Raw genomic sequence first — 57671 nt, 5'->3', positions numbered from 1 at the left:
CAGCTTCCGCATGAAACACTTTTATCGGCAGATAAGCGGGCTTCGTAAAATAATTTCTTACCCAGCGCAAAACCTGCATTGCTTAATTTATTGTCTTCGAAATTGTATACCGGAGCAGGGAAGTTGACGGGAACCGAAAAGGTAATTTTCTTTTCCTCTGGTGTTACTTCATCTTCGTTCTTACTGCAGGCATACATCAACGCAATGCTTAAAAAAAGCATTGCGAAGACAGTTATTTTCCTTAACATTTAGTTGTGAATATGATCTAAACGAAATAAGCCATTTGCATAGTTGTTGGCTACAATTACAGAATTTGCCCCACCCATGGTCATATTCAAAGCAGCGAAACTCACATCGGTTTTACCTGTAAATAATGCAGCTGCATTTACCTTAAAGTGCATATTCGGTTTACCATCTGTTCTCACGCGAAGCGGGTTTGCCGCATTAATCTCCGTAGTAAAAGTTCTAATGGTATTGTTTGGATCAATAACGCCACCAATGTGGAAGGTAATTGTATTTCCAGTTGCTGTTGATTGTGGTGAAGTTCCCTCTAGTTTAACGAATATGTAACCACTGTTCCAGGTCCAGAACATGCCGTTGATCGGATCTAGGGCACCAGTTTGTGCTCCAGCAAAATTACGGGCATAATCTACACCAATGGTGTATTCTATTTTGGTATAATCGCCTGTTGGTACATCTTTTAGCGTAATATTTGTCGATTCTGTCTTCGATGCATCAATTAAGAAATAACTTTCCGGAAGGAGATAAGTGGTGCCGTCGGCTTTGCTTAATTTAATATTGCTAACATAGTATTTAAATACATTGATCTTAAAATCTTCGCCTTTGGCATTTTTGTAAGTTGTAGTGTTTAAAACCAAAGGACTTCCGTTTACCTGATTTTCGAATTCAATAGAGAAAGTAGATCTGGTATCTGCGGCAACTTCATCGGTGTTTTTTTTGCAAGAAGATAATAATATAATAGGGCATAACAATGCCAAAAAGTATTGTGATAATTTCATTTTAAGAAAATTGGATAAGTAAAAAGTATTTAAAGAAATTTTAATACGGCCGTCATGCTGAATTTATTTCAGCATCTTATTGACAATAATAGACCTGATCCCGATTATCGGAACAAGATGACGATCGCAAAATAAAAAGATTTACTTAAACCGTTTTCGGTGGATGAAAAATGGAAATGGAAAGATCTTTAACCGGTTTTTCGATATAAAGATTTTCGGAAGTGATGATGAAATAAGGAAGATGGTGGTTTAATGCGATAGTCTGAAATCTTGGTTCAGCCTCTGCAACCCTTTTCAGGTTTTCCTGAGCCTGTTTGTTTTTACCCTCAAGCTCTTTTAGTTTTTTAGCTAGGAAACATTGTCCATCACAGTGTAATTCTGGATGTTCTTTATTGATACAAAATACACTTGTAATGTATTCTTTGTTCATTTTATAACCAGAATAGATTACCAATTGCATGGCGCCGTTAGAAACGGTACACGTAATGATCAGATATATTAAGATTTTTTTGAACATGGTATTGCGCTGCAAAAGTATTAAAGAAATTGGTTGCAGCAAAAAAAATAAAAAAGACATAAAAGCCTTACCTCAGAAGGCAGGTTTAAACTTTGTATAGTTTGAAATTTCTAGAAATTTCAAACTCATCAATTTTACTTTGTTCTAAATTGTCTTTTAAAATTATCTCAATCATAAGCCTATCCTTTACTATTTGTAAATTATGCAACCTATTCGTATTGATGGATTTTGTATCTAATATTTTATTGTCGCTATGTAATCATAAGGGTACAGAAAATTTCTTCTTCTTCTGCAGCTAAATCCTCTAATTTCACCTATGTTTTTAGTTAATCAGATTTTTATTTATCTTGCATTACACAAAAAAATGAAACCTATGAAATTAATTAAAACTATCGCGGTGATGATGGTACTATCATCATGTGCCAAAAAAGAAGTGCCAGATGTGCCGAAAACATTTAGCGATCCTAAGTGGACGAGGATTGAGATTGCAAACGGGAGAGAAGCCCATGCTGTTTACGGTAATATTGACGATACTTTAATGGTATCTACACTTACCGAAATTTATCAAACTATTGATCAAGGCAAAACCTGGCGTAAAGTAAAAGTAAATAATCAGCCTATTTATGGTTTTTTGTCGGTTAAGGATACCATTTTCGCTTTGCAAGCAAACAGCCTTAAAGATAAAGACAATCAGAAACTGGCGACTTTTAGTCAGTACTTTAGTTTAGACAAGGGATTTACATGGGATCGTTGCACTAAATATGATATCTCAGAAGAACGATCTCAAGAATATACGGCCGTAACTGTAAGTAATCAGGTTAAAATAAAAATTAAAGAGAATTTAGAGCCAATTAACGGCAACCCTGATCATAACTATATTCTGAAAAGTGATGTTAATATTTTAAAAAATGGATTTTCAGAAATATTGCAGCTTCCATTTGATAACCAGCTTACCAATTTACATGTAGATAAATTAGGAAGACTTTATGTTTCTGCAACCAGGGTTGTTCACGATAAAAAAACGGGAAAAGCTTTATATGCTGAAAAAACTGAACCTGCTATCATTTATATTTCCAAGAGAAATATTAAGGAGTTAATTCATTAAAATTAAAGATTATGCAACCATTACGCTGAATTTACTTCAGCATCTTTCTGATATTGTCAACTGAATAAAATTCAGCATAACGACTCTAAATAAAAAAAACACAGATGAAAAATCATTCATCTGTGTTAATCTTTTTTATTGCAAAAAGGATAAACTACGCTTGCAAATCAGCCATCACGGCTTTGATTTTATCACCAAGTTGTGCGTTAACCTTGTCAAAATCATTTCTATCTGCTAAAGGTGCATTTACGCTGCAATAGAATTTAATTTTCGGTTCTGTTCCACTCGGGCGAGCTGAAACAATACTTCCATCTTCGGTAATAAACTGTAAAACATCTGAAGTAGGATAATCCAGCTTAGTTACTTTTCCTGTTGCCAAATCAGTTTCCTGACTTAATTCGTAATCTTTCAGTACTGAAACTTTCGAACCGCCCAATGTTGCAGGAGGGTTTTCCCTAAATTTAACCATCATGGCTTTAATTTCTTCAGCACCTGATTTGCCTTTTTTGGTTAGCGAAACCAGATCTTCTTTGTAAAGACCATATTCAACATACATATCTAATAATGCATTGTATAAACTTGCACCCTTATCTTTATAATAAGCAGTCATTTCAGAGATAAAAGCCGCAGAAACCACAGCATCTTTATCACGTACTAAATCGCCGATTAAGTAGCCGTAACTTTCTTCACCACCACCGATAAAGTATTTTTTACCTTCTAGTTCCGTCATTAACTGACCGATATATTTAAACCCAGTTAAGGTATTGTAGTAGGTTACATTTTTCTTTTTGGCAATTTCTTCGATCAGGTTAGAGGTTACAATGGTTTTCACAATGAACTGATTGCCATCTAATTTGCCGCTGTCTTGCCAAGCTGATAACAGGTAATTGATTAATAAACTGCCCGTTTGGTTACCATTAAGCAATACCCATTCGCCATCGTTGTCTTTTACCGCAATACCCACACGGTCCGCATCAGGATCTGTAGCCAAAACTAAATCAGCATCAATTTCCTTTGCTTTGTTCATTGCTAAAGTCAATGCGTCTTTTTCTTCTGGGTTAGGATATACTACTGTTGGGAAATTTCCATCTGGTGTGCTTTGTTCTTCAACCAGGGTTACATTTGTAAAACCAAATTGTGCTAAGGCTTTAGGTACTAAAGTAATTCCAGTTCCATGGATAGGAGAATATACAATTTTTAAATCGTGCTGTCTTTTTATCGCTTCTGGTGAGATTGAAAGTGCAGTAATGCCGTCTAAATAAAGTTTATCTACATCTTCACCGATCAATTCGATATTCGCATCAACACGGTCAAATTTCACCTCATCAATACTTTTGATCTTATTTACTTCATCGATCACCAATTTATCATCAGGAGAAGTAAATTGACCACCATCTGCACCATAGGCCTTATAACCGTTATATTCTTTAGGATTATGCGAGGCCGTTAGCATTACACCGCTTTTGCAACCAAAATGGCGCACAGCGAAAGAAAGTTCTGGAGTTGGTCTTAATGCAGAGAAGAAATAAACATAGATACCGTTTGCAGAGAAAACATCTGCTGTAATTTTAGCGAAATAATCAGAGTTATTGCGACTGTCGTGGGCAATGGCAACCTTGATTTTTTCGTGAGGGTACTTGTTGTTTAAATAATTGGCCAATCCTTGTGTAGCCGTTCCAATAGTGTATTTGTTGATCCGGTTAGAACCCGCACCCATAATGCCACGTAGGCCACCAGTTCCAAATTCTAAACTTCTATAAAATGCATCTGTTAATTCGGTAGTTGCATCTTTATCCACAAGGGCCTGAATTTCTGCCTTGGTATTTTCATCGTAATTTCCACTTAACCACTGATTAATTGTGGCTTGTGTTGATTGGTCAATTGCCTGCATTGAGCTGTTTTTTAAATTTAATATCTGGTGTTGAACAAATTTTATTGAATGATGTTTGGTTGAAACGCATTTATTTCAGTACATCCAAATTTTATTTTGTTGAGGGTGTTGCTTTTAAGCTGCTTTTGTTTAATTTCACGCCCCGATACAATAATAAAGAAAATTACATATTCTAGTATTTAAAATTGAAACCATCATAATTTTCTATAGCCAAAAGTAAATAAATAAATTATGATAGCTTCATTACCGTTAAAAACAATAAGCATTAAATGAAAATATTAAAATTTGGGGGTACTTCCGTAGGTAGTCCTGAGCGCATGACGAAGTTGTTGGATATCGTTAATCCAAATGAAGAGCAGATTGTAGTATTATCAGCCGTGTCTGGTACTACAAATAGTTTAGTAGAAATTGCAAATTATTTTTTAGCTGGAGATAAGAAGAAGGGAAGCGAGTGCGTGGAAAATCTATACCAGAAATATAAAGCTTTTGTTGTTGAATTGTTGCCTGCTGACGAGTTTCAAGAACAGGGAAATGAAGTGATCGATTATCACTTTGGTTTCTTAGCTGGCTTAGCGAACGATATTTTTACTCCAATTGAAGAGAAGGTAGTGTTGGCTCAAGGAGAATTGTTATCTACAACTTTATACCATATTTATTTAAAATCTATCGGCGTACCCTCGGTATTATTGCCAGCTTTAGATTTCATGAAAACGGATGAAGATAATGAGCCTGATATTCCTTTTACAACGAAACATTTAATGCCTCTTTTGGAGCAGCATAAAGATAATAAACTGTTCATTACACAAGGATACATCTGCCGCAACAGTTTTGGCGAGGTAGATAATCTACGTCGAGGTGGTAGTGATTATACTGCATCATTATTAGGTGCAGCAATTATGGCGGAAGAAGTTCAAATCTGGACGGATATTGACGGGATGCACAACAACGATCCACGTATTGTTAAAGGCACTAAACCAATTGCACAATTATCTTTTGATGAAGCAGCTGAGTTGGCTTATTTTGGTGCAAAGATTTTGCATCCTCAATCGGTCTTCCCAGCACAGAAATATAAGATTCCGGTTCGTTTGTTAAACACGATGGAACCTTCAGCTGCAGGTACTTTGATTACCCATGATAGCGAAAAAGGAAAAATTAAATCAATAGCAGCGAAAGATGGCATCACGGCAATCCGTATCCAATCGAGCCGTATGTTGTTGGCTTATGGTTTCTTACGCAGGGTTTTTGAAGTTTTTGAACGGTATAAAACACCTATCGATATGATTACTACTTCTGAGGTTGCCGTATCGTTAACTATAGATGAAACAGCTCATTTGCCGCAGATTATCGAAGAGTTGGAAAGTTTCGGAACAGTAGAAGTAGATACCGACCACAGCATTGTATGTGTAGTGGGCGATTTCGGTTCGGAGAAGCATGGTTTCGCCAGCAGGGTTTTAGAAGGTTTAAAACACATTCCGATCCGTATGATTTCTTACGGTGGAAGCAACTACAACGTTTCGCTTTTAATATTAAGTGAGTATAAAACCGAAGCTTTAAGAAGCCTGCACAATAGATTATTCGAATAAGAGGAAAAAAGCGCCGATTATTACCAGTAATCCGATAAGAAAGTGAAAAGCCAGAAAGCTTGCCGGTAGCAAACCGTTTTTATGCTTTTTGTAAGAGTTATACAATCCTGCAGAAAGAATAAGAATAATAAATATGGCAGCTGCTATCTTCATTTTTTGATAAATAAGAGGAACAGTACAATGAAGAGTAACACGATAAAAAACCGGACTTTTCCATTATATTGTTTCTGGGTAATTCTTCCATGCTTTAAATCCAGGTAGTTACCCAAATAAATTAGCCCAAAGAATAAAATTAAAATTATAATAAGGAATTTGAACATGTTCACCGATAAAGATATATCAAAGTTTAACAATATAGAAACGCCTTTTTACTACTATGATACCGATCTGTTACAAAAAACCTTGCGTACCTGCGCAGATGCAGCGGCTCCGTATCAATTTCACATTCACTATGCACTAAAGGCAAATTTTAATTCTGTGCTGTTAAACCAGATTAAAGAAATTGGTTTCGGTGCAGATTGCGTGAGTGCAGGAGAGGTGAGAAGAGCAGTTGAAGTAGGTTTCGACAATAAAAAAATCGTTTTTGCCGGAGTAGGTAAATCTGATAAAGAAATTAATGAGGCCCTTGATCTTGATATTTTCTGTTTTAACGTAGAATCTATCCAGGAATTAGAGGTACTAAATGAACTTGCCGGTAAAAAAGGTAAAACAGCTCAGGTGGCTATCCGCATCAATCCTAATGTGGATGCACATACACACCATAACATTACCACTGGTTTAGACGAAAATAAGTTTGGTATCAATTCATGGGATTTACCAGAATGTGCCGAAACTTTAAAAGCTTCGCCAAACCTTAAATTTATTGGCATCCACTTTCATATCGGTTCTCAGATTACCAATCTTGATGTATATAAAAACCTATGCGTTCGTGTAAACGAATTTGCCGCCTGGTTTGAAGATAAAGGTTTTAACTTAAAAGTATTAAATGTTGGTGGTGGCTTAGGTATCGATTATTACAATCCTGATCACCAGATTCCTGACTTTGGATCTTATTTTAAGATTTTTAATGAATTTTTGACTGTTAAACCTGGTCAGGAAGTACATTTTGAATTGGGTAGGGCATTGGTTGGTCAATCGGCTTCATTGATTACCCGTGTACTTTATATTAAAAACGGAAAGAAGAAAAATTTCGTGGTTTTAGATGCCGGTATGACTGAATTGATGCGCCCAGCCTTATATCAAGCCTATCACAAAATCGAAAATCTTAGCCAGTCTGGAGTAACGGGGTCGAAGTCCGAAGTCGTTAAATATGATATCGTAGGGCCAATCTGTGAAAGTACCGATTGCTTTGGTAAAGAAGTAGAGCAACCTGAATCGTTCAGAGGTGATGTTTTTGCTATCCGTAGTGCTGGTGCCTATGGAGAGGTGATGGCTTCGAAGTATAATTTAAGGGATGCAATAAGATCAGTTTATAGTTACGAGATATAAATTGTCACATTGAGCCTGTCGAAATGCTTCAAAGTTCTTCGGCAGGCTCAGAATGACAAATCAATTATTTCTTCTTAGACGCTACAAATACAATTACACCAGCTATCAGAATAATACCACCTGCATAAGGAGGCCAATTGACAGATTTTTCTTTATCGGCAGATATTTGAATGGGACCTGCATCAACAATTTTTTCTCTTTTAGTGTAAGAGAAGCCAGTCCAGATGAGCATAGCGATGCCCACAACAATTAATATAACTCCTAATGTTCTGTTCATAATATTTTATTTATATCAGAACAGCATCAGGTTGATTATGTTTTATTGAAATGAATAACCGAGACTTATCTTTTGTGCATAATTAACATTGTCAGCCATTTCATAAGAAAGAGAAAATCGCTTGATGTATAAGAAATAGTTAAAAATCCAACTGAATGAATTTTTCCGGTTAATTTCATCGTAAGCTTTTACGCCAGATCTGAAACTATTTGCAAAATTAGGTGTACCGCCAAGAAAAAATCTAAATGCATGCCTTATATCGTGGTCATTTCTAGCTCTCCAGATTACCTCGGTAGATAATCCTGTTGTCCAAAGTACCTTTCTATTTGTTACTGCCACATAATCTGGAATGGGATTGCTATATACCTCTTGTCTAAATTTGGTGTAAGCTCCACCTTCGAAGCTAAGCGCATTTTCAAAGTTAATGTACCTGAAATCTGTATTTCCGTTAGCTGAGGTGTTGTGTAGGCCAGCAGAAAATCTTAACCCAACGCCACTGATCGATTTTTTAAAGGATGGGAGATAATTCTTTAAATTTTCTACATCGTTGTCGTTTTCTCCGCCTGATGCTTTTCCAGCATAAGCGAAAACACCATAAGAAATGTTTGATTTTTTGAAAGTATGCGACTGGCTTATATTTGCCATTCCCAATCCAAAATCCGTACCAGCGCTTGGTGAAGTAGAACCAGCATAACTTGCTGATACATTTGTTAACGTTTTAACACTGTCTGCACCCATTGCTTTTGGCATATAGCCCATGTTGTTCCCTAAGATAGCTGGAGTAAGCAAAGATGTGCAAGAAGTAAATGTGATAAGAAAAAGTAAAGAAGAAAGAGCGATAATTTGATTTTTCATTTTTAGTTTTTTGTTTATTCGTCAAAGAAATCTACTAAACCTCCCAAGAAATATTCCTGGATCCCATCTGTAAAATCTTTATAATCTTCATCAGGGATATTGGTTTGTTTAAATTCTAGTGAAGTTCCTTTTTTATCTTCGTGAAGTTTTATGGTTACAATAGAAGGTTCGTTTTCTTCTCCAAAGTACCATTGTTGAACAATCTGTTTACCGTAAACAAACTCAATATTTTTGCCTGTAATATCTCCATCCCAGAAAGAAAATTCAGTTTCTGGCAATTCTTCAAACTCTACTTCAGCACCAGTCCATAGTTTTATGCTGGTTTCTTTGGTAAGGGCTAAATAAACTTCTTCTGGTGGGGCAGGTATGTAGGTGTATTTTTTAAAATCTTTCATTTTCTTCTATATCTATTGTTTCTAGCTTATCAGGTATAGCTTCTTCTATCTTGAGGTTGTTAATCCTGAAGTTCTCATTTATGTCTTTAATCACAGCCATTCTCCATGTAGACGCTGGATATGTGAATACAAAGGTACTTTTTACGCGACTAGATTTAATGAAATAAGCTACCCAAATGCCAGAAATAATTATTTTTCTGATTAATACAGTAACATCCGAATTGGTAAAGAGTTGGTTGCCTATGTGATTACCCATCGAAAAGAGAAATATAATATCTAAAATCGCGATTGTAATACTGGCAATTTTAAAGCCGATGTAATACCTTGGAAATTCTTTGCGACGCTCAAAAAATAAAAATATAATCAGTATGCTAAATATAATGAGCGCCATGTTTGCTGCTGTTTCAATAAGTAAACAAAGCTGGTACACAAATGTAGTAAAGCGATCATAACGCTCAAGATTATCCCATAGGCTTTGACTAAAAGTATCCATTTTAATCATAGTATATAACGAGAAAAATGGTATGCCTACAATCCCGATACCTGCCAAAATAAGCCAGCCGTGAATTTTCGGGGCTTCTTTTATTTCTTCAAGCTCAAATGGTTTTTTACGGGTATAAAGAAATAAGCATACTGCCACCATAATGATGGAAACGAATACGCATAAAGTTACCATCCAGTAATTCAGGTCCGATTCATCTCCGGTTTCATTTCCGCCACTCCAAAATAAACTGTAACTCAGTTTATCCATGATGTTGCTTCTATCTTTAATATATTGTTTAATTTCGGTAGCCGATATTTCGTCTTTTAAATTCTGGTAACTGTAATTGATGGTTAAAGTGTCTGCTTCAGTATTTACCGAGTAATTAAATTTGTAACCTGGTCTTTCAACATTAAATGTTTTGTCTTTAACGTCCCAGTTCTCGGAGAATGCAATTTTTAATTTTTGGTTGATTTTACAAGGGTAAATCAATTCCATAGGCACATTACGCCACTGTTTTAGCTTGCGTAAGTCGTTACTGATCAGGTCTCCATAAAAATAAATATCAAATCTGTTGGGAATAGAATCGTCTTTTACCCAAATGTTCTCAATTTCATAATTTTCGGTTAAATAAATAATATTATTAACCTCATCATCCTTTACGGTGAGGTTTTTCGCTGTTTTTACCCCTGGATATAATTTGGCATAGTAATTTAAATAATCCTTTTCCAGTTTGTCTGTTCCATCACTGCTTAAATCTGCCCTGATTTGATCGGCACAATTGTAGGTATAAATTGTTTTGATCTCTAAGGTTGCTTTTTTGCCCTGGCTGGTATCCGGTAGATTGATGAGTGATGTGGCATCAATTTTGCCTTTAGGATTGCTTTTAACCCATTCTAGTTTATCGTTGCCAGGTTTTAAAACCAAAACATTGGCCGAGTAAGGGAAATAGTTTTCGGTTATAGGGCCACGCTGATCAGACATGGTAGCATCAATCCAGATTTTTTTATGGTTAAACTCTGCTAATACCACAACATGGTCAAAAGCGCCAGTTGAGGGCAGTCTATCAATCGTTTTATCACGCAGGTAGGTGTTTATCAAAACTGGATATGCAGGTATACCCATATTTTTTAGCAGATAAACCAGTAAAAGCGATTTATCTTTACAATCGCCATAACGTTGTCTCAAAACCTTTTCGGGCGAGTTTGGCCGGTGAGAATATTGACCCATTTCTATCCCCATATACCTGATCTGGTCTTGAACAAACCGAGTAACCAGTTGTAAATATTGTTCAGGATCGTTTTTGGCTTTAGCTTTTAACTCTTTAATCTTGGCATTTAGTATAGCAGAATTTTTCAGGTCGTAAGTGTTTAAACGAATAGACCAGTCTACTATATCCTTCCAGCTGCTGTATTCGCTAATTTGAACCCGTCCGTAGGGGTTGTACCATTCTGGTTCATAATCATAACCCGTAAAAGTTTTTGAAACCTGACTTTGCCACTGGTATACTTTTAAATCTCCTGTTTCGAGCGTTTTTAAAGGGGGTACGAAGTTAAAGTTTTTTAGATAGAGATTACGTTTCTTATTAAAAAGTACGCTTACGTAAACATTGGAAATCTGACTTCCGCCCTCAAAATAAATCAGGTTGCTATAACGCGAATCAAAAACCGGGTTTTTCCCTTTTATTGTATAAGAAAATTCAATCCTGTCTCCTTTGCGGACATCATCTAAAATCAGGAATGCATTAAACGTGCCGCTATAAATGAATTTACTAAGTTCTTTCTCATTTTGTATAATTTTGAAATTACCCGCATTTAGCTTATCAATAGGTTTATTGTCTCTCCAAATGGTAATTTTATGAAAAAGAAGCTTTTGATAGGATGGATCGTAGGTAACAGAAATTTCAGAGCCATTTTGTACACCTGTATCTGAAATAATCTCACGGATATCATGCTCGTATTCTTCGGATGTTTCTATATTGGTTTGTTGCTCATAAAGAAATAAATACCAACCATCCTGAACATCTCTTGCTGCCGGGCGTTTATCTACAGTTTTTACTTTTTGTAGCCACCGTGGTTCAGTTTTGGAAATGAAAAAATTATTTTTTTGGGCAAAAGATATATTGATCCAAAAAGCTAAAACAAGTAGAATAAGTTTTTTGAGAGCGGTTTTATTTAGCATATTATTTTATTTAAATGCGTTTAATCCGGTTACATCCATCCCGGTGATCAGTAAATGTATATCGTGTGTACCCTCGTAGGTTACTACCGATTCTAAGTTCATCATGTGGCGCATAATCGAGTATTCACCTGTAATTCCCATTCCGCCAAGCATTTGGCGGGCATTACGGGCTATGTCCAGTGCAATTTCTACACTGTTCCTTTTGGCCATCGATATTTGTTCTGCAGAAGCCCGGTTTTCACTTTTTAATACGCCCAAACGCCAAACCAACAGCTGCCCTTTGGTAATTTCGGTCACCATTTCGGCAAGTTTCTTTTGCTGTAACTGGAAACCACCAATGGGTTTTCCAAACTGTACACGCTCTTTTGAGTAACGCAAAGCAGTATCATAACAGTCCATTGCTGCACCCAAAGCGCCCCAGGCAATGCCATAACGTGCTTGGTTTAAACAGCCCAATGGACCTTTTAATCCGCTGATTTCGGGAAAAATATTCTCTTTTGGCACTTTTACATTGTCAAAAACAAGTTCGCCTGTAGCTGAAGCACGTAAACTCCATTTATTATGTGTTTCTGGAGTCGAAAATCCTTCCATTCCGCGTTCCACAACTAATCCTCTTATTTTTCCAGATTCGTCTTTTGCCCAAACCACTGCAATATCTGCAAAAGGAGCATTACTGATCCACATTTTGGCACCGTTTAAAATGTAGTGGCTCCCTGCGTCTTTGATATTGGTTACCATTCCGCCCGGATTAGAGCCGTGATCAGGTTCTGTTAATCCAAAACAGCCCATCATTTCGCCACTCGCCAGTTTTGGTAGGTATTTTTTACGTTGTTCTTCAGTGCCATAAGCATAAATAGGATACATCACCAACGAACCCTGCACAGAGGCTGTAGAACGGATACCAGAATCACCGCGTTCAATTTCCTGCATCAAAATTCCATAAGCGGTATAATCTAAACCTGCACCACCATATTCAACCGGGATAGTTGGCCCGAAAGCACCAATATCAGCCAAACCTTTAATTAGGTGTTTTGGGAATTCTGCTTTTTGCGCATAATCTTCAATAATCGGACTTACTTCTTTTTTTACCCAATCTCTGGCCGTTGCACGAATTAATTTATGCTCATCGGTTAACAATTCGTCCAATAAATAATAGTCTGGTGCCTCGTAAAGGTCCTTTTTTGCTGATTTGCTCATGTAATTTCGTGTTATCTGGTTAAGAAATCGCGTTCATTTCAAAGGTAACAATTTACGGCAATGGGCATTATATTCATGAATAAAAATTTAATTTTGCAGCTTACAGAACATACATGAGTCATTTCAAACAAACCGTAGCCTTAAAAGATGTTAAATGCTTTGCCCTTCATGGTTATTACCCAGAAGAGCAACTTATTGGAAATCATTTTGTTGTAGATCTAGTAACAGAATTTACGCCGCAGGGTTTTGATGATGAACTGGCACAGACGGTTAATTATGAGGACCTGAATCACATCATCATGGAAGAAATGAAACATACACAAAAGCTTTTAGAAACGGTTTTGAAGAATATCATTTCGAAAGTTGTCGAATTGTATCCTTTTGTTGAAATGGTTAACGTGAGTATGAAAAAACTAAATCCACCTATGCCCGGTCAAATTGGGCATTCTTTTGTTAAATTATCTTATACATCAGCAAAATAAAATGAATTTTACGAAGATCAATCCCGAAATTTTAGCAGAAATTAAGGCCGCAATAGGAGCAGATAAAATTTTTACTGATGTAGAAAGTTTAGATAATTACAGTCACGATGAAACGGAAGACTTGCGCTATCAGCCCGAAATTGTGGTGAAACCAACTTCTCCAGAAGAAATCTCCGCTTTACTTAAAATCTGTAACGCTCATCATGTTCCGGTAACGCCACGTGGTGGTGGTACGGGTTTAAGCGGTGCCGCCCTGCCGATTTATGGCGGTGTTTCTTTATCAATGGAAAAGTTTAAAGCTATCTTAGATATTGATACTGAAAACCTACAAGCAACTGTTGAGCCCGGGGTAATTACCGAAGAATTCATCAATGCGGTGGCCGAAAAAGGACTTCTTTACCCAGTTGATCCAAGTAGTAAAGGATCTTGTTTTATTGGTGGCAATGTAGCCCATGGTTCTGGTGGGCCAAGAGTAGTGAAGTATGGAACGATACGTGAATACATTCTCAATCTCGAAGTGGTTTTGCCTAACGGCGATATCATTTGGACAGGTGCAAATACCTTGAAATATGCGTCAGGTTATAATTTAACCCAGCTGATGATAGGTTCGGAAGGTACCTTGGCCGTGGTAACCAAAATCGTTACTAAATTATTACCTAAACCTAGTCAATCGGTTTTAATGATGGGCTCTTTTAGCACGAATGAAGATGCATGCGCAGCGGTTTCTGCAATTTTTAGGGCAGGGGTAACACCATCGGCTTTAGAGTTTATGGAGCGAAAAGGGGTGGAATGGGTAATTAAATTTGATGATATTAAGTTCGATTTAAAAGATGATGTTGCTGCGTTATTGATGATTGAGTTTGATGGAGATGATTTGGATGATATTTTTAAAAACTGTGAGAAAACCAATGTTGTTTTAGAAGCGCATCACTGCACGGAAGTTTTGTTTGCAGATACTGCTTCTCAAAAAGAAGAACTGTGGCGGATGAGAAGAACGATGGCCGAATCAGTAAAATCCAATTCCGTATACAAAGAAGAAGATACCGTTGTTCCGCGTGCGGCATTACCTAAATTAATCAATGGTATCAAAGAAATTGGTGCAAAATACGGCTTCGAAAGTGTTTGTTATGGTCACGCCGGTGATGGAAATCTGCACGTAAACATCATTAAAGCTGGAATGAGCGATGAAGACTGGAAAAACAAACTCAAATTTGGTATTGCCGAAATATTCGAATTAACAACCGCTTTAGGTGGCACATTATCTGGTGAACATGGAATTGGTTTGGTGCAAAAAGAGTTTATGCCGATCAAGTATTCTGAAATTCATCTTAATTTAATGCGGGGTATTAAAAAAGTTTTCGATCCGAAAGGAATATTAAATCCTGGCAAAATTATGCCTGATTAATTTTACTCGTCACCCTGAACTTGTTTCAGGGTCTTAATGGTAACAAGTATATAGATGCTGAAACAAGTTCAGCGTGACGACTATTTTATTGTTCTAACTGTTCAAAACCCAGCATTTTTTGCTTTTCCTCTTCTGGGATAGCAGTTGGTCTGCTTGTGGCGTAATCAACCGCAATGCAAACCGTTTTTCCTTTACTGCAGATGATCTCTTCTGTTCCTTTTATCTTAACGATCTGGTATTCCAGATCGAAACTTGTAGTGCCAATCCTCGATGTCTTTACATGAATAGCAATTTTATCGTTCATTACAATTGGCAAAATGTAATCCAGTTCAGCATGGGCAATTACGATTCCGGTTTTCTTCCAATCCCATTTTATAATTTCTTCCCAATACTTTGTTCTGGCAATTTCTAAATAGGTAAAGTAAATGGAATTGTTTACATGACCCATCATATCGAAATCAATAAAGCGCAAATGGATATTGGTTTTGTAGTTGAATTTGTCTGAAAAACCCTTTATTTCTGCCAATTTGTCTTTTGATTTGAATTTTTTTTGCCAAAATGTCTTGAATATCATAAATTTTTGCTTTGGTATGTAAGTTGAATATGGTGTATTATCAATTTAAAAATTAAAAAAATAAAGAATAAGCGATATGACACTAGTAAATTTTAACAACAGAACCCGTAACACAGCTCCTTACTTTAACAATGTTTTTGATTCATTGTTTAGTGATGCAGTAACTAAAAACAAAATGGTTGATAAATCACCAAATGTGAATATTTACGAAAATGAAACTGCGTACGTAATTGAGTTGGCTGCTCCAGGTTTAAAGAAAGAAGATTTTCAGATCAATTTAAAAAAAGATACCCTTTCTGTTTGGGCAGAAGTTAAAAAAGACGAAACCCAGGTAGCTAAAGATTTTACACGTAAAGAATTTGATTATAGCTCATTTGCTAGATCATTTAATTTACCTGATAGTGCCGATGGTGATAATATTACTGCTGAATACAAAGACGGTATTTTATCGATCAATATTAGTAAAAAAGACGATGCTAAATTACAACATAAAGAAATTGTAGTATCGTAATAAAGATATTCTCGAGAGAGGATTTTTCATAATAGTTTGGTTTTTTTCAAAGGTTATGAATCTTGCATCAGCTGAGTTTGAGGTAAGTGTGATTGATACTGATGCAGGTTTCATAATAGTTTAAGTTTAGGTTTTATAAGGTTAATGCTGGATGGCATTAACCTTATTTTTTTAGAGAGGTCGTCATTTCGACCGTAGTGTTCCAAAGGAACTCCTTTGGAGGAGAAATCTGTCTGGTTGAATAAAGGTATTAGATTTCTCCATTCCACTACGCTTCAGTCGAAATGACGCTGCCTTAAGGCCTTGCCGCCACATAGGTATTTAGATTGATTTTAAGTTACATTCTTAAAATCACCTTAATTCCATTTTTCGTACTTTTGCGGCATGGAGAGAGAAATTCTGGATACAAAGCGTAAAGCACTTAAAATAAACCTTGACCCGAGAATTTACGGCACTTTCGCCGAGATAGGAGCAGGACAGGAAGTTTCGAGAAACTTTTTTAATGCTGGCGCAGCATCTGGAACAGTTGCCAAAACGATGTCGGCTTACGACATGACTTTTAGCGACGCTATTTATGGCGCAGAAACCAATGGTCGTTATGTAAGTCAGAATCGCCTCTTGCAGATGCTCGATCACGAATTCGGTTTACTTAATGAGCGTTTATCTGGCGAAAAATACGAAAGCCGCACGTTTTTCGCCTTCGCTGATACCGTTACTACCTTGAATTATAAACGTACCAACGAGCCTCATGGCTGGGTTGGTATTCGTTTCCAGAGCGAGCCAGGTGGTTTACCAAACGAAATATTTTTCCACGTACGTTTGCTCGATACAGATGTAAACATGCAACAGCGTGTTTTAGGGATAATTGGTGTTAACCTACTTTATGCAGCATTTTACCATTATCAGGATCCAAAATTGATGGTAGAATCTTTAGCTGATAACTTAACTATCGGATCTGTAGAAATCGACTTGATTTCGGTAAAAGGGCCGGCTTTTCCAGGTGTAGATAATATCCTGCTTAATCTGTATATGATTATGAAGGATTTCTCGGCAGCAGCAATTTTCGATGCAGATGCACATCCCCGTCAGGCCAAAGATCTTTTATACAAAAAGGATATCATGATTTTAAGGACAAAATATGGTCAGAAATCATTGCCTAACTTTAACCTTTTTAATAAAGCTACCGATCAGTTTAAACGTACAAACAAGGTAGAGGAAGGGAACCTAGCGGTAATGATAGAGGTTTTGTTAACCAACGTTTTAACGGATGGACAAGAAACTCCTGATGATATCGACCTGGAAACAGTGGCTAAAAGAGCACAGGAAATGTGCGATACGGGTAACATCGTAATCGTATCTAACTTTACCCGCCACAACCGTCTGGCGAAATATTTGGCAAGGTGCAAACCTAAAAGTGTTGGCTTGGCAACAAACATCAACAACTTAAAATTTGTATTCAATTCTAAAAATTTTACCGGAGAAAATTATTCAGGTCAGTTATTAAGCTATGTGAACGATATGTTTAACACCAATGTGCGGTTATTTGCTTATCCTTTCCTAGACAAAAAGACCAATCAGGTAATTACCACGGAAAATATGCCAGTTACGCCAGAGGCAAAACCTTTATTCGATTTTCTTTTGATAAATGGGTATATTACTGATATTAAGGATTATAGTGAGGATGAGGTGAAGACGGTTTAGAGGTGATACTTTCTTTAGTATCGTCATGCTGATCCGATAGCTATCGGATTTATTTTACAAGTAAATATAGTGTTTTCAATTGCCTTGTAGCTACTACGTGGTCAGCATCTTCCTGGCCATTAAAGCCCCTGAAATGAATTCAAGGTAACGAACGAATTTTGATAGTCCTCGTTTGTAACTAGAACTAAGGAGAACCACATTTGTAATGTGGGGTACATCAATCAAAATCCTACTAGCTCAACGATGATAAAATCGTCATTCTCTAGCATCCTCGTTACAAACGAGGACGATAGCAGGGTAACGACCGACCCCAATTATTTTATCAACTTTTCAATTACCTGTTTATAGCTATCGCTTACAGGTAACTCCTCATCGGCTATAAATAAAGCGTTTTTTTTAATGGATGTTATTTTGTTGATATTTACGATAAATGATTTGTGGATCCTCTCGAAATAAGCGGGCAGTTGTTCTTCTATACTTTTCATACTCATACGCACCACTGCAGCTTTTGGACTTGTTGAAGTATGGATCTGGATATAATCTTTGAGTCCTTCCACGTAAGTAATCTCATTATAATTGATCTTCATCAAGCTGTAGCCCACATTTACAAACATATAGCCCTGTTTGGGTAGGTTGTTATGTTCTGCTGACTGTTTGAGTTCGTAAAGATCTTTGGCTTTATTACATGCTTTCATAAAACGGTCGAGCGATACCGGTTTCATTAAATAATCTACCACATCGAGTGCGAAACCGTCTAAAGCATATTGTTTATATGCAGTTACAATAATTACCATTGGCTTTTTAACCAAACTCTGGATAAATTGTAAACCTGTAATACCAGGCATCTGGATATCGATAAAAATGAGGTCTATCGATTGTTCCTGCATAGTTTTATTGGCAGCAAAAGCATCATCGCAACTGGCCACCAGTTCCAAAAATGGAATACGGCTGATGTTATCAGCCAGTAATTGCAGGGCTAAGGGCTCATCATCAATGGCTAAACATTTTATCATGCTGTTAATTTTAAAGTCAGGTAAACATTAAACCAGCCATCTTTTTTCTCAATTTCCAGTTGATGATTTTTACCGTATAGTAGGTTTAAGCGTCTGCTTACGTTCGAAAGACCAATGCCAGAGGCGGCATCTTTTATCTCATTCTCATCTTCGTTAAATTTATTTCGAACAGTAAACGTCAAAAGTTCGTCTTCTGTTTTTAAATCAACAAAAATCTGTGGTTTTTCAATCATTCCAACCCCATGTTTAAAGGCATTTTCGATAAATGGGATCAGTAACATGGGTTCTATTTCATCAAACTCACTTTCAATGTTAATGTTTGTTTCTATAACTACTTTTTTGCCGAATCGCTGTTTTTGCAGATCGATATAAGCCTGCAGGTATTCGGTTTCAGTTTTAATGGAGACCTTTTCTTCGTCGGTTTCATATAGCATATATTGCATCAAACCGGATAATTTCATTACTGTTGGCTCCAATTCATTACTTTTTAGTCTTACCAGTGCCACAATGTTGTTTAAAACATTAAAAATGAAGTGCGGACTGATCTGCGACCGTAAAAACGAAAGCTCGGTTTTCATGTTCTCCTGCTCGCGCTGCAGAGATCTTTTTTCTTCACTGATCCGGTCTGAGATCATGGTAAAGGCGGTACTGGCGGCAATGGTTAATAAAAAAGTTGGTGTGTTAAACCAAAGCGTTCTGCCGAGGTTGAAATCAAAATTGGTTAGTAAAATTCTGAATAATATGGAGTGAATGGTAATCGCTAAAAGTAAACACCCGATAAATGATAAGCCGTACCACAAATATCTCTTTTTATAGAAAAATGATGGAATTAAAACTTTATTGTTTAAATAAAATATAGCAATCCAATAAAAGTAACTGATAAAATTTAAGCGCAGGAACTGGGTTTCGTCGTAACTGCTTATTGGGTGAGGAGGACGGCTTCGGTTAACATTAATAATATATGGCAAAGTGATCAAAACCACCCATACCAGAATGTGCAGGGTAATTTTTGTCCACTTTTTGGAGAAATTAATCGTCATTATTTTTTCTTTGGCGCTTTGCATCGCTAAGTTATTACTTATTATGTTTTTTAATGTGTTTCGTCACGCTGAATTTATTTCAAGGTAAATGCGAAGTGTTTTAAGATTCCCGCCTGCACAGGGATGACGATACTTTTGTTTGGATACTTATTGCTACTCGTATCTTAATGCATCGATCGGATCTAAATTTGATGCTTTCTTTGCAGGGTAATACCCGAAGAAAACACCTGTAATGGCACATACAACAAAGGAAATAATAATTGAAGATTCAGCAATTAAAATTGGCCAGTTTAAGAAATAGGAGATGAGGTACGCTGAACTTACACCCAAAACTACTCCGATAATTCCGCCAGTAATGCTGATTAAAATGGCCTCTATTAAAAATTGCATCAAAACATCTTGTCCGCGGGCACCGATTGACATACGCAGACCGATTTCGCGGGTACGCTCGGTAACCGAAACATACATAATATTCATAATCCCAATACCACCAATAAACAGTGAAATACCTGCAATAGCGGTTAAAAGAACTGTTAACATGCTACTGGTAGAACTGATGGTGCTGATTAATTCGGCCTGTGTACGTACCTGGAAATCGTCTGTTTCTGCTGCAGTTAACCTGTGGCTTTCTCTTATAGCTTCTGATATTTCGGCTGTGGCAGCGGCGCTCGACGCTTCAGTTGTTGCAGAAGCATAAATACTCTGTAGATAATTGGTTGCGGTAATTCTTTTTTGTACAGTAGTATAAGGAGCGAGGATAATGTCGTCCTGATCCTGTCCGAAATTACTTTGTCCTTTAGGCACTAAAACACCGATTACCTGGAAAGGAATATTTTTAAAACGTATAATCTGACCGATTGGATTACTTCCGTCAGGAAATAGATTATCGATAACCGTTTTACCTAAAAGACAAACTTTAGCAAAGCTTTTTACATCATTTTCAGAGAAAAGAATACCATCCTGAAGTTTTAATTGGCGGATGTTCAAATAATCTGGACTCACCCCCGTAATGGTGGTTGGCCAGTTATAACCACCTTTAATGGCCTGTCCGTTAGTGGAAACCACAGGCGATAAACCGTTTATGTTTTTAGATTGCAGCTTTTTAATGGCGGTAATATCTTCTAGTTTTAAGGTCTGAATGCTGCTTCCCTGCAAACGCACACCACCAGGTTCATTGCTTTGGGGCATAATGGTAATCATGTTAGAACCCATTCCTGATAATGAAGACCTGATGCTTTGTTTTGAACCTTCGCCAATGGCCATCATGGCAATTACCGCTGCCACCCCGATAATGATACCGAGCATGGTTAAAAAAGCACGTAGCTTATTTCTTTTTAATGCCCTAAAGGCAATCTTTAATAAATTTATAATGCTCATGATCTTCTCAAATTAGTAATCATCAGATTCCGGTAAATTGGCAAGTGCCTCTTTGGCCGAACGTTGATTTTGGTTAATGCTGTCCTTTTGAATTTTTCCATCCCTAAGCATAATGGTTCTGGTACTAAAAGCAGCAATATCAGGCTCATGTGTTACAAAAACGATGGTTTTTCCTTCTGCATTCAGTTCCTGCATCAAAGCCATAATCTCATAAGAGGTACGGGTATCCAGGTTTCCTGTAGCCTCATCGGCCAAAATCATCACAGGGTGATTAACCAACGCCCTTGCAATGGCCACACGCTGCTGCTGGCCACCAGAAAGCTGACTAGGGGTATGATCAAAACGCTCGGCAAGTTTTACCGATTCGAGCGATTTTATGGCCCTTTCTTTGCGTTCTTCAGCCGTGATGGTTTTATTGTAAAATAAGGGCAGTTCTACATTTTCCAGCGCTGATGTTCTGGGCAACAGGTTATAAGCCTGAAAAACAAAGCCGATCTTGGTATTCCGCAAACCTGCCAGTTCATCGCGATTTAAACCTTTAACATCTACACCATCAAGCAGGTAACTGCCTTCTGTAGGTTTATCTAAACAGCCCAATATATTTAAAAGCGTAGTTTTGCCCGAGCCACTACTACCCATAATGGTTATAAACTCACCAGCTTTGATATCGAAAGTGATGCCTTTCAAAGCCCTAACGGTCTGATCGCCCATTACAAACTCACGTTTTAAATCGTGTATATCTAATATCTTCTGTTCCATTATCTTCTTCTGTTACCGCCTGGGCGTTTTGGCATAAAAGGACTAGATTGGCCTTGTGCTACCGCTTGACTTTTACCCATGCTCCGTGAACCTGTAATGACAACGTCTGCTGCCGCTAACCCTGATAAAACTTCAACATGAGTATTGTCGTTTATACCGGTTTTAATCTTTTTTTGTACCAGTTCTTTTGCATTTTTTTGCACCCAAACATATGCTTCATCTGCTCCGGTTGGTTTCCTGTCTGGATTAACCCAAGTCATTTGATATTTACCGGCCAAAGTTGAATCTGGAGCAAATTTTATAGCTTTTGTAGGGATAAGCAGAGCATTGTTAACTTCTTTGGTGAAGATGGTGATATTTGCTGTCATGCCTGGTTTTAACTTATTCGCATCATTTGAAGTATTAATGATGGTTTTATAGGTAACCACATTTGAAGAAATGGATGGACTTAACCTGATTTCTTGTATGGTACCTTTAAAAGTATCGTTTAAAAAGGCGTCAACGGTAAATGTCGCCCTTTCGCCTTTTGAGATATCGCCTACATCTGCCTCATCTACAGAGGCTTCTACCTGCATTTTCGTAAGGTCTTTTGCAATACTGAAGATGGTTGGTGTACTAAAGCTAGCCGCCACAGTTGTTCCTTCACTTACACTTCTGGAGAGTACCGTTCCGTCAATTGGAGAATAAATACTGGCCAGTGATAGGTTCTTTTGAGCAGAAGCAAGCTGAGCCTTAATGCTGTTAACTGATGCTTTTGAAGCATTATAAGTATACAACGCATTGTCGTAATCTGCTTTACTTACCGCGCCAACTTTATACAGATTACTTTGACGGCTAAAGTTACCCTGTTGGTAAACCAATGCACTCTGAGCACTGACTAAATTGGCCTGATATTGATTTACAGTGGCCTCAAATAAAGTTTTATCAAGTTCAGCCAATAGCTGTCCTTTTTTAACCTTTGAGTTAAAATCTGCGTATAGTGTTTTGATGGTTCCTGATACCTGAGTACCTACAGCCACTGTATCAACCGGTTGCACCTTTCCCGTGGCCGTAACATTTTCGGAGATATAACCCATTTTAGGTTTTTCGGTTTCGAGAACAACCACCTGTTCTTTTTTGCGCAAAGCGAAGTACCAAACCGCGAATAATGCAACTGCGATACCGATGATAATAAATATTGTTTTCTTTTTCATGATTCAAATATTAAGTAGACTAGGCCGTAGCCATCATCATGTATTTTAGTTAGTAATAGGAACTCCTGTGTAAAAATTATAGATCTTGGTATAAAGGCTTGCTGTATATTTAGCCTGAACAAAGGCCTGTAAAGCCTGCACATATAAATTTTTCTGTTGCAGGTTTTCTACAATATTGTTGGTGCCCTCTTTTAAGGCTGCATTCGAAATGCGTAAAGCCTCGCTAGTATAGTTAAACTGCTCTTGTGCTGCAGCATACTGGCTGTTTGCGTTCTGTACATTAATGTAAGCACGTTCTACATTTTGAGTTAATGTTGTTTTGGCATCTAAAAGTGATAAGCGGGCCTGCTCAATACCAATATTAGCCTTGGCAACATTTGTTTTGGTTACTTTTCTATCAAAAATCGGAATTGAAAGAGTTAAACCTAAGTTTTGGTAAAAACTATTATTAAGCTGATAGCCGTAGCCGCCGATATTATTATTGTTATAACCTGTATTTAGCGATCCACCTAAACTCAGCGTTGGGCGTAAGGTAGATTTTGCTTTGGCCAGTTCGGTGGTTTGAAGCTGTATATTTAATTCTCCGCTTTTAATTTCGGGACGGGTACGCAATGCTTGATCTTGTGCCGAAGCTAAATTATCCAATGCCGGGGCTACTGCAACCGTATCTGTTGTACTTACTTCAAAAGGAGTAGCTGTAGGCAATTGTAACAGTTGCTTTAAGGTTAAAATATTTTGCTGTAAAGTATTTTGTGCAGTAATCAGAGTATATTTATCATTGGCGTAAGTAGCCTGTAATTGCAACAAATCTTTTTTGGCAATGGTTCCAAACTTATATTGTTGTTCTGATTGTTTAACCTGAGCCTCGCTGGTGGTCAACAGATCTTTTAAATAGGTGATGTTTTCTCTGGCCAATAAAATATTCAGATAAGCCTGGGTGATGGACATGGTAATATCGTTTTTGGCTGCTTCTACCGATAGATTTGCGGTCTGTAAGCTGAGTTCTTTAGCCTTAATGTCATTTTTTAAATAACTTCCATTGTACAGCGTCATATCTGAACTTAAGCCAAAACCACTGCTATTCTGTAAACCCGATTTATAATTGGTAATGGCCTGGGAAACATTTCCGGATAAATCTGGGAGTACCGCTGCTTTTGAAGCGATTAAATTTTGCTCTGCCGTTTGAGAACTCAGCTTTAAGGTATTGATGCTAATGTTTTTTTCTTTGGCATACTCGATAGCAGTTTTTAGATCCCAAACTTGTGGAATATCCTGAGCTTTGATTGCATAAGGCGCTACAAGCAAAATGAGTACGACAATGTATTTGATGTATTTGCACATGGCGAATAAATTTTGTGTCTATAGAACTATTGAACACAAAAATATATCCGGTTAAGGCCACGTTTTAACAATTGAGACCAAAGGGGGAAATGCTGAGACTAAAGCTCAAAACTTTGAGATCACTCAAAATTTATGTTTTAATATAAAGTTTAGTCTGTCTGTTTTTTGGACCACTTTAGGCGCCTAAGATTTTATAAGGTTTCAGATCTGGTCGTCACCCTGAATTTATTTCAGGGTATTAATGTCGAGAAAGATGCTGACCACGAAGTAGCTATTAGACCTTTAAAACAATAAAAAAGCTAATAACATGAATTCAACATGATGATCTCTCGACTCAGATATTAAATAGTTCTCAGTATCGAGCCGGTTTCGTTTACAATTAAGATATGGTTTACACCACATTTTAAAGCAAAATTATTTCGTTGGTGCCCCACGGGGAAATCGAAAGCTACAGGGTAATTGTATTCCTTTACTTTTTCCAAAACAATATCATAAATAGTTTTGCCAAATTCTTCGCCAACATCATCAGGTTTAACTTTAAAGCCACCAACAATTAATCCCTTAAGGTTTTTAAGTTTGCCGCTGCGTTTTAGGTTCCACAACATTCTATCAATACGATAAAGGTATTCGCCAGTATCTTCAATAAAAAGGATTTTACCTTTTGTATCTAAATCAGAATCGCTACCTGCCAAAGTTTCGATAATACTCAGGTTTCCGCCCACTAAAATGCCATCAACTTTTCCTTGTTTGTTATTAATGTTGATAGGGGCAGTATAACCCATTAGCTCACCAATTAAAGCGTTTTTAATAGATAAAATCGTTTCAATCTGTATGGGCTCGGCTTTACTCCAGTCATCAGGAAAACTATTGCACATTTTGGAGTGGATAGAGGCAATGCCATAATTTTTGACCAAATGGCAATGCAAAACGGTAATATCACTAAAGCCAATAATCCATTTTGGATTTCTTTTGAACAAAGAGAAATCGAGTTTATCGATTATCCGTACAAAACCATAACCACCACGCGCGCACATAATCGCTTTAATTGCCGGATCATCGAGCATTTGCTGAAAATCAGCTAGTCTTTCCTCATCTGTTCCGCCGTAGGTAAAATCGCGTTTGCCAATAGTATTGCCAACTTTTATGGTAAATCCCCAGCTTTGCATCTGTAAAACGGAAGGCTGGATTTGTTCTTGTGTAATATATCCCGCAGGGCTCGTAATCCCGATGGTATCACCAGGTTTTAAATAAGGAGGGATCTTAAATGATGAGCTTTCGTTTTCAACGGTATTGGCGAGTGTTTTAAAAGCAGGAAGTACAGTTGCAGTCGCAATAAAAGAAGAAAGGAAATGTTTTCTGTTCATCTAAAATATGGATGTGATGTTGATTGGGCTAATATAGGATTTAAAATATTCGCATAAAAGAAAAGGGATTTATATCCATAAATCCCTTTTTTAAACCAAACAAATTAATCTGTAAAAGATTAGTATAATGTGAATTATATAAATAACCCAGAATGAAATAAAAAGTTTTGAGATTTTTTAAAAAAAAATAAATCATATCATATTCGACTACGAATTAATTTTTTAAATAACCGCATCTGCTAAATAGCCCTGATGGAAACGGAAATACTTTTTGGCTTCGTTATATTGTATTAATGGATGCTTTCCAAAAAGATTAGCGTGCACAGCAGGAGCAGCCCTGTACGATGAGCCCTGGAACTGCGCTTTTAAATAATTTAAAAGGTAGGATATTTGATCAAGAACCTTCGGTGCTCAGGATGACAGCATCTACGTAAAAAGGTAAAGGCTATCCATCGCGGATAGCCTTTGCTAACAACAAAACAAATATAAGATAACCAAATCTTGCCTGATTGAGCAGAATCAGGGTAAAGTGCTATGAGATACACTTTGCGGCCTAGTAATGGATTCGAACCATTGTAGAGAGTTTATGAAACTCCAACCTTCCAATCGGTCAACTGGCCCTGTTTTTATAATTGCTTTAATGCCAAATAATCTCTTAGTTCTAAAATCTGTTCTTTATTTAAGCTATCTTCATCCTTTACAAGTGCCGGCTCATCTGTTGCAGTTTGTAACGGATAAATGAGTTTCGGATATTCATCTATAGCTGGGTATTGAAAATAAATCGACATGATTTTAGCGTTTTAATTGTTCAACATATTTTTTGTTAATGATTAATGTTGAGCAAATATAGAAATAAGTATATAATATCTATGGATTTAGTAGTTTTTATTTTAGAGAATATTACAACTGTTTCATTTTCAGTAAAATAATTTTTAGAAGAGCCGCTGTTTTATTGGAGATACTGCCATAAATTAAATAAAATGAATAGAAACAGACCCGATTTTCTTCAGCTAATAGTGGGTAATAGAACTAGAGTAGGCATGAACTTGCAACATTCATTTCCAAGCCATTAAATTCAATTTCAGAAAAGCTAATTATTTTAAGGATATTTGCAGTTCAAACATTAAAATAGTAATTGTGTCTTTAGATAAATTAAAACTTAGCAAACCACTTGTAGCGGCCATGACTGATGCAGGATTTTTAACTCCAAAAGAAATCCAATCCAGAACAATGTCGCGCATTTTAGGTGGACAAGATGTTATAGCGGTGGGACCGGAGGGTTCGGGAAAAACAACAACTTATGTTTTAGCTACTTTAATGAAGTTGAAGTACGCCTTTGAGGAAGCACCAAGGGCTTTAATTTTAGTGCCTGATGCAGAACATGTTGACCATGTTCTGGAACAATTTAAATTATTGAACCGCAACAATACCTTCAGGATTTTGGGAATTGATAGCCGTGGTGCTGTTGATACACAGATGAATGAAATAACTGATGGTTGCGATATTATTGTTGCTGTACCCGATCGGGCTCGTGCTTTATATTTAAAACTAGCACTAAATACTAATAAAATACAGTTGTTTATTGTAGATAATGCAGAGCTTATTGTTAAAAAAGGCCTGCAGTTACCCGTTGTAGAATTGGCCAACAGTGCTTATAAATCTCAACATGTGGTGTTTACCGAAGTAATTCATGAGAAATTAAATCTGATGATTTCTCCTTTCATGAAAGATTCTACCACAACCATCGAGGTAGATGAAATAGGCGAAAAGCAGGCAGAAGTTTATCAGCAGATGCTTTATCAGGTGCCTAATTTCAGAACAAAGCTTAACCTGTTAACCTTATTATTAAACGATACCGAGGTTTTTGATAAAGTTGTGGTTTTTGTAAATACACGTTTAACCGCACAAACAGTTTATAAAAACTTTAATCAGCATAAAGAAGGCGAGATCAGTATCTATCGCTCGCTGTTTTTTGATGATAAAGGTTATGACGATATTGAGGACTTTAAAGATAACCCAGGTGCAAGAGTTTTAATTGTTGCCAATGAGAATTTAGAAGAACTGGATATTCAGGGAATTCCTTTTATCCTTCACTTAGAATTACCTGAGCAGAAAGAAACGTTAATCCAGCGCATTGTTAAACATGGCGATGAAGATGTGGTGGCGATCACTTTTTCTACCGACATCGAATTGATTGAGGTGAAAAAAATTGAACAGGCAATTGGCCAGAAATTAGAGGTAATGGAGTTGCCTGAAGATTTGAAAGTTGTTGATGCAGCTGCTAAACCAAAGAAAAAGAAAAACGCTGAAGAAGATGAGGATGCTGACCGTGGTGCAGCTTTTCACGAAAAGAAAGCCAGTAACTTAAAAAATTACAATTATAGCGCAGGCACTAAAGCCAAAATGACTTATAAGAATAAGAAAGGATTATCTTAATAAACATATGGTATGCCTTTTATATCAGATCTGCCAATAAAAGCCGTATAGGTGTAACTTAAAAGAAAATGTGCATTCTTCAACCTGAGATTTATTTTCAGGTTGCACATACAAGTTACATCAGTCTGTAATCTGGAAATAGATCTGTGCGTCCCATATTTCCGTGGCAAAACAAATCCGATTTAAAACAACTTCAACTGCTCGTTCTTTGGTGGCTTTTCTTTCCCAAAAACTGTTCTGCCGCCATATTTCCAGCTTTCGGCACGTTCTTTTTGAATTACCTTTTCAAAATCCATATTAGGAACAAAATCTTTTTCCGCATTTCGCGCAATTTGATGCAATGATTTGATGGCTTGCTGTTTATCTGTGTTTCCAATCTTCGCTTTTTCAATTGCTTTTTGCAAAACGCTTATGGTCTCATCATAAACATTTACCGGAACAGGGAAGGGATGTCCGTCTTTGCCGCCATGTGCAAAAGAATAACGGGCAGGATCGCTAAATCGCGAAGGTGTACCATAAATCACCTCACTCACTAATGCCATCGATTGTAAGGTTCTTGGCCCCATGCCTTCGAGTAATAATAATTCCTCAAAATCTCTCGGCTGCTTTTCCTGTGCAAGCCATAAAATACTTCCTAAACGTTTTAAATCTACATCTTTCGATTTTACCTCATGATGATCGGGCAATACCAGTTTTTGTATTTCATTAAGCATTCTCACTGGCGATTCAGCTGTAATGCTCATCATGCTCTGCCTCGTTTTATCAGCATCATTAGCCGTTAGATTTAAGATTTTCCCTTGATTAATGCCACAGATACCCGTATGCGGTTCTTCGACAAAAGATTTTAGGTTTTCAGAATGCCAATGGTATCTTCTTGCTGTCGAGCTACTATCGCTCATGCCTTGTTGCACCACTGCCCAATCGCCTTCGCTGCTTAAAATAAAACTATGAAGATACAATTGAAAACCGTCTTGAATGGCTGTATTGTCTACTTTTGCACTGAGTTTACTGGCCCGAACCAACGCTGTCCCATTTAACCCCGTTTTGTCGGCAATTTTTAAAAGTTCATTTGGCGTTTCTCTGCTATGTTTTCCTTTGCCTCCGCAAATGTAAATTCCCAACTCTTTCGATAACGGATTAATCGATTTCTTCAAAGCGCCCATTACCGATGTCGTAATTCCAGACGAATGCCAGTCCATACCCATTACAGCACCTAAACTCTGAAACCAAAAAGGATTGCTTAAACGGCGTATTACTTCTGCTTTACCATATTCTAATAATATCGCTTCCGTTATAGCCAGGCCAAGTGTTGCCATACGCTGCGCCAGCCATGGTGGTACATGGCCATAATGTAGGGGTAAATCTGTGCTTCCTGATCTTTTCAATACTAACAAATTTAGTAAAATATTATTTAAAGTAAAGGCTTTATTTTATTGGCGATAGAAAGGGACTGACTTTAATAAAAGCGATTAACCGATGTAAGCTAAACTTGATTGGAGTGAGCATGTCGATTTTTCATCGGCGTAAAACGGAAAGCAAGGCCGAACCTAACCTAATAATTACCACTATTGCTTTTCAGAAAAAACGATTGGTGATATTTTTTGTTATTTTGAGAAACAATAATACTAGCGAAGGCTCATTTTATACATGCGGAAATTCTTACAACGTTTACTTAGTGCCTGGATTATTCGCATGTCGAATAAATTTGGTTCAAGGCCCAACCGTAAACGCATTCATGCAGCTTTAAATAAACTGTACAAAACCATCAACACAACACCTGGTAAACGTGGACTTATTTTTGATGTTGCCAATGCTGATAAATTTATCGTTTTATCTGACCAGCATAAAGGTGCCCGCGATTATGCCGATGATTTTACTTTAGCTGAAAAGAATTATTTAAAGGCGCTCGAATACTATAACCAACAAGATTTCCATTATATTAATTTGGGCGATAGCGAGGAACTTTGGGAGAATTTGCTAGAATCTGTAATTAAACACAATAAGGCTACTTTCGAAGCAGAAAAAGCTTTTATTTCAAAAAACCATTTCACTAAAATATTTGGTAACCATGATTTATACTGGGATAATGATCCTTTAGCGGGATTTAACCTCAATAGAATTTACGGAACTAAAATCCATATTTACGAAGGTGCAATATTACGGATGACAGTGGGGGAAAGTAAGCTTGATATTTTCTTAACCCACGGCCATCAGGGCGATTTACAGAGTGATGGAAACTGGTTTAGCAAATGGTTTGTGAGTACAATATGGGCACCACTGCAATCATACCTTCAAATTAACCCGAATACCCCAGCATACAGCAACCAACTTAAAACAGCACATAACGCATTAATGTACAGCTGGGTAGCTACAAAAAAGAACCTGGCTTTAATTACGGGACATACACATCAGCCGGTTTTTGCTTCGTTAACACATCTGGAACGGATTTATATAAAACTGAATAAAGCCAAAAAAGAAAAGAATGCTGATGATCTTGCTGTTTTAAATGCAGAGCTTTATAAACTGATAAAAGAAGGAGATAAAACGCCACGTTTTGGTAAATACAAACCGGGTTACTTTAATAGCGGATGTTGTTGTTTTAGTGATGGCGATATGACTGGTATCGAAATCGAAAATGGCTTTATAAGATTAATAAAATGGTCGTACCATAGAAATGCTATTCCTGAAAGAATTTTACTCGAAGAAATGAAACTAAGCGAATTATTAGATTTAAACTTATTTAATGGGTAGCGTTACATAAAATGTTGTACCTAAATTTTTTCCTTTGCTTTCTACCCACAACTTTCCCTTATGTATATCCACTAATGCATTTACAGTGATTAGTCCCAAGCCATAGGTGTTTTCCTGGTTTGTGCTTACAGAACTCAGCTGGGCGAATTTCATAAAAACTTTACGCAAGTCTTCTTCAGTCAGGCCCACGCCATTATCTTTTATCGAAATAGTCACCGCGTTTTCTGCCGTTTGATTGGTGATGTAAATCTTTTCTCCCATTGGTGAAAACTTGATGGCATTATTAATCAACTCGCCAAAAACCATTGCTAATTTATCTGGATCAGCAAAAATTTCAACAGGCTCCTTAATATCAATTAAAACGATTTGATTTTTACGCTGAAGAGCTAAATTGAGTCCTAGTTTTACATGTTCTAATATTTCCTTTAAATCTACTTTATCCTTCTTTGGCTTAAAAGAGTTGGCTTCTTTCCGGGCAGCACTTAAAATGCCATTCAGATTATCAATCATTCTTTTCGATTGCGCATTAATCTTTCCAGCAATTAATGCTGCTTTGTCATCAATCCCAGGAATTCGTCCCAGCAATTCAGATTGAAGTGAAATGGTCGTCATCGGGTTTTTAAGATCATGAATAAGCACATGTAAACGATCATCGTAGGCCCTGAAAGCTTTTCTAGCTGCAATTCTAGACTCCAGTTTTTCCATTACCATCCCCGCTAAATGCTTCAGCATTTTTAGCTGCTGCTCTTCGGCTGTTTTAAATTTAGTGTCGGCAACATAAATCAGGCCGATATGGTAACCTTCAGGCGAACTGATTGGAGTAGAGGCAAAAAAAGTAAATGCTTCACTTTTTATAGGTAACCCGATTGATAATCCCAATTGAGCTTTCATAAAAATCTCCCCATCCGTCTGAAAACCGATACCTGCATTCGGAACATCAAATATTTCAGCAGCCAATTGTGCAATCTGATCAAAAGCACTTTCCGCAGGTGTACCTAAAATCTCGTAATATCTTAATTTCTCTAAACGCAAGGTTTCATCTGACGGAATCATGTTATCTGCTTTTTCGTATTGCATTTAAGGTTTAATTTAACATATGAGGGTGAATAACTAAAGGTAAAAATTATGTGCAAATACTGTAAATAATATAAACAATTAAGTCGTAAATTTCGTTAATATAAAGTTGGAAGAAATAGGGCCGAAGGCGTTAAATTACTACATAACAGCATAAATAATGAGATTATACATAGAACGTAAACCTGTTAAGGTTAACCCAGATACTAAAAGAGTTATCGCCCGTTTTTTTTTTAACGGAGAGGAAAGAGCATTAGAAGTAATCAGGAAGGTTTTAGAGTTTTCAGATGAAAAAGTTTTTTCGCTGATATCGCCCATATTACAGGAATATTCGAAAAGGCATCGAAATATCACTAAAATTTTAACCCGCCATTGCAAAAAATTAAAAAAGCAGTTTATTGCCCTAGGTACTGAAATAGAAGATTTGGATGAATATACCAAGCTGCTTATTGGCGCTTATTTTACCCACGAATACTCAATTGAATCTGCCGCTTTTTTCAATCCCAGTATTGTAGACGATCCCGACCAAACCGATCTGGTAGAAGGTGAAAAACGGGTAATTATCAGTTTTAGGGCTGTTGGCGAAGGTCACATTTCTTCTATTGTTTTTAGGCGGGCTTTAATTGATAAAGACAATAATATCCAGGTTTTACCTGTTGGAAATTATGTTGATGAGGCTGAGGTGGTAAAAAATGCCATTTATGTAAAAAAACTATTCTTAAAAAAAGCAGCCTACGCGCAGATTGATCCCTCGGTATTGGAAGAAATTGAATCAAAACTGGATGATAAATTTGAATATACCAGTTTGAGTAATATCATTAAAGATTCTAAAAGTTTACATAAGGAAAATCCAACACGTTTAATTGAATATGATAAAATACTTTGGTTATCAGATACTTATCATACCATAACTTTTTCAAAAGATACCGATATTTCTGATCGTGTAATTTTTCCCATTTCAGAATTTGAACGTAAAGGGATTGAAGATGCTCGTTTTGTTAAATTTATTAAAGACGATGGCAAAGTATTATATTATGCCACTTATACCGCATTTGATGGTTCATTAATTATTCCCAAACTAGTGCAAACCGAAGATTTTTACGAGTTCAAAGTGATTCCGCTTTATGGCGATGGTGCACAAAATAAGAATCTGGCATTATTCCCACGAAAAATTAGAGGGAAATACGTGATGATGAGCCGGATAGATGGCTGGAATAACTACCTGATGTTTTCTGATAAAGTAAATGTTTGGGAAAACCCGGTTCTTTTAAAACAACCACGGTATGATTGGGAGCTGGTACAGATCGGCAATTGCGGTTCTCCGATAGAAACAGAAAAAGGATGGATTGTAATTACACATGGGGTGGGGCCAATGCGAAGATACTGTATTGGAGTAAGTTTATTGGATCTTGAAAACCCAAGTATAGAAATAGGCCATTTAAAGGAACCGTTGATTATTCCCAATAATGATGAACGTGAAGGTTATGTGCCCAACGTGGTATATTCCTGCGGATCGATTATCAGTAATGGAGAATTAATTATTCCTTATGGTTTATCTGATTATAGTTCTTCGTTTGCAAGTGTAAATCTGGAGTTGTTGCTGGCCAAATTGCTGGAAAATAATTAACACAGATCTTTCATGAGGCTATATCATAAGTTGTGGTTTCATTTTTGATTTGTCACGTTGTGCAAAGGACTCCTACGGAGAGCTTGTCGAAACGTTTTAAGGGGCATTTAAACAAGTCCTTCGACAGGCTACTATTGATAGACACCAGCGGAAAAATCGTCATCTCGACCGAAGCAAGGCGGAGTGTTCCATAGGAACTCCTTTGGAGGAGAGATCTTTGAACTATGTTACCGAAAGTTTAAAGATTTTGCCTTGAAGAGCTTTAGGATTCTCCATTACGCTACCGTAGTATTTTCAATTGTCTTGTAGCTACTACGTGGTCAGCATCTACTTTAGTAAAATTATATTCCGAAGCAAGAAGCAATCTCATTTTATGGATTAATCATATAAACGAGATTGCTTCGTCGTTCCTTCTCGCAATGACGATTAAAATAAAAAGGCCGGTTCATTTCTGAACCAGCCTTTTTATTTCCAAGACAATTTAACTTCTAGCTACATTTATCAGCTTCTACAAGGGGAGACGACAGTGTTTCATATTCCGCTTCTGCTGCCTTTAATATAGCCAAATGGGAGATGAAATAGGCCAATGTACTCTCAGCACCTTGATTCCTGTTTACACTGTTAAACTGTAGTCCATCTGCACATCCATGTGTTTCAAAATCGTATAAAGGAATATGCAGGCTGTTTCTTCCTAAAAACCACTCGTAGCTAACATGCATTAAATTTAAATATTTATCATCTTTGGTTACCTCGAATGTTTTAGCATAGAGTAAAACCATTGCCATTGTTTCTATAGCCTGTTGGTCATAGATAGGGTTTTTGCCATGTTTTTTCATCCATCCTGCATTTCCAACCGGATTTAGATATCCATTTTCGAAAGAAAAGCTATTTAAAAACTCAATACTCTCCATCGCAATTTTATAGGATGTTGTATTTCCGGTAACTTCATAATGATGAAGTAAAGCCAAAGGAAGGATTGCATTATCATAGGTAAGAATATCTTCAAACCAATGCCAATCGCCATCCTTATTGTCTTGATATGATGCCATTAATGAATTGGCCAGCATATTGATTTCTTTTGTGATTAACTCATCACCAGGATGGGCACAAAGATAATATGATAGACCAATAATGGTATTGGCTTTTCCACGGAGATATTTTAATTCTTTAAAATGCGGAATAGAATGCGAAAATAATTCCCTACCAAATTCACGGTAAGAATTGTTGGGTGCACTGCAAACTAAATAACCCAATGACCAGATGGTACGGCCAAAAGAGTCTTCTGAGCCTATTTCATCCAAATAATTGCGGTTAAAACTCAAGAAATTCCTAAAATTCCCATCATCGGTTTGCATATATTGAATAAAGCTCAGATAAACGGGCATGAACTTTAAAGCTTTAGGATTTTTATCCTGCTCGATAGCCATTAGTGCCATAATTAATGCCCTCGCATTATCATCAATGCAATAGCCTTCTTTCAGATTTGGAATGCCAAAACGGGCATGCTGAATAATTCCGGTATCATCGGTTAGTAGCGAAATATGATCTAAATTAAGCACTGGCATACCTTCCACATCAATAATAGGAGGTGTAACTCTTTCGGGTTTTTTTCCATTGGCCAGAGCCTCGTTTAACACATTAAGATAAACACTTCCAATGGCTGGCCAACGAAGATTTAAGCCATATTCATAAGCATTTCGCTTCAGTTTTTGATATTTATCCTTATCACTTAATAGTTCATTAACAATGGTTGCCAGTTGCGCATCATTTTTGAAATCAAATAATTTGCCTCTGTTATCAGCTAAAAGTTCTTGTGCATGCCAATATGGAGTAGAAACTACTGCTGCACCTGCACCAATAGCATAAGATAAAGTACCGCTGGTTATCTGCGCTTCATTTAAATAAGGCGTGATGTATAAATAACAGGCTGTTAAATACTGGTGCAATTCTTCTTCAGATACAAATTTATTAACAAAAGCAATATTATTTTCCACTCCTAAGTCTTTTGCCAATGCTTTCAAACTATCGCGATATTCCTCACCATTATGTTTTACAACGCCAGGATGAGTATTACCCAGAATCACATATAAAACATCTGGATGTTGAGCGACAATTTCTGGCAAAGCTTTAATTACGGTTTCTAAGCCTTTATTTCTGCTGATTAAGCCGAATGTAAACAGCACCTTTCGATCGGTAAAAAGCGCACTCTGAACAATTTCGTTATTGGGTATAGGTTCCAGATCTGGAACGCCATGTTCAATTAATTTGATTGAAGTCTTAGGGATCTGGTAAATACTGGTTAAAAACATGACTGCTTTTTTGCTCATCACCACTACTTTAGATGATTTAACTGCAATTTCTTTAATAATGGTTTGTTGCATAAAATTTGGTTCTTTTAAAACCGTATGCAAAATAGTAATGAATGGCTTTTTTAATCTATTGATTAGGGACAATAAGAATACGCCGCTGTTGCCACCATATATACCGAATTCATGTTCAATAATACAACTATCTACATCACTGTTATTGATAAAATCTGCAGCATCGATATAATCTTTTTGATTTTGCTGACGGATGACGAACTTCACTTCGCTTGGGTAAGCGTGTTCATTAACATCATCCGATTCATTTAATGCAACAACAAAGCTTTTCTGTGAATTATAAGCAGGATTTAAACTTAAGGCATTAACCAAATTTTGATTAAATGTAGCTAAACCGCATTCACGAGGAGGATAGGTTGAAATGTAGGCGATTTTCATATGTATTCAAATAGGTTGATACTTAAATAACATTGTATTATCTAAATAGTTTGTGATTTCCTCAATTTACGCTTAATAAAGCCAAAACAATCTGATTTAGACACTTGTTAGTAAGTAAATATTTAATTATGAGATCAATATGGAAAGGTTCTATTGGATTTGGCTTGGTAAACATTCCAATTAAGTTGTTTTCTGCTGTCCAGAATAGTAACCTCGATTTAGATATGCTTGATGAGCGTGATCACGCAAAGATTAAATTTTTAAGGGTGAACGAAAATACCCATAAAGAAGTGCCTTATGAGAAGATTGTTAGAGGTTATTTTTTAAAAGACAGATACGTTGTGTTAGATAAGCACGATTTTGAAGAGGCTGCACCTGAAAAAACTAAAATTATTGAATTAGAGAATTTTGTTGATATAAAAGATATTAATCCTGTTTATTATGAAACTTCCTATTACACCGAACCTGAAAAACAGGGCAAAAAAGCTTATGGATTATTGCTAAAGGCCTTAGAAAAATCGGGTAAGGCTGGAGTGGCCAGATTTGTACTACGGAATACAGAAAATCTTTGTGTTATCCATCCCATGGAGCATGTAATTGTGATTACTAAAATCAGGTTTGAGCAGGAAATAAGGAGTTTATCAGAAATTAACAAGGTTGATGATATTACCATAACCAAAAAAGAAATGGATGTGGGGTTGGCTTTGATTAAACAATACAGCTCTAAATTCGACTTGAGCGCCTTTAAAGATGACTACAGTAGTGAACTCTTGAAGATTATTAAAGCAAAGTCTAAAGGCAAACGCGCAACGGTTAAAAAGATGAAACCGCAAAAAGCTACAAGCGACGATCTGTATGATCAACTCATGCAGAGCTTGGGTTCGAAGAAAGGAGCTTAGTTAGGTTTCGCGGTTAGGGTAAAGGGTTTAGGATTGTACTATAACCAGAAATGCATTCGGGGCTTGAGGCAATGTAGTAGTTAGGCAAATTCGAAAAATATTTAACCACAGATATGAAGGATAGACACAGGTACCAAGATCCGTGTTTACCTGTGCCCATCTGTGGTTAAAAACGCTTATTTAAAGGCAGCCTTCAATTGATGTGCGGCATAAGCCTGAGCAGCTTTCGCTTCTGGCACAAGCAGCGCCATACCAAAAAATTCATGTGTTACACCCTCATAATTTTTACTGTCAACTTTTACCCCGGCAGCTTTCAATTGATCAGCGAGTATTACACCATCATCGTGCAAAGGATCTATTTCGGCTGTAATAATAGTTGTTGATGGAAGCCCTTTTAAATTGCCATTAACCAATGATATTTTAGGATCCTGCGCTTCAATCATTGTAGTCAGATATTTCTCTGTAAACCAGACCATCATTGCTTTGTTTAGCGGTTTTGCTTTTTCATACATTTTATAAGATTCGGTGTCCATATCTGCTTGAGTTATAGGATAAACCAAAACCTGGTGCACAGGAAGCATAATGTGTTTGTCTCTGGCCATAATAGATACATTTGCTGCTAAATTTCCACCTGCACTTTCACCAACAACTGCAATCTTAGCCGGATCGGCTTTTAAATCTACTGCATTTTTAACAGCCCATTCATAAGCTGTAAAAGCATCGTTATGCGCAGTGGGGAACTTGTTTTCGGGCGCTAAGCGGTAAGCAACAGAAACCACAACTGCACCAACCTGCTCTGCCAATGCCTGTGCAGATGCATTATAAACATCCAAATTGGCAATAACGAAACCACCGCCATGGTAATAAACAATTAACGGATAGGGCCCGCCTTCACCTTTTGGCGTGTAGATACGCAAATGGATTTTACCTCCGCTAACATCAATATCTTTTCCTATAGTATCTACTTTCGCAGCTGGCACGGTTATATTATTTTGTTTTGCCAAATCCATTACCGCATCGGTTGGTGTATGATTTTTGCGTGCATCGGTAGCACTTAAGGTTTCTAAGGGTTTATCTCCATAACTATTTAATTTTTCTATTACAGTCTGCATTTCTGGTTTTATTGTTTTTCCCCATTCAGGAGCAGGCCCGGCAGGTTTTAATGCTGCAGTTACTGAAGAGTCGGTTATGGTCGAATCTGTAATCGTAGTCGTTTTTGTTCCGCCTGTACATGCAGCAATACAAACAGCCACAGTACAAATAAATGAAGCAGGTTTTAACCAGTTAGTTTTCATAGGATTTTTTTATTTTATAAATATTGTTTGTATAACAGTATCAGTAAGATAGTGTTTTTGTTGTCACTCAACTTTTCAGAATTTATTTAAATGGCAAACATCTTGACGAATTAGTGTGTTCTTAAATAAATGAAATAATTATGCTAACAGAAATAACAGGACTACCAGATCATATTTTTGGCGTAAGGGCTACCGGAGAAGTGACAAGCGATGATGTAAAGAACGTTTTATTAGCCGGTTTGAAAAGAACCGCTGAGCGATTTAAGGAAATCAGGTATCTGCTCGTTTTAGAAACTGACGTGAAGAATTTTACAGCTGGTGCCTGGGTACAAGATGTTAAAGCAGGTTTGAAAAATTTTACCAAATGGAAAAAAATAGCCGTGGTAAGCGCCGAAAAAGGAGTAGAGTGGTTTACTGATGTTTTCACAGTGGCTACGCCAGGTAAATCAAAAGGTTTTAAACCAGAAGAGATAGAAGAGGCAAAGGCCTGGCTGAATGCTGAAGATTAACGATTAAAAATGATGAAAAATTCTAAAACATCGGCAGAAAGTAGCAAGGCTACCGCACCGAAAAATGCAAAAGCTAAAGGTGCTGATGATAAAGTAACATCAGCCAAAGATGCCAAGAAAGTAAATGTAACTAAAGATGCTCCCGTTAAACATAAAAAACCTTAATAATTAGAAGCAAAATCCTAGTTTATGAAGATTGATGCCAATAACATCGAGCATTTTTATGATAAAGCCTACGATTGGATAATTGATAAAGGACCATCTGTAATTTTAGGTATGGTGCTGCTTATTTTAGGCTTATGGCTAATTAAGCTACTGGGAAAATGGATGCAGGGTGGCATGCACCGTAAAGATATAAATCCGTCACTGCGTCCATTTTTAACCAGTTTAATACTCATTACCTTAAGGGTTTTATTGGTACTTACAGTAATGCAGATTATTGGCATTCAGCTTACTTTTTTAACGGTACTTATTGGTGGTATTGGAGTTGCGGCAGGCCTGGCTTTATCGGGTACACTACAAAATTTTGCCAGTGGTGTATTGATTTTACTGTTGAAACCTTTCGTTGTGGGCGATAATATTATTGCACAAAGTCAGGAAGGGACTGTAACATCGATCCAGATATTTTATACCATTGTTAAAACATTCGATAACAGAACGGTAGTTATTCCAAATGGCAAATTATCAAATGAAGTGATTATCAATATCAGCAGAGAAGGCAGCAGGAGGTTGGATATTGAAATGAAGTTTAGCTATGGTATCGATTATGAACAGATCGTAACTGTTTTCAATAAAACTGTCGATGAATTTAAAGATTGTCTCAAAACACCAGAAAGAAGAATTGGTGTGTCTGCTTTAGAAGATAGCGGATTTAAAGTAAGTTTAAATGTTTGGGTTAAAGCACACGGTTTTACAGATACTAAACTTTCTTTTCTGGAAGTGCTGATGAAAAACTTAAAACTGGGAGGAATAAAATTACCTGGTATGGCTGAGTAAAAAGCTATTTTCTCAGCAAAGCATAAATCTTGTCCATCAATTCGTCGATGTTAAATGGCTTGGCCATAAAGTCATCTGCTTCTATTCCATCTAAGGCATAATTGTTGGCATTATAACGGGCCGAAATCATTAAAACGGGAATATGCTGTGTAGCTGCGGTATCTTTAAGTTCTTTTAAAAGTAGTCTTCCATCAGCGTCAGGGAGCATAATATCCATTATTATTACATCCGGATTAAATTTTTGAACATGGTTAATAAAATCAGCACCTTTGTTTAGTCCATCAACGTTAAAAGCTTCGCTTTCTAAAATAAGGGTTATAACATCAAGGATTGCATGATTATCTTCGATAACCAAAATATTCTTCTTTGCCAAGGTTGAGATGATTTTTAAATTTCAAACAAATATATAATAAAAAATAAATCTCAAAACCGAATTTACTAAAATAGAGACATTCTAAAAAGAGGCTTAATATTTGTTAATTCGTGAAATTAAATACGTTGGAATATCAAAAATATAACACACCTGAGGTTAAATTAAAATTTTATAAAACCATATGGAGAGATTCGGGTATTAAATCCGGATCTTTTCTTTTTAATAATTAAAATCCAAATAATGATTGCCAATTTATTGAGAACTGAAACAGCAGAAAACCATAAAACATTAGAATCATTAATGTTTGTGAATGAGATTATGAACAATTCTTTAAGCATTGATCAGTATAAAAAGCTGTTAACCATTAATTATATTATTCACCAAAAATTAGAGAATACGCTCGCGAATATGTTGGATGCAGCTATTGCCGAACAATTGGAAATGAAAAGCAGATTGAAACTCACTGCTTTAGAAGAAGATTTAAAATATTGGAATATAGATAGTTTAACATTGCCAGGTTTAGATTTTGCATTGTTTGTTCCAGAAAAAAATACTGCCGAAGTTTTAGGTGCGCTGTATGTGCTAGAAGGCGCTACATTGGGCGGAAACGTAATTAAAAGGCATATTTTAGCCAATCCGAATTTTAAAGACCATGAAGCAGGCCTAAATTATTATGGTGTTTATGGCGATGAGCTGAGTACGAAATGGAAAATATTTGTCTCTGTAATAAACCAGACGGTTGCTGAGGCAGATTATAAACGCTGTATAAATAGCGCCAATTTAACCTTCAATAACCTGATCAACTTATCGAAACAACTGAATTGAGTTGCCAGAATTTGATCTCAAAATCCGAAAAAATACCTCTATAATAGTGCCAGGGCATTTTTTTGATTGTGTAAATGTGCAAAACTTCTTTCAAATAAATATTTGCTTTCTGTTGTTAATTCAAGGTAAATATGTATTATTGAAAAAATAAATTTTTTAAACCTTAAAAACATCAATTAGCGATGGAAAAATTCTCAAAAGTTAAAGCTGCTGTTGCTGCTATTGAAGCAGATGTAGAAAAATTTTATAATGCTGGCAATGCAGCTGCTGGTACTCGTGTGCGTAAAGCAATGCAAGATCTTAAAGTTTTAGCACAAGAAATCCGTGCAGAAGTAACTGACAAGAAAAACTCTGGAAAATAATATTTCGCGAGTAAGAAACAAAAAGGGTTCTGGTATGCCAGGGCCCTTTTTGCGTTTATAATGTTTTGCATTACGATTTCTAACGCTACGATGCCAGTCCGCGCACCGTCACCCTGAACTTGTTTCAGGGTCTTCTTGTTGCATGATAGATGTTGACCACTAAGTAGCTACAAGGCAATTGAAATTTATGCTTGTAAAACAAATCCGATAGGTATCGGATCAGCATGACGCCCATAAATTAATAATCTCTATAAAAAGATAAGGCTCCCCATCGCGGAGAGCCTATATCCAACTAACAAAACATATTTTTTAGGTAAGCCTTAACTTACATTATCCCTTTTTTACCAATTTATATTCGATTACTGGTTTACCGCGTTCACCACCGTCACCAGAAATGTAACTGTTGAATTTCAGTTTATAATAATTACCGGTAGCATCTTTAATAATATAGCAAAGATCACCTTTAACTGCGCCACCTGTACCAGCCTGGCTAGGCGAAGTTCTCCAGGTTGTTCCAATTACATCTTTTACTGATAGAAAAGTAAGACCAACCAAATCTGCTTCAGTAAATGTTGCATAAGCATCTTTTTTAGCTACCATTGCCGCACTTACGCCGCCTAAGTTATTGATTGAAACAAAATCCTGAACCCAATAAGGCGAACCTAAACCAGAGTTGAACGTACTATAGCTCCATGAAATATCCCATGTGCTTTTTGCCGGTTCAGCCTGAACAATTTTATTGTTTTCTAACGAAACAAAAACCAGATTATAATCAGCATTTTTAGGCACATCCAAAGTTTTTATTACAGTTTCGTTTAGTCGGGCATATTGAATTTTGTAGCCAGAACCATTACGGGTAACTTTTAATTTAAACCACTTGTCTTTATCCTTATTTCCTTCGTAGCTTAATAAATAAACTTTGTTCTCTGCTTCCGTAGCACTTACTTCAGCAAAAGCTGTTTTAGTGATATTTCCGTCCCAATAATCAACTAACGACACGGTAAGCGGATCCATGATGTCGTGATTTAAATTAACTGTTGTTCCTGGATCTGCCAATGTAACAGCTGTAATATCGGTTTTTGATGTTGCCGTTGCCGTAGTTTGATAAGAAGGATTAAGCACAACTCTGAATTTACTATCAGAAGTTAACCCGATATTGAAACTCTTTCTTTCTGCAGAAGTCTGTTTATCGGCGCTAAAATCTACATAAACTATATTTGTATAGTTTGATTCTGCTGTTTTACCACTCAGGGTTAAAGTACTTCCATCAGATGGCGGAGCAACAAAAATAGGTTCTTCTGTGTTCTTTTTACAGGCCGTAAATGTTGTAGCTAAAAACGCGATAGCGATTAATGAGTTCAGTTTATTCATGTTATTATTGTTTATTGTTAAAGTTTATTCCAGTTATAGGTTAGCCCAAGCACATACGATCGGCCATAACTATATGGAACATCACCACCTGTGCTATGCGCTCCTCCTGTCGCGGTTGAAGTATTGCTCAATTGTGTAACATCAAAGAGGTTTTTAATACCTGCATTAATGGTCAAAGACTTAAATAGATTTTTGTTCAGCATTAAATCTGCGGTATGGAAATCACCAATTTTTGTCAGTTTTACTGAGTTGGGATCGTTTTCGGCTGTAAGTTTATAGTTTGGTAAGCTCCCGGTATATTTATAAAAGAGGCTGATACTCCCATTTATTTTCGGAAGTGTATAAGTTATATTCGAGTTTACTTCCGTAGCCCATGCAAATTCAGGAGTCCCCAGGTCCGGATTGCTCATGCTTAATTCATTGTATCGGCCGATATATGATACGCCAAGTGTAGCCTGAACATCTTTATAAATCAATGTATTGTCTAATGTAGCACCTGTCGTTTTATACTTATCTACATTAAATAATGAGGTTATGGAGTTATCTGTTGGAGACTGGGCAAAATTAATCCTGTTTTTAAACAAATTGTAGAAACCCGATAACGTAGAACGGAACTGCAGATCTTTTTCATGTATGCCGGCCCAAGCCAAAGAGCCATTGAAACTGTTCGATTCTTCGGCTTTTAAATTGGGGTTACCCAAAATATTATGACTGGCATCTACAAAATCGTAATATAGTTCCCTCAGTGCTGGAGAACGAAAACCTTTAGCGTAAGCCAATCGAAGATCTAAATCTTTGGTTAAAGTAAATTTGGTATTTAATGATGGAATTACAGGAGGGGCATCGTAAATGGAGTTTTTAATAAACCTCAATCCTGGTCTTAAACTTATTCCATTGTCAAGTTTAATCTCGGCAGAAATAAACGCGGCATAATCATTAATTACAGGCGCACCGTTAATCCTTTGCCCGCTAGCAGCATCTCTATTGTATTCGATACCAGGCTGAAATGAAACTGATTTATTTAAGGTATAAATTGCAGTTGACCTAAAAATAACTGAGTTAAATTTTGCTATATCTTGTTCACCCTTATCGTCACTTAATCGTTCTGTGTTGTTTGTAAAATTATGGATAACGGTGTGGGTTGATCGTTGTAGATCGGTATATCCCCCTATAGCTGTAATCTGTAATTTATTATTTACCCTCCATTCAGACTGCAATTGTTGCGTATAACGTTTGGTGGTATAGGTAGACAGCTTCCCTTCGAAACTCGATGGGTTTATTCCAAAACGCGAATCGATATCTTCTTTTAGCCCATCTAAGCGATACCATATACTAAAGTTTTGATTTCTGTACCCGATTTTAGTATTACCAAGCCATTGCTCCTTAGGTTTCCATTGATTTTTATAGCTATTAAACTCTTCTAAAAACGATGTTTTCGGAGCCATATTCCAGCCACCAAAATCGTTATGCGATGCACCGAGCAAAACACTCCAGCCTTTTTGTTGCCAGCTAATACTTAAATTCTGATTATGCTGGCCTGCACCATTGAGTAGGTTATATTCTTTCCCAGCGCTTTCTTCCTGTACACGCGCATTAACGCTTAACAATTGCTTTCCGGGATTTTTGGTTATAATATTAATTACTCCGGCCAGCGCATCGGTGCCATACACAACAGACATCGGACCTTCTACAATTTCTATCCTTTCGATGGTGTTAATGTCGATTTGGTTTAAACTTTCGCGGGCATCAGATCGGTCTACCATCGGCACACCATCCAATAAAATTTTAATATTCCGGCCAGTCATCCCCATTAAAGAAACATCGGTTGTACCTAAAGTTAAATCGTTGCTAAAACGGAAACCGAGTTCGGTATTTAAAATCTGCTGCACATTGGTGGCAGCCCTTAGCTTAATCCGATCTGCACTTATTGTTTTTACATTGTATACCGAGTTCCTCAGGGTTTGCGGGCCATATTGCCCTGTAACCACCACATCTTTTAAATCATTTGCCTTTATAGTATCAACTTTAATTTCTTGAGCCACGGTAACAAATCCACAAAGCGATAAGGCAATTAATAAATATATCTTCATTTATTTAGACTAATTATAAATAATTGTGCAAATTTGTAGATAATCAGAAAAAACAGATAACGCTAAACGGATAATTAATACCGTCAAACGGATTAAATAAATACGAAACCATCATGATTTTCAAATCACACATTGGGATGAATAAAATCATGAGCGCTTCAAGACCTTTAAAAAAACTGAGCTTTTGCGCGCTCATTAACTAAGCGAAGCGTTCTCTTGAACACCATTAAGAAAATAAATGCAAGTGAAAAATGCCATTGAAAACAATGAGCAATAAATTAATAATTTATACAGATGACAATTAAACTCTCAAACTATCCTAAAGGAAATATCATTTATAAGAATACTTATCCTGATAATTTTGAAAGCATAAACGATATAGATGAGGCTTTTATAACATTAGATGATAACGATGTAAAGTGCCAATTAAAGGAAATGTGGTTTAAGGGAATCCATATCGGCATTATTGAGATCCATCCGAATCAGGAAGCGAATTTTTGCTTTGAATCTTCTCAGCAACATATCGGCTTTTTATTTTGTCTGAGCGGTGCGATCAACTATTACCATCAGCAGGATAATTTATTATCATTGGCTAAAAACGAACAGGATTTTAATGCAGGTGGCGTTAATTCGATCAAATTTAATATCACAGAGAAAACCAGATGCCTTTATATACAGTTCACAGAAGATTATTTTGAGCAGGTAACAGGAGGAGAACTCGGTCACGATATTAAAACCGACATCCAAAAGTCCATCAGTCCGGAAATCGGGTTGATACTGCAGCAGATTATTTATCCTAAACACGAGGGTAGGGTAAAACGTCTGTTCCTTGAAGCCAGGATCTTTGAGTTGATTATTGCTTATTTTAATCAAAAACAAGAGAAACAAACACGCGTTTTAAAAAAGGAGGATATAGAAAAGATTCTGTTGGCCAAACAATTGGTAGAGCATGATTTGCAAAGGCCTAATTCATTAATGGAACTTTCGCGTAAGGCTGGGATTAATGACTATAAACTTAAAAGAGGATTTAAAGAACTTACCGGTCATACAGTGTTTGGCTATTTATATAAAATCAGGATGGAAAAGGCGCACTATTTTCTATCCAAGGAAAAGAAAACGGTGAATGAAGTTGCCTTCCTTGTAGGTTATAAAAATGCACAACATTTTATTACCGCTTTTAAAAAACAGTACAGTATTTTACCGGGAAGTTTAAACAAAAGCTAGAAATTTAGCGCAAACGTTTGTTTATTCTTTCACCTCGTTTACAATCAGATCAGACTCTACAATGGTGTTGTAGTAGGCTTGGTTCTCAGAATTAGGGCTATGAATAAGATCTAACAAAATATTAGCTGCTTTTTGTCCTTGTAAATAGGGGTATTGTTCAACTGAAGCTACCGGCGAATTATCCAAATAGCTGATAATGGGCAGATTTGCATAACTCACTACGTCAAAATCATTAATTACATTCAGTTTTTTAAAATACTTAATCAGGAAAAGTGCGACATAATCGTTAAAGGCCACGATTGCTGTAGGTTTACGCTTATGATTTAAAAATTGATTGGCAGCATCGATGGTACCTTCCTCAGTTAAATCACAGTTTACCACTAAAGATGGATCAAATTTTAAGCGATTAAAAGTAATCGCCTGCATATAGCCATCTTTACGTTCCTCACTTGCGTACAAGGTACTTGGGCCATTAATCATTCCAATACTTCTGTGTCCTTTTTTCAAAAGATAGTTCACCGCTTTAATTGTTGCACTTTCTAAGCTACATGCTACATAGTGCACGTTTTTAAAAGGAGGTATCCGGTCAAAAAATACGACAGGTATATTGAATGAATTGAGTTTCTCGAAATGATCAAACTTTGAAGTGTCTTTACTGATGGATACCAATAAACCATCTACCCGTTGATTTTTCATTTTCTCAACGAGTTTTACTTCCTGATCATAATTATCGTGCGACTGCGCAAAAATAACCGTATAGTTTTTCTTAATGGCTTCATCTTCAATTGCAGAAATAGCAATAGAGAAAAAGTGTTCTGATAGTTCAGGTAAAATTACGCCAATAGTATATGTTTTCCCTTTTTGAAAAAGAATTGCCGCATTATTAGGCTCATAGTTTAGAGACTTCGCCAACTGCTTAATTTTCTCCCTGGTTACTGCTCCAATGCTCGGATGATCGTGCAATCCCCTGGAAACACTGGATGGAGAAATGTTTAAGATTCTGGCTATTTCTTTGATGGTTGTTGGTTTCGACTGCATGCTGAGTGCTAAACTACATTAAATTTCTTCAATATGTAATAATACAAAATTAATCAAACGTTTGCGTTGTTTTTTTTTCTCATTTCTTTCCTCTGCTATATAAATATCAATACTTTCGGAAAAGCTAAAGACCATACGTTCTAAAAAATAATAATAGAAAAATTATAAATAGAATGCAATTTTAGCCCTTTAAAAGAAGAAATTGATATACAATCATAAATTACACCCCAATGATTAACAATAGTACCCCTCAATTTGGAGGGGTATTTAAACAAAAAAGACGAGAAGTGTTCGTACCACTCCTCGCCAAATCGGATTATTTTCCTGCAAGCAGGCACAAAAGTTATCTAAGCTATATGTTTAACCCTTATTCAAAGGTATAAAATTTACGCATTTTTTAACATCCTATTTATTCTCAAAAGCTGAAAATACTTTATATTTCACTGTACTTTTAACCAAATAAACAATAAAACAAAAAAGGCTAAAGATATAGCGTGTATTTAGCAAAACAACCAATTTTTTTATTCTAAAAAACCTCCCTTTAACCTGTAGCGAATTTTCACTTTAAATAAATGATATTAAATATTTTATTAAATTTAACATTGGGTTAATAAAGGAAGCTCTTTCTTTGGTATTCTTTAAAACCTATAGTCATTCCCCTAATTGTGCATATGTACGAAGAATTAGAAAGTAATTTTTTTCTTATTGTAAAATTGAACAAAGCAAAGGCGTTTGGTCTGGTGTTCGATGCTTATTGGAATGCGCTTTACAAACGGGCCTACAAAAAGGTCCATTGCAATGATCTTGCCCAAGACCTTGTGCAGGATGTATTTGTTAGTCTTTGGGATAAAATAGAGCTTTTAGATGCCGAGCGTAGTGTATTGGCTTATCTTTTTGCCATTCTCCGTAACAAAATTTTAAAACTTTACGAAAAAGAAGAGGTTCGTTTAAGGTATGCCCTAAGCGTAACATCAAGTGCAAGCCCATCCGATGTACATTCCCAAAACACGCTCCTCGAGAAAGAACTAAAAGCAATTATCGATATCGAAGTAGCTCGGATGCCGATCCGGATGAAAGAAATTTATATGCTTAAAAAAGAAGACGACCTCTCTATTAAGCAAATAGCTGAAGATTTGTCATTATCTGAACAAACGGTAAAAAACCAGCTCCAAATGGCTTATCAACGTTTACGTACAAAGATTAAAAATTACGATTCTTCTTTGGCCTTACTGGCATTATTTATTGCTAAGCATTTGTAGTACATTTTTTTGTACCTGGTGCAAATTGATGCGCTATGCAATAACAAGGGCGTTTCCAAAAAAATAATTAAAAAATAACAAATCGTATGGTACTTTTTGCAGGGTAACCGTATAAACCTATAAAAGCAACTATTTTGAATACCGACAACATTAGATATTTAATAGAAAAGTATAATAATCAAACCGCTACATCAGATGAAAAAATGATAGTAGAGCAATGGTATGATCGTATAAATGGTGCAGATTTGAACCAAAACCAGTTTGAAAATATTGAAGTAAAAAAACAAATTTTCAGCCAGATTTCTTCACGAATAGCAAATAAAGCAACAACAAAAACCAGACGAATTAAATTAAATTATACACTGTTTTTTAAAGCTGCGGTTATTTTAATCGCTCTAATTGCAGGTACTTATATTTATTTTAGAAAATCAGGTCGTTCTGGTGTTTTAACCACATCTACTAAAACAAATAAAAAACCAATTGTTCCAGGTGGAAACAATGCCGTACTGTTATTAGCCGATGGATCGCAGATCATCCTAAACAAAGCTTCGGATGGTCAAATCGCAGATCAGCTTGGCGTTAAAGTAGTTAAAACCAAGAGCGGAGAATTGATCTATCGTTTTGCAGGAGACACAAACCCCGAATCTATAGCTATTAATACCGTAATAACCCCGCGTGGTGGTCAATATCACCTGGTTTTGGTTGATGGAACAGAAGTATGGTTAAATGCAAGCTCTTCGGTTAAATTCCCTACTGCTTTTGCGGGCAACGAGCGCAAAGTGGAGGTTACTGGAGAGGTATATTTCGAGGTGGCTAAAAATCAGGCCAAACCATTTATTGTTCATACCAATCAATCTGATATCAAAGTACTCGGTACTCATTTTAATGTGAATACTTATGCTGATGAAGCATATGAGCGTACTACCTTACTTGAAGGTAGTGTAGAAATTAAACACGGCGATAAAAAAGCACTTCTGAAACCTGGCCAACAGGCGAGCTTTAATAGTAAAGCGGCTGGGATTAATGTGAGTGAAATAGAAGATCTGGAGGCTGTAATTGCCTGGAAGAATGGTTATTTCCAGTTTGAAAAATCAGACCTCCCATCGGTAATGCGCCAGATTTCGCGTTGGTATGATGCCGACGTTATCTATAATGGAAAAATTCCGGCAAAACAATACACCGGAAAAATACCTAGAAATGTAAATGTGGCAAAATTGATCGAAATGCTGGCTTACAGTGGTATTCATTGCAAGGTAGAGTATAACCAGATTACAGTAAACCCTAAATAAATAACCAAACCAAATTAAACTATAAAGCGCAGCATATGAAGATATAATACTCCAAACCATTCAATTTCCTCTACCAACAACGTAAAGTGTTCGTACCACTTTATTTACCATATGGAAATTGACTGCCTACGCCAGCTATTCAGCGGCAGAGGCACAATAAGTTATCTAAGCAATTATGTTTTAAACCCAAATTCAATCATGAATTTTAGTACATTCTTTACGCACGGATTATTAACCCGGTGTAAGTCCACACAATTAATATTGGTGATGAAGCTAACCGCACTATTTTTATTCGCGTGCCTGTGTCAGGTAAGCGCAAGTGTTTATAGTCAGAGCATCACATTGAAACAAAAAAATGTTTCGATGGAAGTGATATTTAAATCGATAGAGAAACAAACCGAATACGTTTTTCTTTACGACAACCTCGAACTACAAAATGCCCACAATGTAAGTATTGATGTTAAAAATGCACCCCTGGAACAGGTGTTGAATTTATGTTTTAAAAATCAGCTATTGAGCTACAAAATATTTGATAAAACAATCGTACTCAGAAAAAAAAACGAGCTTATATCAAACCCGTTTTTTGAAACCATCAGCGGTAAAGTTTTGGATGAAAATGATCTGCCGATTGTTGGGGCAAGTATAATGGTTAAAGAAACAAAAGCCGTAACCAGAACTGATGCTAATGGTTATTTTTCCATTAATGCCAATATTGGTACAACACTAATTGTATCTTATATTGGTTACACTTCCAGAGAAATTATTATAGACAGTAAGCGGGATTATAGTATTTCTTTGAAAACTACCACAACCGAATTAACAGATGTAGTGGTGACAGCCCTGGGCATTAAACGTTCCGAAAAATCGTTGGGTTATGCAGTGCAAAAAGTAGCCGGTAAAGAGCTGCAAACTGTTAAAGGGGTGGATGTAGCTACCTCATTAACAGGAAGGGTTTCAGGTTTAGTAATTAAAAATTCAACGGAATTTAATGCCAGGCCAACCATCGAGCTACGTGGCGAAAGCGCCTTGCTGGTTATTGATGGCGTGCCTTACGGCAACATGTCGTTAAGGGATGTGCCTACGGATGATATAGAAAGTGTAGATATACTTAAAGGTCCTACTGCATCAGCATTGTATGGTTCCAGGGCGGCAGGCGGTGTAATGTTAATTACAACTAAAAAAGGCGCATCCGGTAAAGGGTTTTCAATTGATGTGAATAGCAACACAATGGCATCATTGGGTTTTCTGGCCATACCCGACGTGCAAAGCTCATACGGGAGGGGGCAGAACGGCGTTATCGATAACGATTATGTTTGGGGACCTAAGCTGGATATAGGTAAAACTGCCAGAGACTGGAATCCCGTTGCCAAGCAGTTTGAAGATAATATGCCTCTGGTATCGAAAGGAAAAGATAACCTGAAGAACTTTATGTCTACCGGTATTATCTTAAATAACAACATTAGTATTGCCCAAACGGGCGAGAAAGGTAGCTTCAGAATTGGCTTAAACGATATTTATAACAAAGGGCAGTTTCCGAACCAGAACCTGAACATGGTAAATTTAACCATGGCAGGAGAGATGAAGCTGAGCGATAAATTTAAACTGGAAGGCCATATGGGCGTAAGTCGCCGATGGGCCGATCAGATTTGGGGTGGCGGTTATAACAACCAGGGCTATTTATACCAGTTAATTATGTGGACAGGTACCGAATACGATATCCGCAATTATAAAGATTACTGGAAAGTGCCTTATAAAACCCAGAACTGGATGTATACCAACTGGTACGACAACCCATATTTAATTGCTAACGAAAAATTAAATGGCATCGAAACCAATACCTTGAATGCTAACGTGACGGCAAATTACCAGATTAACCAAGATTTTAATTTATTGGTACGTTTAGGGTATGATAATTACAATAACAAAACTACCTTCCGTAATCCTACTGCTAATATCTATTCTACCCGTGGTGGTGCAGTTAACGGTAGCGGATGGAATGCAAAAGGTATGTATTCTATTCAGGATACGAAAGGCTTCAGTACCAATGATGATGTAATTTTAAGCTATAAAAAGAAACTGAATAAGTTTACCATCGATGCTTTGGCCGGTGGGACAGTTTACTATTTCATTGATGAATCCTTAAGTGGGACAACTAAAAACGGACTAATTTCACCAACGTTTTATTCTTTAGCTGGTTCGGTAGAGCCACCTACTGTATCGCAAGGATATAGCACCAGGCAGATCAATAGTTTGTACAGCAGGGCTTCTGTTGGCTATAATGATGCAATCTTCCTTGACTTTACAGGAAGAAACGATTGGAACTCTGCCCAACCAAAAGCATCACGTTCTTATTTTTATCCATCCATTGGTTCGAGTATCGTAGTTTCAGAATTGGTGAAACTGCCCAAAGTAATTGATATGTTCAAAATCCGTGGTTCGTGGGCGGTATTTAAAACGGCTTTAGGCGTATATGCCACAAACAGAACCTTCGGTACAACAACAGCAGCATGGAATACTTTAAACTCTGCGAGCTATCCATCATCGTTATTGGGTAACAGCTTGCTGCCAAGTGCGCAAAGAACTTACGAGATTGGAGCAGCAGGTTATTTATTTAAGAAACGTCTACATTTTGATGTAGCTTATTTTAATAAATATTATTATAACCAGCAGGTAAGCACTTCAATTCCTGCATCATCAGGTTTCTCATCTACTTTGGTTAATACCCAAGAAACGTACGAAAGAAGAGGTATTGAAATTACTGTTGATGGATCTGTGATCAGGAATAAAGACTTCGAATGGTATTCTACCATCAACTGGTCTAACCAGCACCGTTATTATGTAAATCTCGATCCGGTGTACTCACCTGATAATTTATGGGTGAAAAAAGGAGAAAGGTTAGATACCTATACGGATAATTATTGGGTTAAAGACCCGGAGGGCAATGTAATTCACGAAAGCGGTTATCCGGTTTGGAGCGACTATGTTAAAAAACTAGGTTACGGTGAACCCGATTTCAGTTTTGGCTTTATCAATAACTTCACTTATAAAAAATGGTCGCTGGGCATTAATATTGATGGCCGTATTGGTGGTTTGATGTACAATTACGTATACGATAAAATGTTCGATTCTGGTACCGCTCCCGAAACAGATAACGAATACCGTTACAATCAGGTCGTGCTAGGGCAGAATAATTATGTGGGCCAGGGTGTTAAAGTGGTTTCAGGCAGTGTTACTTATGATAAATATGGCCAGATTACCAGCGATACCCGTAAATATGCCGTAAATGATGTACCTATTGGTTATCAGGACTATGCACAATGGTACCGTGGTGGTGATGCCAGGGTACAGAACGCATCGTTTATTAAGTTGCGCGAAGTTTCGCTGGGTTATAGCTTACCATCAAAAACAGCGACCAAACTAGGTTTAAAGAGCGCGTCTTTTTCTTTAACCGGCCAAAACCTGTTTATGTGGACCAATTTCAAATACTCAGATCCCGATGTTGATACCGAGAACCTAAACTCACCATCAATGAGAATGGTAGGATTTAACGTGAAGGTAGGTTTCTAGTTATTTATTGTTTTAAAGAAGATTTTATGAAAAGTAAATTTTTAAAATATAGCTTATTATTGCCAGCATTGGCACTATTAAGTAATGGTTGCAGTAAGTTCGACGATATTAATACCAATCCAAATGCAACTACCCAGGTAAATTCGGCTATGCTGGCTACAGGGATGATATTAAATATCACGCGTGGAGATATCAGCAGCACCAAATCTTTTATGCAACCATTCTTACTGGGTAAGTATCTTACTTGGGGCGAGGGACAGGAGAATTTTCAATACAACAAAATTAGCCGGACTGATTTTAACAGAATAACCCTCTTACGTAATATTACGCCCATGGAAAATTACGCAACCAGCGATGGCCTAAAAAAATCATATCAGGCGTTAGGCCATTTTATCAGGGCCTGGCAGTTTTTTATGACCACCATGCAGGTTGGCGATATTCCTTATGCTGATGCAGTCAAGGGTGAGTCGGACGCTATATTACAACCTAAATATGATAGTCAGAAAGCGGTTTTCCTGGGCATTCTGAGTGAACTGGATCAGGCCAATATTTTATTTACCTCAGGAGCTACTTTTGAAGGCGATCCTATTTTTGCAGGTAATACCGATAAATGGAGAAGATTAACCAATAGTTTTGAGCTGCATGTACTCATTAATCTCTACAAAAAAACAGGAGATGCCGATCTAAAAGTAATCGAACGCTTCAAGGATATCGTGGCTAACCGCCCATTAATGAGAGATTATAACGATAATTTTGCATTGGCTTACAATACTACTGCTGGTCAAAATTATCCTTGGAGCGATGTTCCAGCCGGATCAGGTAATTCTTTTGTGAAATCTAATTATACAATGTTGACCAATGTATTGTTAGAGCCATTAAAGACAACAAATGATAAGAGACTGTTTTATTACGCCAAACCATCGCTTGTTAAAATTACTGCTGGTGTTTCACAGTCTGATATTGCTGCTTATCCAAGTATAGAACCTTCCGATTCGTTTTCGAGTTTGCAGACCAGAAGGGTAAATAAAGATTATACCGATATCAATATCAGATATGTAAATCTTGTCAATGCTGAACCTGTAGGCGTTTTTAATTATTGGGACTTACAGTTTATTCTGGCAGAGGCAACTATTCGCGGATGGATAACTGCTACACCAGCACAAACCTATTATGCTAATGGGATTATAAATTCAATGAAGTTCATAGCCCAGTATACACCTGATCTGGCCGATTATCATCACAACATGAAAATGGATGCAGCTTATATTGATGCCTTTCCTGCTACTGTGGCCTTAACTGGCTCAACAGAGCAGCAAATAGCGCAGGTAATTACACAAAAATACGTAGCCAGCTTTTTGCAGGGAAACAAATACCAGGGGTGGTTCGAAAACCGAAGAACAGGTTATCCGGTATTTAAACTAAACGCTTCAACAAACCTAAACTCGCCCTCAACAAACTTTCCTTTAAGGTGGCTATATCCATCAAATGAACTGAGTTACAATTCGGCTAATCTATCTCTTGCAGTTGCAAGTCAGTATGGGGGGAGCGATGATGTAAACCAAACCATGTGGCTATTAAAATAACGCACTATCACTCACAATTAAAAGTCCTTCACTAATAGAAGGACTTTTTTTCTTTAGCTGAAGTAATCCATACGTCATATATGTAACTCAGGCTTCTTTTTTAAAATCATATTCCTACTTTGGTTTTATTAATTTTAAAAAATGATAGCTGTATACATTTTACTTTTTCTCGTAATCGCCTTCTTCATTATTACGAACCTCCCGGTTTTTGGCCGTTTGCCAAAGGGATTACGATTGGAAAAAATCCACCACCTGGCTAACTATCGTGATGGTGCATTGCAAAATCAGTCAATAACATTAATGCAACCTGAAGGTGTTAGCTTTTTTAAAGTTTTAAAAGCATTTTTTTTCGAAAAACATCCTAATAAGGCTCCAAATAAAGCACGTCCTTTTATTACACCTAACCTAAACGGAAGCCCTAAAAGCAATGCCCCTGAAATTATCTGGTTTGGACACTCATCTTACCTGATCAAAATTGATGGCTTAAGGATTCTGGTTGATCCTGTCTTTAGCAAAACCCCATCTCCATTTTTATCTATTGGAAGTAAGGCTTTTTTAGGTACTGATGTAGTAAAAGCAGAAGAATTTAGAAATATCGATATCCTGATCATTACACACGACCATTACGATCATCTGGATTATCATAGTATTTTAAAAATTGTGCCACAAGTTAAAACCATTGTTGCTTCGCTGGGAGTGGGTTCACACCTGGAGCGGTGGGGAATTAAGACAGAAAAGATAAATGAACTGTACTGGAACGAATCACTAACATTGTTTAATAGCTTGCAATTAACAGCAGTACCGGCAAGGCATTTTACCGGGAGGAAGTTTAAAAGGAATCAAACCCTTTGGTCGGCCTTCGTATTGAAAACTGCAAACTGCCAACTATTTTTAGGAGGCGATTCTGGTTATGATATACACTTCGCTAAAATAGGTGAGGAGTTTGGTCCTTTTGATTTAGCCCTGCTCGAGTGTGGGCAGTACAATGCCTATTGGCCGCACATCCATATGTTTCCCGAAGAAACGGTGCAGGCCGCAATCGATTTAAAAGCAAAAGTTTTAATGCCAGTGCATTGGGGCAAATTTAGTTTAGCCATGCACCCCTGGAATGAGCCTGTTAAAAGAGTCGTTGTAGCGGCAGCAGCAAAGCAGCTTCCTTTGGTTACCCCAAAATTAGGTGAAACAATAATCTTAAATGAATATTTGCCTACAGAAAACTGGTGGCTTGATGAATAAAACTAAACAATAATTGTATTGTAGTGTTTAATTCTAAAATCAAATGCAATTATGAAAACTGATCTTGTTGAAATTTTTCAGACCATTCGGGCCGGAATACAACCCTACGCCGCCCGCGGATATACGGTACACGAAAATTCGGAGAGCGGATATGATCTTTACAGCGAAAAAAATATAGCGTTAAACGGTGAAAAAGTAACTGAGCGCTTTTTTACTGGCGTTTATATTAATGGGATCGCCGTAGAAGTTAAAATCAATACCGATGAGTTTTCTACAACAAATCATAATTTAAGCGATTTTGGTCAAAACAAAGCAGGTTTTAAAATTTCGGCCCTCGATGATGCCAAATTAAAGGAAGTAGAAACTTTAGTAGAAATTATCCATACTAACTTTAAAGAAAAAGAATGGATTTAACAATCTGATGGTTAAATTTGCAGCAGATAATTTTTCTGAATAATCTTCTGCTGATTGAATAATTTAATTCCTGATTGTAACTGGCATCATCAATTATGTTTAGCGCTTGCTAATCACAAAATGGTGTGCTTCTTTGCTTCAGTGGATGAGTTTCGGTTATTACGGATTGATCATCAATTAGTTATACATCTGGTAAGTTTAAACAATAAGTTTACCTCCCAAGATCTCATAGAGCTGCAAGAAAGACATCATCAGGAAGGCACTAAACTCATTCACCTTTGGGAAGATTTGTGGCAATCAAAATCAGGTCAGGTTTTAGGGAGAATAAAATCTTTACTTGGCAAAAATATCCGTATTCACGGTAGAAAAACCAAAGTAATTAAAATTACTAAACCAGTATCTGATTCTTTTTTAATTGAAAATCACTTGCAGGGATCAGTAAGTAGCCGCTATAAAATTGGTTTATTTGAAAAAGACGAACTTGTGGCTGTTGCTACTTTTTCGGCACTACGCAAAATGAATCATACCGAAAATTATAGATCGGCAGAATTGATCAGGTTTGCGGTTAAAGCTGGTTATTCGATTACCGGGGGGCTAAGTAAACTGATTTCCTTTTTCGCTGAAACATATAAACCTAATGATCTGATGACTTATGCAGATCGTGACTGGTCGGCAGGAGAGGCCTATATTAAGTTAGGTTTTAAGCAAACCGCAGTTTTAGCACCCCAGACTTATGTTCTGGATGAAAATCTAAACCGGCTAATTAAAAAGGACAGCCAAACTTCTGGTCAAGAAGTATTTAACACAGGAAGTTTAAAATTTATTCTCAAATTTTAATGGATAGGCACAACCTCATGGTCATTTTAGGTGCAACGGCATCGGGCAAAACTAAGTTAGCGGTAAGTGTAGCGGATGCTTTAAATGGAGAAATTATTAGTGCCGATA

51 protein-coding genes (2 of these 51 running past the window's edge) are annotated in these 57671 nt (G+C 36.9%); 25 read left to right on the top strand and 26 right to left on the bottom strand.

The genetic code is table 11. The features are described from left to right. The 3 genes from J7E57_RS12620 to J7E57_RS12610 form a co-directional block, all read right to left on the bottom strand. On the bottom strand, positions 1 to 221 hold the 5' end (the start) of the coding sequence (locus J7E57_RS12620) for a cytochrome-c peroxidase (RefSeq protein ID WP_251029898.1). Its footprint begins 790 nt before the window's first position; 221 of the gene's 1011 nt are visible here — the first part of the coding sequence; its start codon is at positions 219 to 221; its stop codon lies beyond the left edge, outside the window. A gap of 27 nt (positions 222 to 248) precedes the next feature. After that, entirely contained in the window at positions 249 to 1019 is a 771-nt protein-coding gene (locus J7E57_RS12615) for an MbnP family protein (RefSeq protein WP_215128940.1), read from the bottom strand. A 145-nt stretch (positions 1020 to 1164) separates the two neighbouring features. Beyond that, the gene (locus J7E57_RS12610) at positions 1165 to 1536 is read right to left on the bottom strand and encodes a hypothetical protein (protein WP_057933044.1); all 372 of its coding nucleotides are present in this window, start codon (positions 1534 to 1536) and stop codon (positions 1165 to 1167) included. Between the two features lie 316 nt (positions 1537 to 1852). Here J7E57_RS12610 and J7E57_RS12605 point away from each other — a divergent pair, with 316 nt between their 5' ends. Then, positions 1853 to 2641 carry a hypothetical protein gene (locus tag J7E57_RS12605; protein ID WP_215128938.1) on the top strand — a complete coding sequence of 263 codons (789 nt, stop codon included), beginning with the start codon at positions 1853 to 1855 and terminating at the stop codon, positions 2639 to 2641. 154 nt (positions 2642 to 2795) lie between these two features. Here J7E57_RS12605 and J7E57_RS12600 read toward each other — a convergent pair whose 3' ends face one another. Next, complete coding sequence (locus J7E57_RS12600; protein WP_215128936.1) at positions 2796 to 4532, bottom strand: phospho-sugar mutase; 1737 nt, start codon at positions 4530 to 4532, stop codon at positions 2796 to 2798. Positions 4533 to 4801: 269 nt separating this feature from the next. Here J7E57_RS12600 and J7E57_RS12595 point away from each other — a divergent pair, with 269 nt between their 5' ends. Both J7E57_RS12595 and lysA read left to right on the top strand, forming a co-directional pair. Further along, on the top strand, positions 4802 to 6115 hold the full coding sequence (locus tag J7E57_RS12595; RefSeq protein WP_215128933.1) for an aspartate kinase: 1314 nt from the start codon (positions 4802 to 4804) through the stop codon (positions 6113 to 6115). Between the two features lie 318 nt (positions 6116 to 6433). After that, positions 6434 to 7603 carry a diaminopimelate decarboxylase gene (gene lysA / locus J7E57_RS12590; RefSeq protein ID WP_215128931.1) on the top strand — a complete coding sequence of 390 codons (1170 nt, stop codon included), beginning with the start codon at positions 6434 to 6436 and terminating at the stop codon, positions 7601 to 7603. Between the two features lie 64 nt (positions 7604 to 7667). Here the strand turns inward: lysA and J7E57_RS12585 are convergent, their stop codons facing one another. From J7E57_RS12585 to J7E57_RS12565, 5 genes are read right to left on the bottom strand one after another with little or no spacing between them, the layout of a single operon-like run. Next, a complete protein-coding gene (locus tag J7E57_RS12585; protein ID WP_215128929.1) occupies positions 7668 to 7880 on the bottom strand; it encodes a hypothetical protein in 213 nt (70 codons plus the stop codon). Between the two features lie 42 nt (positions 7881 to 7922). Next, positions 7923 to 8735, bottom strand: coding sequence for a hypothetical protein (locus J7E57_RS12580; protein ID WP_215128927.1), 813 nt, complete (start codon positions 8733 to 8735; stop codon positions 7923 to 7925). Positions 8736 to 8749: 14 nt separating this feature from the next. Then, positions 8750 to 9130, bottom strand: coding sequence for an SRPBCC domain-containing protein (locus J7E57_RS12575; RefSeq protein ID WP_057933051.1), 381 nt, complete (start codon positions 9128 to 9130; stop codon positions 8750 to 8752). Continuing rightward, positions 9117 to 11792 carry a DUF3857 domain-containing protein gene (locus tag J7E57_RS12570; protein ID WP_215128925.1) on the bottom strand — a complete coding sequence of 892 codons (2676 nt, stop codon included), beginning with the start codon at positions 11790 to 11792 and terminating at the stop codon, positions 9117 to 9119. Before J7E57_RS12570 ends, J7E57_RS12575 begins: the two co-directional genes overlap by 14 nt. A gap of 6 nt (positions 11793 to 11798) precedes the next feature. Beyond that, positions 11799 to 12989, bottom strand: a complete 1191-nt coding sequence (locus J7E57_RS12565) for an acyl-CoA dehydrogenase family protein (protein ID WP_029275209.1) — start codon at positions 12987 to 12989, stop codon at positions 11799 to 11801. Between the two features lie 113 nt (positions 12990 to 13102). Here J7E57_RS12565 and folB point away from each other — a divergent pair, with 113 nt between their 5' ends. Next, entirely contained in the window at positions 13103 to 13471 is a 369-nt protein-coding gene (gene folB, locus J7E57_RS12560; protein WP_029275208.1) for a dihydroneopterin aldolase, read from the top strand. 1 nt (position 13472) lies between these two features. Next, the gene (locus J7E57_RS12555; RefSeq protein ID WP_215128923.1) at positions 13473 to 14876 is read left to right on the top strand and encodes an FAD-binding oxidoreductase; all 1404 of its coding nucleotides are present in this window, start codon (positions 13473 to 13475) and stop codon (positions 14874 to 14876) included. Positions 14877 to 14961: 85 nt separating this feature from the next. Here the strand turns inward: J7E57_RS12555 and J7E57_RS12550 are convergent, their stop codons facing one another. After that, complete coding sequence (locus J7E57_RS12550; protein ID WP_251029897.1) at positions 14962 to 15402, bottom strand: acyl-CoA thioesterase; 441 nt, start codon at positions 15400 to 15402, stop codon at positions 14962 to 14964. Positions 15403 to 15526: 124 nt separating this feature from the next. On the opposite strand from J7E57_RS12550, the gene J7E57_RS12545 reads away from it, so the two are divergent. Next, complete coding sequence (locus tag J7E57_RS12545) at positions 15527 to 15961, top strand: Hsp20/alpha crystallin family protein (RefSeq protein WP_215128919.1); 435 nt, start codon at positions 15527 to 15529, stop codon at positions 15959 to 15961. A gap of 384 nt (positions 15962 to 16345) precedes the next feature. Continuing rightward, positions 16346 to 17662, top strand: coding sequence for a nicotinamide mononucleotide adenylyltransferase (locus tag J7E57_RS12540; protein WP_215128917.1), 1317 nt, complete (start codon positions 16346 to 16348; stop codon positions 17660 to 17662). 314 nt (positions 17663 to 17976) lie between these two features. Here J7E57_RS12540 and J7E57_RS12535 read toward each other — a convergent pair whose 3' ends face one another. From J7E57_RS12535 to J7E57_RS12500, 8 genes are all read right to left on the bottom strand, one after another. Then, positions 17977 to 18675: a LytR/AlgR family response regulator transcription factor gene (locus J7E57_RS12535; protein WP_215128915.1), complete on the bottom strand. Its 699-nt coding sequence runs from the start codon at positions 18673 to 18675 to the stop codon at positions 17977 to 17979. After that, positions 18672 to 19739, bottom strand: a complete 1068-nt coding sequence (locus J7E57_RS12530; RefSeq protein ID WP_215128913.1) for a sensor histidine kinase — start codon at positions 19737 to 19739, stop codon at positions 18672 to 18674. Before J7E57_RS12530 ends, J7E57_RS12535 begins: the two co-directional genes overlap by 4 nt. 129 nt (positions 19740 to 19868) lie before the next feature. Next, complete coding sequence (locus J7E57_RS12525; protein ID WP_215128911.1) at positions 19869 to 21092, bottom strand: ABC transporter permease; 1224 nt, start codon at positions 21090 to 21092, stop codon at positions 19869 to 19871. Positions 21093 to 21104: 12 nt separating this feature from the next. Beyond that, on the bottom strand, positions 21105 to 21851 hold the full coding sequence (locus J7E57_RS12520; RefSeq protein WP_251029896.1) for an ABC transporter ATP-binding protein: 747 nt from the start codon (positions 21849 to 21851) through the stop codon (positions 21105 to 21107). Then, positions 21851 to 23044 (bottom strand): efflux RND transporter periplasmic adaptor subunit, encoded by a 1194-nt coding sequence (locus J7E57_RS12515; RefSeq protein WP_215128909.1) that lies wholly within the window; start codon positions 23042 to 23044, stop codon positions 21851 to 21853. The genes J7E57_RS12520 and J7E57_RS12515 overlap by 1 nt, the downstream gene beginning before the upstream one ends. Positions 23045 to 23089: 45 nt before the next feature. After that, positions 23090 to 24385, bottom strand: a complete 1296-nt coding sequence (locus J7E57_RS12510; RefSeq protein ID WP_215128907.1) for a TolC family protein — start codon at positions 24383 to 24385, stop codon at positions 23090 to 23092. A gap of 341 nt (positions 24386 to 24726) precedes the next feature. Beyond that, on the bottom strand, positions 24727 to 25749 hold the full coding sequence (locus J7E57_RS12505) for an LD-carboxypeptidase (protein ID WP_215128905.1): 1023 nt from the start codon (positions 25747 to 25749) through the stop codon (positions 24727 to 24729). Between the two features lie 626 nt (positions 25750 to 26375). Next, positions 26376 to 26537, bottom strand: coding sequence for a hypothetical protein (locus tag J7E57_RS12500; protein ID WP_215128903.1), 162 nt, complete (start codon positions 26535 to 26537; stop codon positions 26376 to 26378). A gap of 349 nt (positions 26538 to 26886) precedes the next feature. Between J7E57_RS12500 and J7E57_RS12495 the strand changes: the two genes are divergently transcribed. Then, positions 26887 to 28185 carry a DEAD/DEAH box helicase gene (locus J7E57_RS12495; RefSeq protein ID WP_215128900.1) on the top strand — a complete coding sequence of 433 codons (1299 nt, stop codon included), beginning with the start codon at positions 26887 to 26889 and terminating at the stop codon, positions 28183 to 28185. 182 nt (positions 28186 to 28367) lie between these two features. Here J7E57_RS12495 and J7E57_RS12490 read toward each other — a convergent pair whose 3' ends face one another. Then, positions 28368 to 29570 (bottom strand): DUF763 domain-containing protein, encoded by a 1203-nt coding sequence (locus J7E57_RS12490; RefSeq protein WP_215128898.1) that lies wholly within the window; start codon positions 29568 to 29570, stop codon positions 28368 to 28370. Between the two features lie 262 nt (positions 29571 to 29832). On the opposite strand from J7E57_RS12490, the gene J7E57_RS12485 reads away from it, so the two are divergent. Then, a complete protein-coding gene (locus J7E57_RS12485; protein WP_215128896.1) occupies positions 29833 to 30936 on the top strand; it encodes a metallophosphoesterase in 1104 nt (367 codons plus the stop codon). Here the strand turns inward: J7E57_RS12485 and J7E57_RS12480 are convergent. Continuing rightward, positions 30922 to 32013, bottom strand: coding sequence for a sensor histidine kinase (locus J7E57_RS12480; RefSeq protein ID WP_215128894.1), 1092 nt, complete (start codon positions 32011 to 32013; stop codon positions 30922 to 30924). The genes J7E57_RS12485 and J7E57_RS12480 overlap by 15 nt on opposite strands. A 157-nt stretch (positions 32014 to 32170) precedes the next feature. Between J7E57_RS12480 and J7E57_RS12475 the strand changes: the two genes are divergently transcribed. Further along, a complete protein-coding gene (locus tag J7E57_RS12475; protein ID WP_215128892.1) occupies positions 32171 to 33637 on the top strand; it encodes a glycoside hydrolase family 130 protein in 1467 nt (488 codons plus the stop codon). A gap of 488 nt (positions 33638 to 34125) precedes the next feature. On the opposite strand, the gene J7E57_RS12470 is transcribed toward J7E57_RS12475, so the two are convergent. Further along, positions 34126 to 36396, bottom strand: coding sequence for a glycosyltransferase (locus tag J7E57_RS12470; RefSeq protein ID WP_215128890.1), 2271 nt, complete (start codon positions 36394 to 36396; stop codon positions 34126 to 34128). 128 nt (positions 36397 to 36524) lie between these two features. On the opposite strand from J7E57_RS12470, the gene J7E57_RS12465 reads away from it, so the two are divergent. Continuing rightward, positions 36525 to 37295: a Ku protein gene (locus J7E57_RS12465; protein ID WP_215128888.1), complete on the top strand. Its 771-nt coding sequence runs from the start codon at positions 36525 to 36527 to the stop codon at positions 37293 to 37295. A 176-nt stretch (positions 37296 to 37471) separates the two neighbouring features. On the opposite strand, the gene J7E57_RS12460 is transcribed toward J7E57_RS12465, so the two are convergent. Next, positions 37472 to 38590 (bottom strand): alpha/beta hydrolase, encoded by a 1119-nt coding sequence (locus tag J7E57_RS12460; protein ID WP_215128886.1) that lies wholly within the window; start codon positions 38588 to 38590, stop codon positions 37472 to 37474. Between the two features lie 140 nt (positions 38591 to 38730). Between J7E57_RS12460 and J7E57_RS12455 the strand changes: the two genes are divergently transcribed. Genes J7E57_RS12455 through J7E57_RS12445 form a run of 3 tightly spaced genes read left to right on the top strand, consistent with a single transcriptional unit; the run spans position 38731 to position 40095 of the window. Beyond that, a complete protein-coding gene (locus J7E57_RS12455; protein WP_215128884.1) occupies positions 38731 to 39099 on the top strand; it encodes an STAS/SEC14 domain-containing protein in 369 nt (122 codons plus the stop codon). A gap of 9 nt (positions 39100 to 39108) precedes the next feature. Next, positions 39109 to 39264 carry a hypothetical protein gene (locus J7E57_RS12450; RefSeq protein WP_215128882.1) on the top strand — a complete coding sequence of 52 codons (156 nt, stop codon included), beginning with the start codon at positions 39109 to 39111 and terminating at the stop codon, positions 39262 to 39264. Positions 39265 to 39288: 24 nt separating this feature from the next. Continuing rightward, complete coding sequence (locus J7E57_RS12445) at positions 39289 to 40095, top strand: mechanosensitive ion channel family protein (protein ID WP_215128880.1); 807 nt, start codon at positions 39289 to 39291, stop codon at positions 40093 to 40095. A 4-nt stretch (positions 40096 to 40099) separates the two neighbouring features. On the opposite strand, the gene J7E57_RS12440 is transcribed toward J7E57_RS12445, so the two are convergent. Beyond that, the gene (locus tag J7E57_RS12440; protein WP_215128878.1) at positions 40100 to 40468 is read right to left on the bottom strand and encodes a response regulator transcription factor; all 369 of its coding nucleotides are present in this window, start codon (positions 40466 to 40468) and stop codon (positions 40100 to 40102) included. A 240-nt stretch (positions 40469 to 40708) separates the two neighbouring features. Here J7E57_RS12440 and J7E57_RS12435 point away from each other — a divergent pair, with 240 nt between their 5' ends. After that, on the top strand, positions 40709 to 41293 hold the full coding sequence (locus tag J7E57_RS12435) for a biliverdin-producing heme oxygenase (RefSeq protein ID WP_215128876.1): 585 nt from the start codon (positions 40709 to 40711) through the stop codon (positions 41291 to 41293). A gap of 182 nt (positions 41294 to 41475) precedes the next feature. Then, a complete protein-coding gene (locus J7E57_RS12430; RefSeq protein WP_010602585.1) occupies positions 41476 to 41655 on the top strand; it encodes a hypothetical protein in 180 nt (59 codons plus the stop codon). Between the two features lie 330 nt (positions 41656 to 41985). Here J7E57_RS12430 and J7E57_RS12425 read toward each other — a convergent pair whose 3' ends face one another. Both J7E57_RS12425 and J7E57_RS12420 read right to left on the bottom strand, forming a co-directional pair. Then, complete coding sequence (locus J7E57_RS12425) at positions 41986 to 43026, bottom strand: HmuY family protein (RefSeq protein WP_215128874.1); 1041 nt, start codon at positions 43024 to 43026, stop codon at positions 41986 to 41988. A gap of 17 nt (positions 43027 to 43043) precedes the next feature. Further along, positions 43044 to 45116: a TonB-dependent receptor plug domain-containing protein gene (locus J7E57_RS12420; RefSeq protein WP_215128872.1), complete on the bottom strand. Its 2073-nt coding sequence runs from the start codon at positions 45114 to 45116 to the stop codon at positions 43044 to 43046. Positions 45117 to 45410: 294 nt separating this feature from the next. On the opposite strand from J7E57_RS12420, the gene J7E57_RS12415 reads away from it, so the two are divergent. Beyond that, complete coding sequence (locus J7E57_RS12415; protein WP_215128870.1) at positions 45411 to 46340, top strand: helix-turn-helix transcriptional regulator; 930 nt, start codon at positions 45411 to 45413, stop codon at positions 46338 to 46340. A gap of 21 nt (positions 46341 to 46361) precedes the next feature. On the opposite strand, the gene J7E57_RS12410 is transcribed toward J7E57_RS12415, so the two are convergent. Beyond that, a complete protein-coding gene (locus J7E57_RS12410; RefSeq protein WP_215128868.1) occupies positions 46362 to 47378 on the bottom strand; it encodes a LacI family DNA-binding transcriptional regulator in 1017 nt (338 codons plus the stop codon). A 671-nt stretch (positions 47379 to 48049) separates the two neighbouring features. Here J7E57_RS12410 and J7E57_RS12405 point away from each other — a divergent pair. From J7E57_RS12405 to miaA, 8 genes are all read left to right on the top strand, one after another. Next, positions 48050 to 48637 (top strand): RNA polymerase sigma factor, encoded by a 588-nt coding sequence (locus J7E57_RS12405; RefSeq protein ID WP_215128866.1) that lies wholly within the window; start codon positions 48050 to 48052, stop codon positions 48635 to 48637. A 134-nt stretch (positions 48638 to 48771) separates the two neighbouring features. Further along, complete coding sequence (locus J7E57_RS12400; protein WP_215128864.1) at positions 48772 to 49926, top strand: FecR family protein; 1155 nt, start codon at positions 48772 to 48774, stop codon at positions 49924 to 49926. Positions 49927 to 50289: 363 nt separating this feature from the next. Further along, positions 50290 to 53493, top strand: coding sequence for a SusC/RagA family TonB-linked outer membrane protein (locus J7E57_RS12395; RefSeq protein WP_215128862.1), 3204 nt, complete (start codon positions 50290 to 50292; stop codon positions 53491 to 53493). A gap of 26 nt (positions 53494 to 53519) precedes the next feature. After that, on the top strand, positions 53520 to 55076 hold the full coding sequence (locus tag J7E57_RS12390; protein WP_215128860.1) for a SusD/RagB family nutrient-binding outer membrane lipoprotein: 1557 nt from the start codon (positions 53520 to 53522) through the stop codon (positions 55074 to 55076). A gap of 141 nt (positions 55077 to 55217) precedes the next feature. Further along, on the top strand, positions 55218 to 56312 hold the full coding sequence (locus J7E57_RS12385; protein ID WP_215128857.1) for an MBL fold metallo-hydrolase: 1095 nt from the start codon (positions 55218 to 55220) through the stop codon (positions 56310 to 56312). A 51-nt stretch (positions 56313 to 56363) separates the two neighbouring features. After that, positions 56364 to 56726: a hypothetical protein gene (locus tag J7E57_RS12380; protein WP_215128855.1), complete on the top strand. Its 363-nt coding sequence runs from the start codon at positions 56364 to 56366 to the stop codon at positions 56724 to 56726. A gap of 54 nt (positions 56727 to 56780) precedes the next feature. After that, positions 56781 to 57563: a hypothetical protein gene (locus J7E57_RS12375; RefSeq protein ID WP_215128853.1), complete on the top strand. Its 783-nt coding sequence runs from the start codon at positions 56781 to 56783 to the stop codon at positions 57561 to 57563. Further along, positions 57563 to 57671 carry the beginning of a tRNA (adenosine(37)-N6)-dimethylallyltransferase MiaA gene (gene miaA, locus J7E57_RS12370; RefSeq protein WP_215128851.1) on the top strand. The gene runs 815 nt beyond the window's last position, so 109 of the gene's 924 nt are visible here — the first part of the coding sequence; the start codon lies at positions 57563 to 57565; its stop codon lies beyond the right edge, outside the window. The genes J7E57_RS12375 and miaA overlap by 1 nt, the downstream gene beginning before the upstream one ends.

It is taken from the genome of Pedobacter sp. ISL-64, from assembly GCF_018613605.1.
Lineage (GTDB): Bacteria > Bacteroidota > Bacteroidia > Sphingobacteriales > Sphingobacteriaceae > Pedobacter.
The sequence above is the reverse complement of the archived record's forward strand: the minus strand, read 5'-3'. Positions and strand labels throughout refer to the sequence as shown.

Bases quoted from the DNA above. Each gene is read 5' to 3' on its own strand.
- J7E57_RS12470 (WP_215128890.1), bottom strand. From the start codon at position 36,396: ATGAAAATCGCCTACATTTCAACCTATCCTCCTCGTGAATGCGGTTTA.
- J7E57_RS12585 (WP_215128929.1), bottom strand. From the start codon at position 7,880: ATGAACAGAACATTAGGAGTTATATTAATTGTTGTGGGCATCGCTATG.
- J7E57_RS12595 (WP_215128933.1), top strand. From the start codon at position 4,802: ATGAAAATATTAAAATTTGGGGGTACTTCCGTAGGTAGTCCTGAGCGC.
- J7E57_RS12425 (WP_215128874.1), bottom strand. From the start codon at position 43,026: ATGAATAAACTGAACTCATTAATCGCTATCGCGTTTTTAGCTACAACA.
- J7E57_RS12605 (WP_215128938.1), top strand. From the start codon at position 1,853: ATGTTTTTAGTTAATCAGATTTTTATTTATCTTGCATTACACAAAAAA.
- J7E57_RS12415 (WP_215128870.1), top strand. From the start codon at position 45,411: ATGACAATTAAACTCTCAAACTATCCTAAAGGAAATATCATTTATAAG.
- J7E57_RS12515 (WP_215128909.1), bottom strand. From the start codon at position 23,044: ATGAAAAAGAAAACAATATTTATTATCATCGGTATCGCAGTTGCATTA.
- J7E57_RS12485 (WP_215128896.1), top strand. From the start codon at position 29,833: ATGCGGAAATTCTTACAACGTTTACTTAGTGCCTGGATTATTCGCATG.
- J7E57_RS12405 (WP_215128866.1), top strand. From the start codon at position 48,050: ATGTACGAAGAATTAGAAAGTAATTTTTTTCTTATTGTAAAATTGAAC.
- J7E57_RS12575 (WP_057933051.1), bottom strand. From the start codon at position 9,130: ATGAAAGATTTTAAAAAATACACCTACATACCTGCCCCACCAGAAGAA.
- J7E57_RS12410 (WP_215128868.1), bottom strand. From the start codon at position 47,378: ATGCAGTCGAAACCAACAACCATCAAAGAAATAGCCAGAATCTTAAAC.
- J7E57_RS12580 (WP_215128927.1), bottom strand. From the start codon at position 8,735: ATGAAAAATCAAATTATCGCTCTTTCTTCTTTACTTTTTCTTATCACA.
- J7E57_RS12455 (WP_215128884.1), top strand. From the start codon at position 38,731: ATGCTAACAGAAATAACAGGACTACCAGATCATATTTTTGGCGTAAGG.
- J7E57_RS12445 (WP_215128880.1), top strand. From the start codon at position 39,289: ATGAAGATTGATGCCAATAACATCGAGCATTTTTATGATAAAGCCTAC.
- J7E57_RS12615 (WP_215128940.1), bottom strand. From the start codon at position 1,019: ATGAAATTATCACAATACTTTTTGGCATTGTTATGCCCTATTATATTA.
- J7E57_RS12520 (WP_251029896.1), bottom strand. From the start codon at position 21,851: ATGGAACAGAAGATATTAGATATACACGATTTAAAACGTGAGTTTGTA.
- J7E57_RS12460 (WP_215128886.1), bottom strand. From the start codon at position 38,590: ATGAAAACTAACTGGTTAAAACCTGCTTCATTTATTTGTACTGTGGCT.
- J7E57_RS12500 (WP_215128903.1), bottom strand. From the start codon at position 26,537: ATGTCGATTTATTTTCAATACCCAGCTATAGATGAATATCCGAAACTC.
- J7E57_RS12465 (WP_215128888.1), top strand. From the start codon at position 36,525: ATGAGATCAATATGGAAAGGTTCTATTGGATTTGGCTTGGTAAACATT.
- lysA (WP_215128931.1), top strand. From the start codon at position 6,434: ATGTTCACCGATAAAGATATATCAAAGTTTAACAATATAGAAACGCCT.
- J7E57_RS12545 (WP_215128919.1), top strand. From the start codon at position 15,527: ATGACACTAGTAAATTTTAACAACAGAACCCGTAACACAGCTCCTTAC.
- J7E57_RS12570 (WP_215128925.1), bottom strand. From the start codon at position 11,792: ATGCTAAATAAAACCGCTCTCAAAAAACTTATTCTACTTGTTTTAGCT.
- J7E57_RS12565 (WP_029275209.1), bottom strand. From the start codon at position 12,989: ATGAGCAAATCAGCAAAAAAGGACCTTTACGAGGCACCAGACTATTAT.
- J7E57_RS12420 (WP_215128872.1), bottom strand. From the start codon at position 45,116: ATGAAGATATATTTATTAATTGCCTTATCGCTTTGTGGATTTGTTACC.
- J7E57_RS12540 (WP_215128917.1), top strand. From the start codon at position 16,346: ATGGAGAGAGAAATTCTGGATACAAAGCGTAAAGCACTTAAAATAAAC.
- J7E57_RS12610 (WP_057933044.1), bottom strand. From the start codon at position 1,536: ATGTTCAAAAAAATCTTAATATATCTGATCATTACGTGTACCGTTTCT.
- J7E57_RS12435 (WP_215128876.1), top strand. From the start codon at position 40,709: ATGATTGCCAATTTATTGAGAACTGAAACAGCAGAAAACCATAAAACA.
- J7E57_RS12390 (WP_215128860.1), top strand. From the start codon at position 53,520: ATGAAAAGTAAATTTTTAAAATATAGCTTATTATTGCCAGCATTGGCA.
- J7E57_RS12380 (WP_215128855.1), top strand. From the start codon at position 56,364: ATGAAAACTGATCTTGTTGAAATTTTTCAGACCATTCGGGCCGGAATA.
- folB (WP_029275208.1), top strand. From the start codon at position 13,103: ATGAGTCATTTCAAACAAACCGTAGCCTTAAAAGATGTTAAATGCTTT.
- J7E57_RS12385 (WP_215128857.1), top strand. From the start codon at position 55,218: ATGATAGCTGTATACATTTTACTTTTTCTCGTAATCGCCTTCTTCATT.
- J7E57_RS12600 (WP_215128936.1), bottom strand. From the start codon at position 4,532: ATGCAGGCAATTGACCAATCAACACAAGCCACAATTAATCAGTGGTTA.
- J7E57_RS12555 (WP_215128923.1), top strand. From the start codon at position 13,473: ATGAATTTTACGAAGATCAATCCCGAAATTTTAGCAGAAATTAAGGCC.
- J7E57_RS12395 (WP_215128862.1), top strand. From the start codon at position 50,290: ATGGAAGTGATATTTAAATCGATAGAGAAACAAACCGAATACGTTTTT.
- J7E57_RS12450 (WP_215128882.1), top strand. From the start codon at position 39,109: ATGATGAAAAATTCTAAAACATCGGCAGAAAGTAGCAAGGCTACCGCA.
- J7E57_RS12530 (WP_215128913.1), bottom strand. From the start codon at position 19,739: ATGCAAAGCGCCAAAGAAAAAATAATGACGATTAATTTCTCCAAAAAG.
- J7E57_RS12480 (WP_215128894.1), bottom strand. From the start codon at position 32,013: ATGCAATACGAAAAAGCAGATAACATGATTCCGTCAGATGAAACCTTG.
- J7E57_RS12475 (WP_215128892.1), top strand. From the start codon at position 32,171: ATGAGATTATACATAGAACGTAAACCTGTTAAGGTTAACCCAGATACT.
- J7E57_RS12430 (WP_010602585.1), top strand. From the start codon at position 41,476: ATGGAAAAATTCTCAAAAGTTAAAGCTGCTGTTGCTGCTATTGAAGCA.
- J7E57_RS12535 (WP_215128915.1), bottom strand. From the start codon at position 18,675: ATGATAAAATGTTTAGCCATTGATGATGAGCCCTTAGCCCTGCAATTA.
- J7E57_RS12505 (WP_215128905.1), bottom strand. From the start codon at position 25,749: ATGAACAGAAAACATTTCCTTTCTTCTTTTATTGCGACTGCAACTGTA.
- J7E57_RS12510 (WP_215128907.1), bottom strand. From the start codon at position 24,385: ATGTGCAAATACATCAAATACATTGTCGTACTCATTTTGCTTGTAGCG.
- J7E57_RS12525 (WP_215128911.1), bottom strand. From the start codon at position 21,092: ATGAGCATTATAAATTTATTAAAGATTGCCTTTAGGGCATTAAAAAGA.